This window comes from Streptomyces sp. NPDC059895 (assembly GCF_042731035.1).
In the GTDB taxonomy this organism is placed as follows: domain Bacteria; phylum Actinomycetota; class Actinomycetes; order Streptomycetales; family Streptomycetaceae; genus Streptomyces.
Map to the genome: position 1 here is coordinate 89,439 of NZ_JBHWKO010000006.1, position 57,671 is coordinate 147,109.

Here is a 57,671-nt window from a genome sequence, read left to right on the forward strand (position 1 = left end):
CCCCGCCCGGCGCGGCCCCGGGGGGCGGCGGGCCCGCCGCGGCGCCGCGGGCGCCCCCCCGGGGGCCCGGCCCCCACGGCTCATGCCGCCGGGTCGGCGGCGGACGGCCGGCGCGCGCTGCGGCGCGCCGCTCCGCCGGTCGGCCTGCCCTTGCCGGTACGGCTGCGGCGGCTGCGGTTCGAGGAGTTCGCGGCGGACGGGGCGCGGCGGGCGCGTTCCGCGGCCGGTTCGGTGATGACGACCGGGACACCGGAGGGGGTCTGCGCGCCGGTGATGCGGATCAGCTCCGCCTCACCCGGACGGACCCGGGTGATCTGCGGGACGATGCCGGCCGAGGCCATCAGCCGGCTGATGCCGCGGCGCTGGTCGGGGGTCACCAGGGTGACGACGCTGCCGGACTCGCCGGCGCGGGCGGTGCGGCCGCCGCGGTGCAGGTAGTCCTTGTGGTCGGTGGGCGGATCCACGTTGACGACCAGGTCGAGGTCGTCGACGTGGATGCCGCGCGCCGCGACGTTGGTCGCCACCAGCACGGTCACGTGCCCGTTCTTGAACCGGTCGAGGGTCTTGGTGCGCTGCGGCTGGGACTTGCCGCCGTGCAGGGCGGCCGCGCGGACGCCGCTGTTCAGCAGGTGCTTGGTCAGCCGGTCCACGGCGTGCTTGGTGTCCAGGAACATGATCACCCGGCCGTCGCGGGCCGCGATCTCGGTGGTCGTCCGGTGCTTGTCGGTGTCGTGCACGTGGAGCACGTGGTGCTCCATCGTGGTGACGGCGCCCGCGGAGGGGTCGACGGAGTGGACCACCGGGTCCGAGAGGTAGCGGCGGACCAGCAGATCGACGTTGCGGTCCAGGGTGGCGGAGAAGAGCAGCCGCTGCCCGTCGGGGCGCACCTGGTCGAGCAGCGCGGTGACCTGGGGCATGAAGCCCATGTCGGCCATCTGGTCGGCCTCGTCCAGGACGGTGACGGCGACGTCGTCCAGCCGGCAGTCGCCGCGGTCGATCAGGTCCTTGAGCCGTCCCGGCGTCGCGACGACGATCTCCGCTCCGGCCCGCAGCGCCCCGGCCTGCCTGCCGATCGACATCCCGCCGACGACGGTGGCCGGCCGCAGGCCCACGGAGCGGGCGTAGGGCGTGAGCGCGTCGGTGACCTGCTGGGCGAGTTCCCGGGTGGGGACGAGGATCAGGGCGAGCGGCCGCCGGGGCTCGGCGCGGCGGCCCTGCGTACGGGCCATCACCGCGAGGCCGAAGGCGAGGGTCTTGCCCGACCCGGTGCGGCCGCGGCCGAGGACGTCCCGGCCGGCCAGGGAGTTCGGCAGAGTCGCCGCCTGGATGGGGAACGGTACGGTCACGCCTTCACGGCCGAGCGTGGCCAGCAGCGGCGCGGGCATGTCGAGATCGGCGAACGACTCGGCCGCGGGCAGCGCGGGCGTGACGGTCTTCGGGAGCGCGAACTCGCCCTGGGGCGCGGCCTGTCGGCCGCCGCCGCCCTGGGACCGGCGCCGGGTTCCGGAGCGGTGGGACGAGGAGCCGCCGGAGCGGTCGTACGGACGGGTGGTCCGTGCGCGGTTCATTCGGAGCCTTCCTTGACGCGGCGCGTACAAGGAATTCCCGCAGCAATGGAGCGGCGCAGAGAATCGCGAGAACGAGCCGGAATTGATGGGCAGGAGAAGTGGGAAGGCGCATGGGAAAAGCGCCTTCCGGCCCTTGGGGGAGGGGGGAATTGCCCTCGGGATGCCCTGAAACACAGCGAGCTGGGGCCCGCACCCCAAGGTGCGGGCCCCAGCTGCGAAGTAGACGTCAGGGACGACGTCGTCAGGCCGGAGTGATGTTCTCGGCCGTCGGGCCCTTCTGGCCCTGCGCGATGTCGAACGTGACCTTCTGGCCTTCCAGAAGCTCACGGAAGCCCTGGCTGTTGATGTTCGAGTAGTGGGCGAAGACGTCGGGGCCGCCGCCGTCCTGCTCGATGAAGCCGAAGCCCTTTTCAGCGTTGAACCACTTGACGGTGCCGGAAGCCATGAGAATCTCCTCTGGGACGGTGCTCGGATCACGCCCTGTGCGTGCTCCGGTCGCCGCGATGATCACCCCGTCGGAAAAACCTCCAGGCAACCAAAACTGCAACTGGCTTCGACACTAGCATGTCGGCTTCGGCCCTGCCCGCCAGATATTTTCCACCCCGCCCGCCGCCCCGGGAATATTCCCGGGGCGCCGCGTCAATTTCTTACTTCACGGACACAGATATTGCCCCGCCCGGACCGCAGTGTCGGCCCCGGACGCCCGGGGCCGCACCGCCCTGACCACGTCCGACGGGCCGAGGCGGCCTCCCGGTGCCCACCACGGGTGGGGGACCGGCGGACACACCGGATCGACGACGGCGAGACGAAGGCCACACCGGCCCCTCGGTCCGCTCCCCTCACGCGGGGGAGCGGTCGGCGGCGGTGGACATGAGCGTCTGCGCGGCCTGCTCCGCCGTGTCCGGCGGTACGACCAGCAGGTCCCGGCGGCCCTGGCCGGGCGCCATCAGGACGATGGTGTCCGGGGTGCGTGCCGCGGTGGACCGGCGCAGCCGTACGACCTGGTTGCAGACGAGCATCCGCCCCGGCGCCCCGGTCCACGCGGCGCCGTTCACCATGACGCTGACGATCTGGCCCCACGCGCGCGGCAGGCCGGCGAGCAGGTGCGGGAGTTCGGCCATGAGGTCGTGGGTGCGCGGCCACCAGGCCCCGTCGATGCGCCGTGGCAGGGCGCTCTCGGGCGCGAGGCGCAGACGCAGGAGCGGGTGGGAGGGCGGCGGCAGCAGTGCGGTGGTCATGGAGGTGTCCTGTCGGGTGGCTCGCCGGAGCGAGGCGGGCGGTCCGGGGCGTGATGCGGCCACGGACCGGCGGACTGGGCGACGGTGGGAGCCGAGGCGGCGCGCGCGGGTCAGGGTGAGGATCAGGGTGACGAGGGCGATGCCGGGCCGGGTGCCGGCCGCTGCTCTTCCGTGGCCAGGAGCGCGTCGGCGGTGAGGCCGAGGGCGGGGTCGGTGGCGGCGGCCAGCAGCCGGGCGGCCGCCCCGGCGGGCTCCTCCGGCGGGACGACCAGCAGCGTCCACCGCCCTACGGTGCTGAAGTCCAGGGTGATGACGTGCGTCCCGCCCCCGGTGCCGGCCGGCTCGACGTCGATCACATGGCCGGGCGCCATGACCGTGTCCGGGGTGTCGGGCCAGGCGCCGGCGTCGACCGTGACGTGGACCTCGGCGCCGTCGCCCGGGTCCAGGGCGCCGACGAGCGGGGGCAGCTCCAGTTCCAGCGCGTCGCAGCGCGGCCACCAGGCCCCGTCCAGCGGGCCGTGACTGGCGTCGGAGGTGAGGGACAGGCGGGGCAAGGGCATCCGGTACGTGTGCGCGCCGGGCGTCGGCGCGCCTTCGTCCCGCGCCTTCCTGGGGTCCATCCTGCGGTCCCGTCCCGGGAGCCGTGACCGGCCGCCCGTTTCGTCACTCGCCGGGAACGGCACCGCCGTCAGCGCTGCGCGAAAAGCTCTCGGTACGGTCAGGCTACTCCCGACGGGTGGCCGGCGGACGGCGCGATCCTCAGGCGGGCACACCCTCCCGCCGCCGCGCCCCGGCGAGGCGGGCCGAGCGGGTGCGGGTGCCGAAGACGGCCAGGGCGATCGCGCCGACCATCCAGGTGCCGGCGATGAAGCAGAAGACGCTCCGGTAGCCGTGGCCGTTGTAGAGCGCGGCGACGATCAGCGGGCCGGCGGCGTTCGACAGGCGGCCGAAGCCGTAGGAGACGCTCGTGCCCAGGGAGCGGCCTCGGGTGTCGAAGAGCTCGGGGGAGTAGGCGTAGGCGAGGGCGGTGTAGCCGCGCTCGAAGAGGTTCACCAGGAAACCGAAGACGATGATGAGGACCGGGTCGAAGGTGAGCCCGTACAGCAGGCCGCAGCCGGCGATCACCGTGCCGAAGGCGACCAGGCACCACTTGCGCTCGAACCGGTCGGTGACCAGGGAGGCCAGGTAGCAGCCGAGCGGCGCGCCGACCGTGGTGAGCGCCACGTAGAAGACGGACTTCTCGACGCTGAAGCCCTCCTTGGCCAGCAGGGTGGGCGCCCAGCTGGAGTAGCCGAAGAAGCCGATGGTCTGCGTCGTCCACAGCACGGTGAGCAGCAGCGTCGGGAGCAGGTACTTCTTCCGCAGGAGCAGCCGCAGCGGCGCCTTGGCCGACGGTGTCTCGGCGACCGGGGCCGCGGGCTCGGGAAGGGGGCCCTTCTCCGCCGCGACGCCCGCCTCGATCTCCCGCAGGACCGCGTCGGCCTCGGCGTGCTCGCCCCTGCTCTCCAGCCAGCGGGGCGACTCCTTGAGGTGCCGGGCGAACAGCACGAGCAGGATGCCCAGGGAGCCCCAGAGGTAGACCAGCCGCCACGACCAGTCGTTGAGCGGGACGACCGCGCTGGCGATGAGGTTGGTGACGGGTGTGCCGCAGATGCCGATGACGATGGCGTACGCCTGGTACTTGCCGCGGATCGCGGACGGGTACATCTCGTTGACGTAGACGACGCCGACGACGGTCATCGCCGACAGGCCCGCCGAGGTCAGGACGCGGAACACGCCGAGCGACACCAGGTCCCAGGCGAACACCGCCGCGAACGAGGAGATGCCGAACGACAGCGTCGTCCACAGCAGCGCCCGCTTGCGGCCCCACCGGTCGGCGACGGACCCGGCGACGATCGCCCCGACGAACATGCCGACGAACGAGAGGGAGGTGACGTAGGCGATCTGGTCGACCGTGACGCCCCAGAGCGTGATCAGTTTCGGCGCGGTGGTGGCGAAGCTGTTGATGTCCGCGAACTCGAAGAAGTAGGCGAAGGCGACGGCGAGCAGGGTGACCTTGTGGAACCGGGCGACCGGAAGCCGGTCCAGCCGGTTCAGCGCGTTGGAATGGTGCATGAGCGGCCCTTGTCGACGTGGGTGGGATGGGGTGGGATGGGGTGGGGTGGGATGGGGTGGGGTGGGGGAGAAAGGGGGGCGGCGGGGGGCGTCAGACGTCCTCGTCGGGCCAGTAGAGGGCCATCGGGTTGGCGACGAGCAGCTTGTGCCGCTGCTCCGCGGTGACCGCCACCCGCGGGACGTGGTCGACGAGGAGTCCGTCGTCGGGCATGTGGTCGGTGAGGTTGGGGTGCGGCCAGTCGGTGCCCCACAGGACCCGGTCGGGGAACTCCTCCACGACGCGGCGGCCGAAGGGGACGACGTCGGCGTAGGGGTGCCGTTCGCCGTTCAGGGCCGCGGGTCCGGTCACGCTGAGGCGTTCGGGGCAGGTGACCTTCACCCAGACGTCGTTGTCCGCGACGAAGCGCAGGAACCGGGTGAACCGCGGCCCGTCCGCCGGCCGCGTCACGTCCGGCCGCCCCATGTGGTCCACCACCAGCGGAACCGGCAACGACCGGAAGAAGCCCTCCAGGTCGGGCAGGTCGGCGCTCTCGAAGTAGAGGACGACGTGCCAGCCCAGCGGGGCGACCTTCCGCGCGATCGTGCGCAGGTCGTCCTCGGGCGAGGTGTCGACCAGGCGCCGTACGAAGGTGAACCGCACCCCGCGCACGCCCGCCGCGTCGAGCGCGAGCAGCTCGTCCTCGCCGATGTCCGGGCGGACGGTCGCGATGCCGCGGGCCCTGCCGCCGGCCGCCCGGACGGCGTCGACCATGGCGCTGTTGTCCGCGCCGTGGCAGGTGGCCTGCACGATGACGTTGCGGGCGACGCCCAGGTGGTCGCGGAGGGCGAACAGGTCCTCCTTGCCGCCGTCGCAGGGCGTGTACTTCCGTTCCGGCGCGAAGGGGAACCGCGCCTGCGGGCCGAAGACGTGGCAGTGGGCGTCGACGGTCCCCGGCGGCAGGGGGAAGGCCGGTTCGGACGGGTCGCGGTACCAGTCCAGCCAGCCGGGGGTCGTGGCGGCGAGGGGAGTCCCGTGGCGGTCGATGGTCATGTGCGGCGTCCTTCCGGGCTGCTGGGTGCCGTGCAGCCTGGTCCGGCGCCGTACCGCGGGCGAGGGGCCCGGACGCGGAACTAACCTCCCCTTAACACTCCGGCGGACGCGCGGCCGGTGTGGTCTACATTCGGCTGAGGGGTGGCCGAAAGGAGGTGGCCGGGGTGCAGATACTGCTGGCCGAGGACGACGACGGCGTGGCCGCGGCGCTCGTCGAGGTCCTGTACGACCATGGCCACGTCACCCGGCGGGTCCGGTACGGCAGAGAGGTGCTGACCTACCACCGCAGCTCCGACCTGCTCCTGCTCGACCTGGGCCTGCCCGACACCGACGGTCTGGACGTGCTGCGCGCCCTGCGGGCGGTCAGCGACATGTCGGTGGTGGTGCTCACCGCGCGCGGCGACGAACGCTCGGTCGTGCGCGGACTGCGGCTCGGGGCCGACGACTACCTGGTCAAGCCGGTGCGCCTCGCCGAGCTCCTCGCCCGCATCGACGCCGTCACCCGGCGCAACACGGCACGGGGCGCCACCGCCGTACGGACGGTCCGGGCCGGTGACGTCGAGGTGGACCTCGACGCGCGCCGGGTCCGGGTCGGCGGGGCGGAGGCGGACCTGACCACCAAGGAGTTCGACATCCTCGCCGTACTGGCCGGGCGCGCGGGTACGGCGGTCAGCCGTGAGCAGCTGCTGGACGAGGTGTGGGGCGCCTCCCGCCACACCGCGTCCAGGTCCCGCTCCCTGGACGTCCACCTCACCCAGGTGCGCGCCAAGCTGCGCCACCCCGAGCTGATCACCACGATCCGGGGCTTCGGCTACCGCTTCGGGGACTCCGGGCACCCCGGCGACTGAGGAGCCGACGCGTGCGCACCCGGGTCCAGGCCGCGCTCCTGGTGTTCGTCGTGATCGCGGTGGCCGCGTTCGCCGTGCCGCTGCTGCTGGTCACCGCGTCCGACCGCACCCAGCAGCTGGTCCTCGCCCGCAGCGCCGACCTCGACCGTTTCGCGTCCCTCATGGACCAGGCCGCGGCGACCGGGGACACCTCGGCCGTCGCCGCCGAGGCGCGGCGCTACACCCGGCTGTACGGGGAACCGCTCGTCGTCACCGACACGCGCCGCCGCCCCGTCGTCCAGACCGGCGGCATGCGGGCCGCCGATCCCGCCGTCGCCCGGCTGCTCGACGCGGCCCTGCGCAACCAGACCGCGCACCCCACGGGCACGCTGCGCCCCTGGTCGCGGGGGTACCGCATGTTCGCCGAGCCGGCGGGCACCGGGACCCGGGTCTCCGGGGCCGTCGTGCTGCGGGCGTCGGTCGGCAACGCGGCGCAGGACATCGCGCGGCGCTGGGCCGCCGTCCTCGCCGGGACCGCCCTGGTCGCCGTGGCCTGCACGGTCCTCGCCCGGGCCGCCACGGGATGGGTGGTCAGTCCGCTGCGCCGCCTCGACCGGGCCGTCGGCCGGCTCGCCGCGGGGCTGCCGCCCGAACAGACCCGGGCCGGCGGCCCGCCCGAACTGCGCCAGCTCGCGACCGGCTTCAACCGCATGGCCCGTACGGTCACGGCGGCCCTGGAGCAGCAGCGCAGGCTCGTCGCCGACACCTCCCACCAGATGCGCAACCCCATGGCGGCGCTCAGGCTCCGCGTCGACGCCCTGCACACCCACCTGCCCGCGTCCGCCGACCGCACGTACACCGGGGTCACCACCGAGCTCGACCGCCTGGAGACCCTCCTGGACGACCTGCTGGCCCTCGCCGCCGCGGAGCACCGGGCCGGGGAGCTGACGGTGACCGACGGGTCGGACGCCCGCTGCGACGCCACGGCGGTGGCGGCCGACCGGCACCGCCTGTGGGAGCCGGTCGCCCACCGCGCCGGAGCCCGCCTGGTCCTGCGGCCCGCCGCGGCCCCGGTCCCGGCCGCCTGCACGGACCGCGAACTCGCCCAGATCACGGACATCCTCCTGGACAACGCCATCAAGTACGCGGGCCCGGGCGCCGGGATCTCGCTCCGCTGCGCCGCCGAGGGCCCGCTCGCGGTCCTCACGGTGACCGACGACGGCCCCGGCCTGGAAGCGGAGGAGCTCGCGCTGGCCACCACCCGCTTCTGGCGCTCGGGCCGCCAGCGCCGGGCCGGGACGACGGGCACGGGCCTGGGGCTGGCCATCGCCGAACAACTGCTGGCGGGGCGGGGAGGCCGGCTGGAACTGGAGCCGGCCCGGCCGCGGGGGCTGCGGGCCAGGGCGGTGGTGCCGCGCGCGGCGGCCGCCGCGGGCGCCGCGGCCGGCACCGCCCCGCAGGGCGGCGCGGCCATGACCCGCCCCCGCCCCCGTCCCCACCTCCGTCCCCACCTCCGTCCCCACCTCCGTCCCCACCCTGTGGACCGCCGCACCGTCCTGCACGCCGCCCTCGGCACGGCGGCCGCCGCGGTCCTCGGCGGGGCGCTCACGGCCGACACCTCCCGGCAGCGTCCCGGTCCGAGCGGTGTCCTGCGCTTCGCGACCGGTGAGCCCACGGCGTTCTACGAGGCGTTCGGCCGCCTCCTCGCCACGGAGCTCAAGGCGGCGCATCCCCGGCTGAGCTGCCGCGTCCACACCACCGCGGGCAGCGTCACCAACATCGGACTGCTCCGCGACCGCCGCGCCGACCTCGCACTCGTCCTCACCGACACCGCGCGGGCGGCCCAGGGCACCACGCTCTTCGCGCACCCGGTGCCCCTGCGCGCGATCGGCAGGGTGTACGAGACCTACCTCCAGTTCGTCGTCCGCGCCGACTCGCCCGTGCGCGCGGTGTCCGAGCTGGCCGGACACACCGTCTCGCTCGGCGCGGCCGGATCGGGCGCGGCCGTGCTCGGCGAGCGGATCCTGTACGCCGCGGGCCTCACGCCGGGCACCGACGTGCCGGTGCTCCACCTCCCGCCGGCCGACGCGGCGGACGCGATGCGGGCGGGCTCGGTCGACGCCCTGCTCGTCGCGGGCGGCGTACCGCTGCCCGTCCTGTCCGACCTCGACGACCGTCCCGGTCTGCGCTTCCTGCCGCTGGCCGGCCTGCTGCCCCGGCTCGGCGGCGCCGACGGCCGGGCCGGCTCCGGCCTGGAGGAGGTGACCCTGCCGCAGAGCGCGTACCGGACGGCGGGCGGCGTCGCCACCATCGGTGTGTCCAACCTGCTGGTGTGCCGCCCCGACCTGCCCCGCGCCGTCGCCGAGGCGCTCACCCGCCTCCTCGTCCTGCGGGCGTCCGCCCTCGTCCCCGGCAACGCCGTCGGCACCCAGTTCCTCGACGTCGGCAGTCTGATCGGCACGGGCGGTGTCCCCCTGCACCCGGGGGCGGCCGCGGCGTACCGCGCCCTGCACGGCTGAGCCCGGGGCGGGGTGCGGAGGGCGGCCGTCGGGTGCCCCTACGATGGGCCGCTCGTGAACTCGGGGCCGGCGGAGAGGAGACGGACGTGACGGATCACCGGCAGCGTGCCCGGCGGCGCGGACAGGGCGAACTGGAGGCGCTCGTCCTGTCCGCGCTGCGGGAGGCGGACGGCCCGGCGACCGCGGGCTGGGTGCAGGAGCGGCTGGGCGGGGACCTCGCCTACACGACGGTGATCACCATCCTGACCCGGCTGCTGGCCAAGGGCGCCGTCACGCGGGAGCGGGCCGGCCGGTCCTTCGCCTGGACGCCCGCCTCGGACCAGGCGGGCCTGGCCGCGCACAGGATGCGCAAGGTGCTGGACGCCGAGAGCGACCGGGAGGCGGTGCTGGCCAGCTTCGTCACCGGCCTCGGCCCGCAGGACGAGCGGCTGCTGCGCGAACTGCTGGGCCGGCCCGGGAACGACGGAAACGAAGACGGCGAAGGAAGCCAAGACGGCGAAGGAAGCCAAGACGGCGAAGGAAGCCAAGGAAGCCAAGTAAGCCAAGAGGTCGAAGGAAGCGAAGAGGGCGAAGGAAGCGAAGAGGGCGAAGGAAGCGAAGAGGGCGAAGGAGAAGACTGAAGCCTCATGGGGGTGTTCGTCCTTCTGCCGCTGGTCCTGCCGCTGAGCGCCTGGCCGATCGCGCGCCTGGCCGAGCAGCGGCTGCATCCGCGGACCGCGACGAGGCTGCTGACCTGGGTGGCCGCGGTCATGGCGGTGTGCAGTTCGGTGTGCCTGGGGCTGGTGATGGTCGTCGGCACCGCACAGCTGCCCGGCAACCCGCTGCCCGACGGCTGGTCGGACCCCGAGGTGCGGGCGGCGGTCCCGTACGACGAGGTCGTCGGCAAGGCGGCCATCCCCGCGCTGTGCGCGGTGCTGGTGGCCTGCGGCCGGACACTGCGGCGGCACGGACGGGTGCGCCGCCGGGCCCACCGCGCGCTGGCCGGGCTGCCGGGCACGCGGGTGGCGGTGCTGCCGGACGAGGTTCCGTACGCGTACGCGCTGCCGGGCCGTCGCCGCGACCGGATCGTGGTGACCACCGGCCTGCTGGACCGTCTCGAACCGGCCGAGCGGCGCGCCCTGTTCGCCCATGAGCGGGCCCATCTCGCCGCCCGGCACCACCGGTTCCTGCTCGCCGTCCGACTGGCCGCGCGGGCCAACCCGTTCCTGCGGCCGCTGTGCGCGGCGGTGGCCTACACGGCGGAGCGGTGGGCGGACGAGGAGGCGGCCGAGGCCGTCGGCAGCCGCCGTACGGTGGCGTGCGCGATCGGCAAGGCGGCTCTCGTCTCCCGGGGGACCCCCGTGGCCGCGCTCCCGGGCCTCGCGGCGTCCGGGCCGGCGCCGGGACCGGTGCCGCGCAGGGTGGCGGCCCTGCTCGGTCCGGCGCCCGCGGTGCGCGGCCGGCTGTCGGTGTTCACCTCGGTGGGCCTGGCGGCCTGGGGCGCGGCGGCGGGAACGGCCGCCTCCGCGATGTCGTCCGCGAACTCCGCCGTGACGATGGTCCTCATCCTGCGCGCGGCGACGCCTCTCTGAACCGCCCGTACGGCTCAGTCCTCTCCTCCCCCGTCCCCTCCGTCGTCCTCGTCGCCCTCGAAGAAGTCCCCCACCTCGTCGACGACTTCGGCCGCCACCATGCCGCCGACGACACCGACCGCGAGCCCGGCCGCGCCCGCGGCGACGGCGGTGCCCAGGCCGGGGCCCGAGCGGTGGCCGTCGTGGTCGTGATCGCCGTACCCGGGTCCGGGGTGACCCTCGTGCCCGTACGAGGCGTGGGAGTCGTACGCCGCCCGGTGCTCGACCAAGTGGCGGATCCAGCCGTCGACTTCGCTGTTCCAGTCGCGGGAGTCGTGGTGCCCCACGGTGAAGCGGGTGAGCGTGTCGTGGCCGGAGGAGAGCAGGCCGCCGCGCTTGTCCGCCTCCAGGACGACCTCCACGCCGGCCGGGCCGGCCAGGAAGGTCAGCTCGATCTCGTTGACCTGGTGCGCGTACCGCGGCGCCGGAGTCAGCTCGATCTCCTGGTAGAAGGGCAGCTGCTGGCCGGTGCCGCCGATGCGCCCGTACTCCAGGTCGGCGGACCGGAAGCCGAAGCCGAGCTGCCCGAGCGCTTCGAGGATCGCCTCCTGCACGGGCAGCGGGGCGACGTTCAGCTGGTCCAGGTCACCCTTGTCCCGGGCGCCGGCCACGGCCAGCTCGGTCCGTACGCCGAGGACGACGCCCAGGCCCTGCCCGTACAGCTCGGTGACGGGCGTCTCCCACGGCAGTGCCATGGTGAAGGGGACGGCGCGCTCCTCGCCGGCCGCGAGGCGGAACCCGCCGCCGACGGTGAACCGCTCGAAGGCGACCACGCCCTCGCTCTCCCCGTCCTCCTGCTCGGCCTCGACCCGTGCGACCAGCTCCAGGGTGATGTGCTCGATCTCGAAATCGGCGTCGCCGCCCTTGAGCCGGACCTGGCCGGTCAGTGCGCCGCCGGGGCGGGCGGCTCCCGGGTCCAGGACCGTGTCGACCGTGGGGCCGCCCAGGCCGAGCGATCCGAGCAGTCGTTTGAACACCATCGTGGCGTCCACTCCTTCACGTGCGTGTGGCCTACCGTTTCTACAGGCACGTAGAAGCATAGGGGGTGCGCCGTCGGTCGGAGCGGGCCGAGGCGGTCAGGGCCCGTTCACGCCGGCGCCCGCCCCGGAGCCGTCGCGCGCCGGCCGGCCGGGACCGGCGAGAAGGCCGTGCATCGCGGCCGCCGTGCGCTCCGGAGTGTCCCGCTCGTCGACACGGACCTCGACGTACCGGGTGCCGCTCGCCGCGTGCCGGTCGCGGACGGCGGTGACGCTCCGCGGGGTGCACGGGACGATCGCCACGACCCCGTTGCGCGCCAGCACCTCGGCCAGCAGACCCGTGCGCCGGGTGTCGGCGTCCAGGTCGCCGTACCGGTCGAGCACCTCGACCCGGCGCCACTCGGCCGTGAGGCGTTCGGCCAGCGCGTAGGCGGCCGCGAGCCGGTCGGCCGTCGAGGGGCCGGTCACCCACACCGTCGCGCCGGGACAGGTACATCGGCACCTCCCGTCGTGCGCGCCGTTCAGCACGGGTGCCCCCCGGCGCGGGACGTCTGACGCACCGTCGGACTGCCCAAGACCATCGCTGGCGCCTCCCTGCGAACCGTGCGGAACCCGACGCTCCCGTTGAGAGCTGGACCATACTGCCGTGCGTTCCTGGTCGTGCCATGGGGAGAGGATGAGAATCCCGTGAGGTGTGCCGCGGGAGCGCTGGGCCCTGTCGTCATCGAACTCCCCGACCGCCGACCGCCGGGCGCCGGGCGCCGCGCGCGCCGCCCGCCGACGCCGCCCGCCGACGCCGTCCGCCGACGCCGCCCGCGCCCGGTGAGCCGGACGCGTCGGGCCGGCGGACCCGGCCCGGTGCGGTCAGGCCGGCGGGGGCCGGTCCCGGCGCGCGGAGGCGGGCGGCCCCGGTTCCTCCGGGGCGGCGGGGGACCGGTCCCGGCGCACGGCGTCGACGTAGGCGGAGACGGCGTCCCTGCTGCGGATCAGGCACTCGATCCGCCGCGTCATACGGTCCAGCTCCTGTTCGAGCGTGGCGATCGTCTCCGGCGTCGCGTCGGCGACGCGGATGGACCGGGGCTGCTTCAGGCACGGCAGCACCTGCTTGATGATGCGGGTCGGCAGCCCGGAGTCGAGAAGCCCCCTGATCTGCAGGACCCGGTCCACGCTGCGCTCGCAGTAGTCCCGGTATCCGTTCGGCGAGCGGTCCGGGACCAGCAGGCCCTGTTCCTCGTAGTAGCGCAGCATCCGGCGCGGGGTTCCCGTGCGCTCGGCCAGCTCCCCGATCCGCATGTGTCCCACCTCACACAGAGAGACGACTTGACCTTCACATACATGTGAGGGTTGGACGATACCGCGCATGACAACGCCCAAGACGGAGCCGTCGGCTGACGAAGCGTCAGCGCCGGGGCGGCGAGAACTGCCGCTCTCCCCACTGCTCGCCCTGGCCACCGCCGCGTTCATGAGCATACTGACCGAGGCCCTGCCGGCGGGCGTCCTGCCGGAGATGGCCCGTGACCTCTCCGTCAGCGAGTCCGCGGCGGGACAGACGCTGACGGTCTACGCGATCGCCACGGGCCTCTCGGCCATCCCCGTCTCCGTGGCCACGGCGACCTGGCGGCGCAAGCGGCTGCTGCTGCTCGCCGTGACCGTCTTCGCCGTCGCCAACACCGTCACGGCCCTCTCGTCCGGCTACGCCCTGACGATGGCGTTCCGCCTCGCCGCCGGTGCGGCCGCGGCCGTCGTGTGGGCCGAACTCGTCGGTTACGCCCGCCGTCTGGCCCCGCCGCACCTCCAGGGCCGGGCAATCGCCCTCACCATGGCCGGTGTCCCGCTGGCGCTCTCCCTCGGCATTCCCGTGGGCACCTTCCTGGGCGAGCTGTTCGGCTGGCGGCTGACCTTCGGCCTGGTGACCGTGGTCTCCGTGCTCCTGCTCGGGTGGATCTCGGTCTCGGTCCCGGACCACCCCGGGCAGCGGCCGGGGAGGCGCGAGCCGGTGCTCGGGGCGCTGGGGCTGCCCGGCGTGCCGGCGGTGCTCTTCGTGGTCGCCGCCTACGTCCTGGCGCACAACGTCCTTTACACCTACATCGCCACCTTCCTCGACGGACGCGGCATGGGCGGCTCCCGCGACCTCGTGCTGCTGGTCTTCGGCATCACCTCCGTGGTGAGCATCTTCGTCACCGGAGCCCTGGTCGACCGCCGGCTGCGCACGCTGACCGTCGTCAGCAGCGCCCTGTTCCTGGTGGCGTCCGGCATGCTGACGGTGCCGGCCGGCAGCGCCGCACCGGTCTACCTCGCGATGGCGCTCTGGGGCCTGGGCTGGGGTGGCGTGACCACCCTCCTGCAGACCGCGGTCACCGACGCCGGCGGCGACCGCGGACAGGCGCTGCTGGTCACCACCTGGAACCTCGCGATGGCCGGCGGCGGCGCCGCCGGAGGCGTCCTCCTCGACGCCTTCGGCCCCGGTTCCTTCCCCTGGAGCGTCCTGGTCCTGATGACGCCCGTCCTGCTCGTCGTCCTCGGCGCCCGCACCCACGCCTTCCCCGCCGCACGCCCGGGCACGGACATGACGACCCGCTGACCCGACGCCCACGCCCCCGAACCCAGGCCCGGCACCCGTCCCCCGCGTGCCGGGCCGGCCGCCGGTGGGGCGGCGCGCACCCGCCGGGTGGGTGCCACCGCTTCACCCGCGGTGCCGCAGGAGCCCCCGACGGGCCCGCTAGGCGGCCGGGAGTGACGCCGTCAGGTGCTCCCACGCCGCGTGCACGTGTTCCCCGACGATCCCGAACTGGGTGATGACCGCGACGCAGCGCCCGTCCTCGTCGTCGAGCTCGATCGCCGAGGTCGGGCCGTGGGCCGCCGTGGAGCGGACGAGGTGGCACGCCCGGACGCCCGCGAGGTCGATCTCCACCGAGCTCTCCGCGATCGCCGCGAACACCCGCCCGTCGACGGTCCGGTCGGTGACGTGCACCCGGCCGCTGCACGCCTGGAGCGCCGCCGGGGCGAACACCGCGACGCCGACCGGCAGTCCGGCGGAGCAGGCGTGGTCGAGCACCGCGGGCACGACGCCGGGGTCGATCGCCCGGTGCTCGCCGCGGTACCGGTCGAACGCCCCGCGCCGGGCGATGCCGCCGTCCACGAGGACCGCGTCGAGCTGGGCGAGCTGGTCGCCGTTCTCCCACGCCGGCACCTCGGGGGCCGCGGACGGTCCGGCGGCCGGCGCCCCGGCGTCGACCGTGCGGGCCAGTCCGGCCAGCAGCCGGTCCCCCTCGGAGAGCAGCCGCCCCTGGTGCACGGTCCGGCCGTCCGCGTCGAGCAGGTGCAGGGCGACCGTGCCGGTGCCCTCGTCCCGCACGACCACGGCCGAGGCGACACCGTCACCGTCGACGCGCAGCGCGATCGAGCCCGGGCCGACGGCGAACGCGTCACCGCGCAGGCTCGGGACGGCGTAACCGCCGGCCTGGTCGATCCGCGCGACCGGCCCTCCGGTGACCGCCTGGACGTACTGGAAGAGCGTCAGGCAGCGCGCCAGCTCCGGCATCCGCGCGTCGATCAGCCGCACGCTGCTGTCGCGCCGGCCGCAGCACCCCTCGAACGGACAGCCGCCGTCGGCGCCCCGCGGCCCGGGATCGTGGTCCGTCATGCTCAGTACACGTCCCGCACGTAGCGCTTGGCCCGGCGCAGGCCCGCGAGGTACTCGGCCGCGTCGTCGTCACCGCGTCCGCGCTGCTCGGCGATCACGCCCAGCAGGGCCGCCTCGACGTCCTTCGCCATGCGGGAGGCGTCGCCGCAGACGTAGACGTGCGCGCCGTCCTCCAGCCACGCGTACAGCTCGCGCGACCGCTCCCGCATCCGCGTCTGCACGTAGACCTTCTCGGCCTGGTCGCGCGAGAACGCGAGGTCGAGTTCGGTGAGCACGCCGCGCTGGCGCAGCTCGGTCAGCTCGTCCTCGTACACGAAGTCGGTGGCGCGGTGCTGGTCGCCGAAGAACAGCCAGTTGCGCCCGGAGGCGCCCCGCGCGGCCCGCTCGTGCAGGAAGCCGCGGAACGGCGCGATGCCCGTGCCGGGGCCGATCATGACCATCGGGGCGTCGTCGTCCGCCGGGACGCCGAAGGAGGCGTTCGGCTGGAGGTAGACGCCCACGGGCGCGTCCTCGCCGACGCGGTCCGCGAGGTAGGTCGAGGCGACGCCCTCGTACCGGCGGTGCGGGGTGCCGTACCGGACGGACGCGACGGTGAGGTGGATGCGGTCCGGGTGGGCGAGCGGACTCGACGAGATCGAGTACTGCCGTGCCTGGAGCGGGCGCAGGAACGGCAGCAGCTCGTCGAGGCCCGGTGCGGCGGCCCCGGCGTCGCGGAGCAGGTCGAACACGTCCCGGCCCCAGAGCCAGGAGTCCAGGTCGGACCGGTCGCCGTGCGCGACGACCGAGGCGAGGTCGCTCGACGGCGCCCGCTCGACGAGGTCGGCGACCAGCTCCTTCGACGGGGTGCGGATCTCGCGTTCGCCGCGCAGCACCTCGGCGAGCGGCCGCCCGTCGACCTCCTCGTCACCGCTCGCCCCGAGCTGTTCCAGGAGCGCCCCGACGAGCGTGTCGTCGTTCACCGGTACGACGGCGAGCGCGTCGCCGGCCTCGTAGGTGATGCCGCTGTCGCCGAGGTCGAACTCGTAGTGGCGGATCTCCTTCGCGCTGCGCGGCGCGGACAGCAGCCTGTTCACCGCGAGCCGGGAGCGGTAGGGGTTGCGCTTGTTCCAGGTGGAGCGGGGCCGGGGGGACGCCTCAGCAGTCGGACCCGTGCCCGTACCTGTGCCCGTCGTGCCCGTCGCGCCGGTCTCGGCGGCGACCCGGTCCAGGACCGCCGCCGTCCACGCCGCCGCGGGCTCCTCGAAGTCCACGTCGCAGTCGACGCGGTCGTGCACCCGGGTGGCGCCGAGCTGCTCCAGGCGGGTGTCGATGAGCTTCGCGGCCTGGCAGAAGTCGTCGTAGCCGCGGTCGCCGAGCCCGAGGACCGCGTAGCGCAGACCCTCCAGCCGGGGTGCCGTGCCGGCCTGGAGCGCCTCCCAGAACAGCCCGGCGTTGTCGGGCATCTCGCCCTCGCCGTACGTCGAGGTGACGACGAGCACGTGGGACATCGACGCGAGCTTCTCGGGTGTGACGGCGTCGAGCGCGGTGGCGGTGCCGCCGAGGCCGCGTGCGCGGGCCCCGGCGACGAGCTCGCCGGCGAGGAACTCGGCGTTGCCGGTCTGCGTGCCGAACAGCACGTCGACCGTCGCCGCGGGCGGGTCGCCCGCCGCGCCGTCCTGGCGTCCGGCGGCCGCGATGCCGGCGAGGAACCCGGCGAGCCAGGCCTCCTGCTCGGCGGAGAACGGCGCGTCGGCCGGGATGAGGGACCCGGTCGGGGGCATGAGGGTCACGCGGTCACCGTCTCGGTCGGGGCCTGCGGGGCACGGCGTCCGGCGATGTCGGCGAGTGCCGCGGTGGCTAGCAGCTCGTCGAACCGGGCGGCCCGCACGCGGCCGGCGTTCTTCGTGTTCTGATGGACGATCCAGCCGTAGGTGCCGGGGGCGTCCACGCTGAGGTTGTTGCGCTGCCGCAGCGCGTGCTTGTAGTCGTCGAGGCGCTTGACCGCGATGAGCGTGGCGAGCTCGCCGTCGTCGAACCGCTCCAGCGTGCCGCGCAGGTACTTCACGACGCGCTGCTTGACGAAGAAGTCCTCGGTGAGCACGAGGTTGCGGACGGCCTCGGCGACCCTCGGGTCGTCCGGGCCGCTCGCCCCGGGCACCCGCTGGAGCGCGAGGTCCTGCGCGACACCGAGCACGGCGTACGACGACAGCAGCGAGAACATGTCGTCGCCGCCCTGGTCGCCGAAGGCCGGGGCGCGGCCGCCGAGCACGGTGCGGCGGTCGCGGTAGTCGACCTTGAACGCGCGGAGCTTGTCCGTCGCGATCGAGGTCGCCAGCTCGTCGAGGAGCTGGCTCCGGGTCGCGGCGGCGAGGATCTCCCCGGCGTCCTGGTACAGCAGCAGCGCCCGGGGCATCCCGCAGTACACGTGCTCCCGCTCGCTTGCCCAGTCCTCCAGCAGCCGGGCCGCGAGCGGTGAGCCGGTCGCCTCCAGGTGCCAGGTCAGCAGCAGCCGTACGGCTTCCTCGTGGAAGGCGCCGTGCGCGGTGTCGGTCACCGGGAACACCAGCAGCGAGTCGGCGCTCACCCGGCCGGCGAGTTCGCCCGACGGGTCGTACTGGTAGAGGAACCCGCCGCTCATGCCGTTGCCGAGGCCCTTGCCGAAGCCGCCGAGGTTGAGCACGGTGCCGCCGGTCATGTACTCGCAGCCGAAGTCGCCGACGCCCTCGACGACCGCGGTCGCGCCGGAGTTGCGCACGGCGAACCGGTCGCCGGCCTCTCCCTGCACGAACGTCCGGCCGCCGGTCGCGCCGAACAGCGCGAAGTTCCCGACGAGCACGTTGCCGCCGCGCTCCGCGCCGCCGCCGCCCGGGGCGCGGACGACGATCCGGCCGCCGCTCTGGCTCTTGCCGACGCCGTCGTTGGCGGTGCCGGTGTGTTCGAGGGTGATGCCGTCGTTGCAGAACACGCCGTACGACTGGCCGGCGGACCCGGTGGTGCGGATCCGGACGGCGCCGTCGACGAGGCGGCGGCGGCCGCGGTCGTCGGTGGTGACGGCCGGGACGGCGCCGTCGAACTCGTGATCCTCGTGGTTGAGGAGCCGCTCGATGTCGATGCCGAGCTGCCCGCCGACCGACTTGTCGCTGTTGCGGAGGTGGACGCCCTCGACGAGCAGGGACGGCTCGCGCCGGTCGAGGAGCGCGGCACGGACGCGCTCGATGAGGGCGTCGTCGGTGGTGAAGTCCTTCTCCAGGTACTCCGGGTCCTCGACGACCTTCTCGGGCACGCGGGCGAGCAGCCGGCGGACGTCGAGGCGCCCGACGCTCGCGGGGTGGTCGAGGAGCTGGAGCAGGTCCGTGCGTCCCCGGGCCTCGCGCAGCGACCGCAGACCGAGGCGGGCGAGGATCTGCCGGACGTCGTGCGCGATGTTCAGCAGGTACTGCGCCAGCGCGCGCGGGTCTCCCTCGAAGGCCTCGGCGTTCGTGGTGAGCCCGGCGGGGCACTTCACGTTGCAGTTCTTCGCCATGACGCAGCCGAGCATCATCAGCGCGGTCGTGCCGAACTCGAAGCTGTCGGCGCCGAGCAGCGCCGAGGTGACGACGTCGCCGCCGGTCTGGTGCGCGCCGGAACAGCGCAGGACGACCTTCCGCCGCAGCCCGTTGGCGACGAGCGCCTGGTGCACCTCGGCGACGCCGATCTCCGCCGACCGCCCCGCGTACTTCAGGCTCGTGACGGCCGCGGCGCCCGTGCCGCCGGTGTTCCCGGCGACGTTGATGACGTCCGCGCCGGCCTTGGCGACGCCGACCGCGATGGTGCCGATGCCCTCCGAGGACACCAGCTTCACGACCACTCGGACCCGCGCGGCCTTGCAGTCGTGGATGAGCTGCGCGAGGTCCTCGATCGAGTACGTGTCGTGGTGCGGCGGCGGCGAGATCAGCTCGATGCCCGGGGTGCCGCCGCGCGCCGCCGCGATGTCGACGGTGACCTTCGGCGCGGGCAGCTGACCGCCCTCGCCCGGCTTCGCGCCCTGCCCGATCTTGATCTCCAGCTCCTCCAGCATCGGGTCGGCGAGGTAACCCGCCCAGATGCCGAACCGGCCGGACGCGAACTGCTTGATCCGGGAGCCGCGGACGGTGCCGTACCGGGAGTGGTGCTCGCCGCCCTCACCGCTGTTGGACATCGCGCCGACCATGTTCGCGCCGTGCGCGACGGCCTCGTGCGCGGTCGCCACGAGCGCGCCGTGGCTCATCGCGCCGGAGGCGAGGGCGCGGGTGATCTCGTGGGCGGGCTGCACCTCGTCGAGCGGCACGCTGTCGGGCGCGTCGTCGAGGAGGGTGAGCAGCTGTGCGGCGGTGCCGGTGGCGGTGACGACGACGCCGTCGGCCCCCGTGTCGAGCGTGGTGACCTCGCCGGGGTGGGCGAGGGCGAGCCCTTCGGCGAGGGCGGTGTGGCGCCGGGCGGCGTCGTCGTCGGGTCCGGTGGAGGTGAGGCGCAGACGGGCGGTCACCGCGTCGCCGCCGGCCCGGTCCGTGACGGTCGCGACGACCCCGCGGACCGTGACGCTGTCGTTGCCGGTCGTGGAGAACCGGCCCAGCTCGCGGGCGAAGTCCTCCGGCGTGCGCAGCCCGGTGACGTCGGCGGGCAGCGCGAGCACGTCACGCAGCGCGGACGGGCGGCGGGACCGCTCCTCGTGCGTCGTCCGCAGGAAGGCGCGGTACCCGGGCGTGATCCGGAACGCGTCGATCTCGGCGTCGCTGAGCGCGTCGTAGCCGGTGTTGCGGTACGCGGCGTCGGTGATGCCGAACGCGTCGTCCAGCCCGCCGAGCGTGAGCAGCCGCAGCGCGTCCGGGTCGCCGGGCCGCTCGAACTGCGGACGTTCCTCGACCATGTCGCCGAAGCCGCGCACGGCCGAGACGCCGAACGAGTGCCCGGCCCCGTCCGACCGCTCCTTGAACAGGCCGAGCAGCGGGATCTGCTGCTCGCCCTCCACGGTACGGGCCCGCTCGTGCCACTCCGTCGCGGCCTGCGCGATGCGGGCGAACCCGACACCGCCGACCGGGGCCTCCATGTGCGGGAAGATCCGCGCGAACACGTCGTCGCGGGTGTCGAGGTAGTTCGGTTCGAAGAACTCGCCGCCGATGTAGCTCTCGGCGGTGCACAGCCCGACGCGGCCCATGGTCTTGGCGAGGGACTTCTCGGCCGCCTTGCGGAACCTGGCCAGCGCCCGGTCGGTCTCGGTGATCTCACCCGCCGGTGCCGGTGCGCTCGGGTGCTTCTCCTCGGCGCGCAGCCGCGCGCTGAGGCTGTAGACCGCCGAGGCGCCGAAGCCGAGCGCGGTCGCGACGTGGTGCGAGGAGGACAGCTGCCCGCTCTCCGCCACGATCGACACGCGCAGGCGCAGCCCGGTCTCGATGAGGCGCTGGTTCACCGCCGCGACGGCGAGGATCACCGGCAGCGGCGCGCGCGTCGACGAGATCGCCCGGTCGGTGAGGAGCGCGATGCCGCCCCGCTCCGTGGCGAACCGCTCGACGTCGTCGCAGAGCCGCAGCAGCGCGGACCGGAGCGCGTCGGCGTTCGCCCCCTCGTCGCCGGGCACCGGGTCGTAGAGCATGGCGAACCGCTCCAGCGGCACGATCCGCTGGTCGCGCAGCCGGACCATGTCGAGGTGCCCGAGCACGGGCGACGACACGACGAGCTGCCGGCCGCTGGTGTGGTGGGTGCCGTCGGGCTTCGGGCCGAGCGCGACCCGCATGCTCATGCCGTCGGCCTCGCGGATGCTGTCCAGCGGCGGGTTGGTCACCTGGGCGAAGCGCTGCGAGAAGTACTTCGCCATGCCGCCCTCGGTGTCGCTGAGCGCGTTGATGGCGTTGCCGTAGCCCATCGCCGAGATCCGCTCCGACCCGTGGGCGAGCATCGGGTCGAGCATGAACCGGAAGCTCTCCTGGTTCAGCGAGTACGCCACGTACCGGCCGGCGAGGGTGAGGTCGCCGTCGTAGCCGAGCGTCGTCGTGCCGCGGTAGTAGTCGGGGGCGGGCAGGTCGTCGAGGTTCACCCGGGCCGCGCCGAGCAGCTCGCTGTACGGCCGGCGCGCGGCGAGGGCGTCGAGCACCTCGCGGGTGCGCATCCGGCGGCCGGTGCGGTGGTCGACGACGAGCATGCCGCCGGCCTCGATCCGGCCCCGGTGCACGACCTCGTCGTCGGGGAACGCGACCTGCCCGGCCTCCGACGCCACCATGAGGTACTCGGCGGTCTCGACGGTGCGCAGCGGGCGCAGGCCGAGCCGGTCGAGCCGGGCGCCGACGACGTCCCCGTCGCTGAAGATCACGGCCGCCGGACCGTCGTTCTTCTCCTCGTACAGCGAGAAGTACTCCAGCATGTCCCGGACGGCGGCGGGCAGCGTGCGGTCGTTCTCCCAGGCGGGCGGCATGAGCGACACGACCGCCTCGACGATGTCCAGACCGTCGTCGAACACCCGGCTCTGGAGGGTCTGGTCGAGCCGGGAGGAGTCGGACTGCCCCGGCGGCCGCACGATGCTGCGCGTCCGGGCCCGCGCGAGGGCCTCGTCGGAGAGCCGGTTCTTGCGGTCGGTGTTCAGCTCGCCGTTGTGCGCCATGAGGCGGAACGGCTGCGCCATGGTCGGGTGCGGCTCGGTGTTCGTGGAGAACCGGGTGTGGAAGTACAGCGACCGCACCGAGTGCCGTGGATCGCCGAGGTCGCGGAAGTACCCGATGACCTCGCCGGAGTTCAGCCGTCCCTTGAGCACCTGCGTCCGCGCGCTCAGCGAGAGCGGGTACAGCCCGGCGTACGTGTCGTCGGCGTAGGCGACGGCCTCGACCGCGAGCAGGGCGCGGTTCGCCGCCGCGTCGACGTCAGCGCGCTCCCACCCCCGCGGGGCCCGGAACACCCACTGCACGATGGGCAGCTGGTACTGCTCGGCGACGGGCCGGGCGACGGTGTGGTCCACGGGGACGTCGCGGACCACCAGCACGTCGAAGCCCTGCTCGGCGATGCTCCGCCCGACGAGCTCCACCGCGCCGGCGCGGCGGCCGGCGTCGGTCGGCACGAAGCAGTTCGCGACGCCGAAGTGCCCGGCGCGCAGGTCCTCGCCGGTGATCGCGCCGAAGAACTCCACCGACAGGTCGACGCTCACGCCCGCGCCGTCGCCGACGCCCTCGGCGGATGTGCCGCCCCGGTGCGGGATGGCGCGGAGCGCTTCGTCACCCTTGCGGATGACGTCGTGACTCGGTGTCCCGTCGAGGCGGGTGATGAAGCCGACGCCGCAGTCGCTGTGGTCGCGGGCAGGGTCGTACAGACCGAAGGGGGAGGGATTCAAGTGCGGGTCCTGTGAGCGGGTTCCGGCTGGGGGTACCTCCCAGACCCTTGAGGCACTGGGGGAGGACGGCCAGGCTGCGTCGGTGAAGCGCTCGCCGCGGGCGGACCGGTGTGACGGCCGAGGCCCTGAGTGGTGCGATTGTTGACGGTAAGCCTTGCCTAACTTCCGCCGCAAGTGTGTGTCCTGCACTTATGTGCCCGCTGTGGGCCGTGGCACATCGCCCGGGCCGTGGTCGGGGCCTACAGATCTGACGTGAGCACGCTCAATCGGCGCCGCTTCTCACGGAGTTCGGCTTGTCGGGATTCGAGGCGTTCGGCATCCTCGAAGCCGCCCGCCATCGCGCCGTGAGGGCTCTCGAGGCATGACATCCCCGCCGGCCGGCCGCACGGATCCCTGATCGACCGGCCGGCCGTACGGATCCCTGATCGACCGGCCGGCCGCACGGATCCCCGATCCATCAGTCCTCCCTTGCTCAGCCCCCCTTAATCAGTCCCCATTGTCACTGACATGCCATACGCTGCGTCTTCGGCAGCGTCCACACACCCGTCGTAGGTGTGAGGGGGGACGCGCGGCCCATTCGTCTCCGCCCGGTGAGGACCGGGCTTCTTCTGTGGGGGTTGCATCACTGTGCGCAGGCGCAGCATCTCGGCCGCGACGGCACTCGCGGTCGTTCTCAGTTCCGCGGTCCTGGTAGCGGGTGTGGCGGGTCCGGCTTCGGCCGACTCCGCGAAGGTCCTTCCGGTGCGGTCGGTCGGCGACATCGTCGTGGACGGCGCCCACCAGCGGGTCTACGTCTCCGATCCGACCGGCGGCAAGATCGTCGTCACCGACTACTCCGGCACCGTGAAGGCGACGCTGACCGGGCTCCCCGGGGTCACCGGACTCGCGCTGTCCGCCGACTCCGGGCAGGTGTACGCGGCCGTGACGGACGGCAACCGGATCGTCTCGGTGGAGACGGGGACGTACACCCAGACCGCGAGTTACCCGGTGGGCGCGCCTCCCGGCGACCTGGAGGTGGTGGACGGCCGGATCTGGTTCGCCCACGACACCGACTTCGGTTCGCTCGACGTCTCCGGCGCCGAACCCGTCGTCCACCTCGCCCAGCGGGGCGACGTCGACTTCCGCGGCGCCTTCGGCATGTTCCTGGCCTCCGACCCGGCCGTCCCGGGCGTCCTGGTGGCCGGCAACGGCGGCGATCTCGCCCTGTACGACGTCTCGGCCGACGGAGCAGCGCTCCGGCTCAAGGGCGACATGGACACCGCCGTGAAGCAGCTGGACCTGACGCCCGACGGCAGCCAGGTCCTCACCTCGTGGGGCGACCCGGAATACGGCTACGGCATCGGCGCCTACTCCACCACCGACCTCACCGAGCAGGCGGGCTACCCCATCGACGCCTACCCCAACGCCGTACGGGTCGCCCCCGACGGCAGCGTCGCGGGCGGCAGCTTCTCCTGGTACGGCCCCGACGTCCACATCCACCGGCCCGGTGACGCGGCGCCGGTACGGGAGTACGACTTCCCCAACACCGGCAACAGCAGCGGCGCCGACACCCTCGTCGACGGAGCGCTCGCCTGGGCGCCGGACGCGAGCCGGGTCTTCGCCGTCTCCGTGAACACCTACGGCACCTACACGCTGCGCGCTCTGTCCGACCCCACCAAGGAACTGCCCACCCTCACGGTGACGGCCCCCGCCACGTCCGAGCGGGCCAAGAAGCTCACCGTCACCGGCAGACTCACCTCGAAGACACCCCTCCCCGCGGGGACGAGCCTGAAGGTGACCCGCACGGACATCGAGTCGCCGAACGGCAAGGCACTGGCCGCCGTCACGACGAAGGCGGACGGCGGCTTCTCCTTCACGGACACCCCGCCCGCCGGCGGCAAGGTCACCTACAAGGTCTCCTACGCGGGCGACACCACGCACGCCCCCGCCTCCGGCTCGGACGCCGTGGAGGTCTCGCGCAAGGCGACCGCGCTGAGCCTGAACAACAACGGCAAGCTGTACGCGTACGGCAAGGACGTCACCTTCACCGCCCACCTCGGTACGACGTACAAGAACCGCACCGTCGCGATCTACGCGGACCCCTTCGGCTCCGACAAGCCGAAGAAGCTGCTGAAGACGGCCAAGGTCAACTCCAAGGGCAATGTGTCGGCGATCGTCGACATGACCCGCGACACCACGGTCACCGCGGTCTTCACCGGTGACGCCCGCTACGCGTCCAAGACCGTGAAGTCGACGGCGTACGCACGGGCGAAGGTGTCCACCACCGTCTCCAAGCACTACAAGACGGGCAAGATCGGCTCCACGACGTACTACTACTTCCGCAAGAACACCGACCCGGTGTTCACCACCACCATGAACTACTACGCCGGCCGCAAGCAGCGCTTCCAGCTGCAGGTGTACTACCAGGGCTCCTGGTACGACTCCGGCTCCCAGTACTTCGCCCTGGCCACCAACGGCAAGTCGGCCGTGAGGCTGGAGGCGCCGGGCGAGTCCGGCATCCGCGCCCGCATGCGCTCGTCGTACGTCAACGGCTCCTCCGGCGACACCGTCAACTCCACCACCCACGGCGCCTGGAAGTACTTCGCCTTCACCAACTGAACCCGCCCCCGCACCGGACCGGTACGGCCCCCGCTCCACGGGGGCCGTACCGGCGAGGCACACGGACGACGACCGCACCACCGCCGTGTTCCGCGGCCCGACCAGGCTCAGCGGCACGTCTTCGTGTACGGCAGGGACGGTATGAGCGTTGCCCAGCTCTCCTCGCCGAGCCCGGTGCCGGCCAGTCGGCAGGCGTGCACGTCCGGCGTGTGACGCAGCTCGGCGAGACTGCCGGTGTCCCACAGCCGCAGTTCCCGGTCGAGTTCCCCGTCGAGTACTCCGTCGAGTTCCCCGTCCTGCTGCCTGTCGCTTCCTCCGTCGCCCCCGATGGTCAGCAGTGTGCGGCCGTCCGGGCTGAAGGCCAGGGTGGTCACCTCGCCGTGGTGCGAGGTGAGGAGGTCGCCGAGGCGCAGCGGGCCGCTGTCGCTCGCGGCCCACACCAGGACGGTCCCGTCGGTGGCGCCCGTCGCGATCGTGGAGCCGTCGGGTGAGAAGGCGATCGCGGTGATCGGCGTCCGGTGCCCGCCGACCGGCAGGCTCAGGCTGTGGAAGCGCGCCGTCACATCACTGCTGACGTACCAGAGCGTCAGTGTGCCGTCCTCGCCGCCGACCGCCAGCACATGGCCGCGGGGGGAGAAGGCGATGGTGGCCCCCATGCTTCCGGGGCCGGTGAGCTCCCGTGCGCCGCTGCCCGGTTGCGGCCCCACCTCGCCGCTGAACGGCCACAGTTCGACCTGATCGCTCACCATGCTTCCCGCCGAGGGGTACACCCCGTTGTGGGGCGTCACGCGTGCCAGGGTCCCCGTCGACGGGTCGATGGCCACCCGCGGGGTGCGCGGCCTCGTCCAGGACCCGACCGGCCGAGGGACCGGTTCCCCGGTGGTCCACCGGACCGCGTCGAGGGCGTCCGCCGCGTCCAGCACCCTGCCGTCGGCGCTGAACCGGAGTACGGTGACCGGCCGGCGGAAGGGGGCGACGGTCTGTGTCCGTACCGGCCGGGCCCCGCCGTCCTCCGTCCTCCACAGTTCGATGGTTCCCCGCTCGCCCCCGACCGCCAGGACGCGCCCGTCCGGCCGGTACGCCAGTGCGGTGACCCGCCCGCGCGAGCCGGGGCGCAGGGTGCCGGTGCGAGAGGGACGGCCGGGAACGCCGATGTCCTGGAAGACCAGGAGCCCATCGGGGCGAGCGGTCACCACCGTGTGCCCGTCGGGGCTGACGGCGAGGGCGTAGGGGGACGCGGTGGTCGAGACGGGCTCGCCGAGCGGCGCGGGCCGGTCGGGGGGACGCATGGCCCATACGACGGTGTAGTCGTCGTCGAACAGCCCCTGGCGGCAGTCGTGTTCCATCTCGGCGACACCGCACTGGGCGATCGAGCCCGCCGGATCGTAGCCGACCACGAGGTGGGTGCCGTCGGGGGTGTAACGGACCGACCGCGCACCGCCGTTCTGGGGAGCCGCGAAGCGGTCGGTGCGGCGGGGCCGGACACGGTCGCGGACGTCCCACACGGTCACGGAACCGTGTTCGTCGGCCGTGGCGAGGCCGGTGCCGTCGGGACCGAAAGCGACTCCGCTCCCCCCGCTGAGGGGCTTGCCGAGCAGCGTCGGCCGGTCCACGCGGGTGACGTCCCACAGCAAGACGTTCCCCCGGGTCGCGGCGGCCAGCGTGTGGCCGTCCGGGCTGAAGGCCACGTCGTGGACGTCGTACGCAGACATCGCATCGGTCCGCCGGGGAAGTGCCGGCAGGCGCGTCGTCGCGACCCGGCGCCGGTCGGCGCCGGTACTCCACAGGGTGAGGGTGCGCTCGGACGCGGTGACGACGAGCCGGCCGTCCGGCGAGAACGCGTGGACGGCCCGCGTGCCGGAGTCCTTCGACACCCGGACGGCCGGCCCGCTGCGGCGGGGGTCGGCGGCGTCGGTGACGTCCCAGACCGTCATGGTGCCGTCCAGGTGGTCGATCGCCAGACGCCGGCCGTCCGGGCTGAGCACAGCGCCGCCGACCCTGCTGCCGAACTCCCCGCTCGCGGGCACGACACGGTCCCCGTCGGTGAGCGTCCACAGCCGGACACGCCCGGAATCCTCGAACGTGACGAAGACTCGTCCGTCCGCACCGGCGTCGCCCGTCCGGGGAACAGAACCCGATCGGATCCGCGTCCGCCCGGAGCCCGCGCCGGGCGCCGGGTCCCACGTCGCGATCCGGGACCGGGACCGCACACCGCGGTCGAGGACCAGGCGGCCGGCCCGGGTGAAGCCGAGGAGCCTGCCGGGAAGGCTCGCGGTGAGCCGTGTGGTGGTCATGGTCTTCACGAGTGCCGCTTTCACCCTCGGGTCCGGGGTGGTGCGGTGGGCGGCGATCCCGAGTTGCAGGGCGAGCCAGGGGTCGCTCCGGCGCAACTGCTCGGCGCGCTGGGTGAGTTGCAGGGCGACCGCGAGGCGCTGCTCCCGCTGCGTCTCGTACAGTGCCTGCCGCGTCCGCTCCAGTTGCAGTTCCAGCCGCACGGCCAGCGTGGACACGGTGACCAGCGCGATCGACAGCATCACGGCGGCGAGGGACCTGAGCAGCAGCTGCCACTGTCGGCTCCTGCGTACGAACGTCTCCCGGTCGACGTCGGAGGCCAGAAGCCCCTGCCTCAGCCACTTGAGGCCCTCTTCGAGGTCGCTGCCGTGCAGGAGGTCGCTGCGCTTGCCGCGCCGGTTGCGCAGGGCCAGTTGCCGGGCCGCGCGGTGACGCCAGGAGTTGAACGCCTCGTACTGCCGCACCCACCTCGACAGATCGTCCCAGCCGGTCAGCAGCCAGTCGTGGATGAGTTCCGCGTAGGGCCTGTCCGGTTGGTCGACCGGGTGGGGATCGGGTCCCCTGGTCACGACGAGCCGCTCGGCGCTCAGTACGGCGAGGACCGCGTCGGCGTCGGAGTGGCCGGCCAGCTTGCGCAGTTCGTCCAGGGGCACCTTGTCGCGGACGTCCGGGATGCGCCGGGACTCGTCGCGGCGCACGAGTGCGGCCAGGATCCGCTCGGCCGCCTCCCGCTGCCCGGCGGACAAGGCGCCCATCGCCTTGTGCGCCCACTCGTTGAGGCTCGTGGCGATGCCCCCGTACGCGGTCCCGACCAGACGGCCGTCCTCGCGCATGTCCCACAGGCGGCTGAGGGTGATCTCCAGCAGGGGAAGCAGGTGTGCGGGCGCCCGGCCGCCCGCCGCGGCCAGGACGTCGACGGCGATCCGGTCCGGGAGCCCGGGATCCCAGCTCACCCCGACGGCCTCGGCCGGCTTGGTGATGATGTCCTTCAGATCCTCACGGCTCAGGTCGGAGGGCAGGTGCCGTACCCCGTCCACCCTGTCCAGCAACTCGTGGGCCACTTCCTCCAGGCGGGGCTGGAAATCGCTGCGCATGATCATGACCACGGTGACCGGGGCGTACGACGTGAGAAGCCCGGTCAGCCGGTCCACGGTTTCGCGGGCCTCCGCGGACAGGCCGCTCTTCGGGCCCGCCCGGGTGAGGAGTTCCTCGAACTGGTCGATGAACAGGACGACACGGACGCAGCCCGGCTCCTTCGACAGCCGCTCCGCCACCGCTTCCCCGATGCCGACGGCACGTGCGCCGGGAAGAAGGTCCTGTCTGTCCAGGGCCGCCGCCAGGTCCTGCCCCGGGTGTTCCAGGTACAGGGGCAGCCACCGCCCGCCGCCCATCCGCGGGTCCGATGCGAACCGCTCCAGCACCCCGGCACGGATGAGCGAGGACTTCCCGGAACCGGAGGGGCCGACCAGCAGCAGGCCGTGCGGCCCTGGTCTCAGCTTCTCCAGCACCCAGGTCACCGCGGTGTCCCGGCCGTGGAACCACGGCGCGTCGAGCCGCGTGAACGAGCCCAGGCCCAGATACGGGCACCGGCCCGGACCGGATCCCAACGCGGGCCACACTTTGCGCAGCGTCTCGGTGGGTACCGCCTGTGCGGTGGCCAGCCCCCGGCCGTAGACGTCGGACGGGGTGATGGACCGGACCATCCCGATCACCAGGCCGGTCCGGTCGTCCACCAGCGGCGCCCCGCTGAAGCCGACCGTGATGCTGTTGGCCTCGTTCAGATGCAGCACCGGATAGCCCGCCGCTCCCGGCAGCACCCTTCCGGCCTGCGCGCGCCCGGGGCTGCCGACATCCTCACCGTTCTCGGGGAAGCCGATGCTGCTGACCCAGTGACCGGCACAGTTGTCGGCCGCGCCGACCGCCAGCAAAGTCGCCGACGGGGGCAGTTCGTCCAGCCGGATGACGGCGATGTCCTGTCCCTGCGGATCCGTCCACGCCTCGGGCAGGACCGTTCCCTCGGCCCGGGGACGCCCGGCGATCTGCGGGAACTCCACCCGCAGCCGCGACCCGGGACCGTACCCCGCCTGCGCCACCACGTGCGCGCAGGTCAGCAGCACCTCATCGGAGCGGGGACCGGTGAGGAACCCGGTGCCGAAGACCGACCCGTCGGCGGAGAGGATCTGCGCCACGGCCCCTTGCGGACCTGACGCCCGCGACTCGGGAGCCACCTCTCACACCGCGGTGTCGCCCGAGGCCGAGCCCGAGCCCGAGCCCGAGGCCCAGGTCATGGTCACCTTGAGGTGGCAGCTCGTCTGGGTCCGGGCGATCACCGCCCCGGCCTCGGCGGCGAGGTCGACCCCGAACTCCACCTCCACCCCGTCGGGCCGCGCCCGCCGCAACTGCTCCAGCACCGTACGCGCCATGTCCGCCACCGGGTCCAGCGCGCTGTGCAGCGTCTGCGGCAGGTCCCGGATCACGTCCCCGACCCGGCCGGCCATCACCGGCCCGTCGGCCGTCTCATTCGCCTCGACGAGGATCGAAGCCCCGCCTCCCAGTGGCACACGCGCAACGCTCCGCACCTGTCCGGCCTCCCCCTGTGTGCCGATATGACCACGCATTCCGGATACGGCGGACCACACGCTAGCCGACGCCACCGGCGCTCCGCCGGTCAATCACGAAGGCCGACCGGTGGGGACGGGACGGGGAAGGCCGTCGTGGGCTCACCTGAACGCCACGCAAGCGGCCCACCCCGCGACAAGGCCCAGGTCGCTGACCCGAGCGATGGAAGCGCTGCTCGCTCGAGGCGGGCGGCATCGTCTGCGTCCGCACACCTGCGCCAAGCGGCCGCCGGCCCTGGTGCGGAGAGACCGGACAGGATGGCTCATGAGCTCGAACGTGATCAGGCTGCGCTGCCGAGAGGACGCGACGGTCCTCCCTCACTATCTGCTGGCTGTTCTGAGTCGTCCGGAGGCTGTCCGTTCGGTGCGACCGCAGGACTCTGCTTCGCCGCTGTGGGAGCGGTCACGGCTCTGAGGAACCAGGCAGAGACGAACGTCGGGCGGTCCGCGCCTGCAGCCGCCGACGTGGTGCGTGCCGAACGTGCGAAGCACCACAACGGCGACTGCGCGCACCCGGGGAAAGCCACCGGGCGCTCGTCGTGCTGTTGTGACGCGTCACCCACCGACCGGCCCACAGGACGAAGAACCCCCTGGCCTCTGCCCTGAGGGTTTCTCACGGAGCGGGTGACGGGAACCGAACTCGCGTTCTCGGCTCGGGCGGCGACGGCACGTGAAAGGACGGGTCCGCATACCGCCAGTTCCTGTCGGGACCGGTTCTGACCTCGCCGAGGTCGATCTCCACGGCGAAGGGGGCGGCGACCTTCACGACCCCGGAGTACACGTCCCCCTCCCGGTAGGTCTTCGTCGCGGGATCGAGGACGTACGTGTAAACCAGCGGCACGCCCGTCGCGGCCTGCTCGATCCGCCAGTAGAAACCGATGCCCGCCTTGGCGTACTGGTCGACCTTCACGATCCGGTCGGTGGTCTCCGAGCCCGGTGACACCACCTCGGCCACCAGCAGTACGTGTTCGGGCCGGGTGGGCGTGATGTCGGTCGTGTCCGCGCGGTAGACGATGACGTCAGGGCGGCGGTTCGTGAGGGGGACGTCCTGGAGACGGACGTCGAAATCCGTGTCGGCGTGCCACCCGGGGCTCGCAGCGGCGTCCAGGGCGTTCGCGAGGATCCGGGCCAGCCGGTTGTGCCGCTTGGACGTGCTAGGGCTCACGACGACCATTCCGTCCACGATCTCGATGCCGGCGCACTGCTCCTCGGACCACGACTCGTACTGCTCCGCAGTGATCTGCTCGTGCATCCATGCCGGGGCCACCATCTCGGCAGTCATGACATGCCTCCCGGACATTGTGCGGCGGGCCTGATTCCGCTGGAGCCAGCGTACTGTCTCCAGCTCGCCCGACGCTTCAACAGGAATTCCGCCCGTTGCTGACTCCGCCGTGCGCCACGTACGGGCCGGCCGGCCTGTGGCGATCTGATCAAGGGGAAGCCATCTGGGACGCGCGGTTGTACTCGTGCACCGTCGAGGACGGGGTCGTAAGCCGTCGAAGCCTCGACTCCGCCACGCTCCCCGCCGGTCACCTCCTCGTCCGCTGCAACAACCGCCGCGCCACCCGCTGCCCGGCCTGCGCCGAGACCTGTCGCCGCGACACCTACCACCTGATCACCGCCGGCCTCCGCGGCGGCAAGGGCACCTCCGACCAGGTCGCCACCCACCCCCGCGTTTTCGCCACCTTCACCGCCCCCGGCTTCGGCCCGGTCCACAACCGCCGCACCGATGGCCGCCCCTGCCGCTGCGGCACACATGTAGAAGTGGCCTGTAGAAGCGGCGCAGGGGAGAGCCACAAGCCGAACAGGGAGCCGTCCACTTCCACGCTGTCATCCGCCTCGACGGCCCGGAAGGCGGCGACACCCCGCCACCGCCCTGGGCGACAGCCGACCTCCTCACGGACGCCATCCGCGCGCCCACCCTCGCCACCCGGGTCGACGGCCCGGAGATCGACAGCCGGTCCCACACCTTCATCTTCGGCCGCCGACTCGACGTCCGCACGATCCGCTCGGCAGACTTCGACGGCGGCCAGGAACTGACCGAGCGAGCCGTTGCCGCGTACATCGCCAAGTACGCCACCAAGTCCCGCCGCTACTCCACCACCCTCGGCGCCCTCCGCGACGCCTCCGCCGCATGGCGCCGCGCACACGCCACGACGACGGCCGTGCCTCAAGACGGTGAAACGACCCTCGTCCTCGCCCACTGGGTGTTCGCCGGTACCGGACTCAGCACCGTCGAAGCCTGGCTCGCCGCATCCCTCGAACCCGCACGCGGCACGGAAGGAGAGCCGACCACTTGAACGACCGCTACCTGTCCGTCGACCAGGTCGCCGAACCGCTCGGCACCTCCGCCCGCTTCCCCCGGCGGCTCATCGAGGAACGGCACATCCGGTACGTGAAGGTCGGCCGGCACGTCCGCATCCCCTAGAGCGCGGTAGCGGAGTTCATCGACTCGCACACGGTGAAGCCGCTGAGGCGTCCCCGTACCCGGTACGGGAGGGCTGCTTGATGGCGAACGACAAGGGTCGGCGGCGCCGCTTCGGTGCGATCCGGCGGCTTCCCTCCGGCCGGTACCAGGCCCGTTATCCGGGCCCGGACTGGGGCACGCGCCCGGCTCCCTTCACCTTCGAGACGACGGCGGACGCCGACGGCTGGCTTGCCGAGAAACAGACCGAGATCCGCCGGGGCGAGTGGAGGGACCCCGAAGCGGGTGCGGTGGGCTTCCGGGCCTACGTGGACAAGTGGGTGGAGGAACGCGAACTGGCGCCCCTCACGCAGGATCTCTACCGGTAACTCCTCGATAAGCACCTGACCGCCTTCGCGGACTTGGACCTGGACGAGATCACCGCGCCACGTGTTCGCGAGTGGCGAGCCGAACGGTTACGGGCCACGGGCGCCAAGACGATCACGGCGAAGGCATACCGGCTCCACAAGGCAGTCATGGAGACGGCCGTTGACGACGAGCTGATCCAGCGCAATCCGTGCCGGATCAAGGGCGCAGGCAAGGAGAAGGCGGCCGAGCGGCGTATCGCCACGGTCGTCCAGGTCGACGCGCTCGCCGAAGCGGTGCGGATGCGGTGGCGGCTCATGGTCTACCTCGGCGCCTGCGGTCCGATGCGGCCGGAGGAGCTGGTGGGCCTCCGCCGCCGGGACGTCGACCTGGACAACCTGCGCATCCGCGTACGCCTCGCCGAGCCTGAGTGAATGGACGGGCGACGCGTCCACGGCGACAGCAAGTCGGAGGCCGGAACCCGTGCTGTGATCCTTCCCGCATTCCTCCGCCGAGAGCTGCGCTGGCATCTGGAGTCGTACGCTGAGCCGGGACCTGATGGGCTCCTCTTCGTCGGCGAGAAGGAAGTCCCTTTCCGGCGCAGCACCTTCGGGCGGAAGTGGCGCAAGGCGCGAGAGATCGTGGGCATGCCCGAGGCTTCCGCTTCTACGACCTCCGGCACACAGGGCACACCCTGTCGACCCGCTCGGGCGCCCCCCTCAAGGACACGATGATGCCGGCCGGGCAGTCCTCCGAGAAGGCCGCGCTCATCCATCAGCACTCCGAAGACGAGCGGCAGGAAGAGGTCGCCGCCGGCCTCGACGCGACGTACGAAAGGCGCGGGCGGCTGCTGCGGCCAAGAAGGGGCCCGGCAAGTCTTCTGGCACGAATCTGGCACGCGGCGAGTGATCACAACGCACAGCAAAAAGGCCCGGGTCTGTGACCTGGGCCTTCTTCATGGAGCGGGTGACGAGAATCGAACTCGCGCTCTCAGCTTGGGAAGCTGATGTTCTACCATTAAACTACACCCGCGTAAGACACCAGCCACTCGGCCAGTCGGTTGTGCCGAGCCGGTGTCTGATCGCCCCGTCACTGTACCTCATGCCAGGCCCCCGGTGCTGAAGCCGTGGGGTCTGAGTCTGTTTCAGGGGAGGGATCCGGGTGCGGGTGGCCGGAGTTGGGGCGTACGGTGGGGGCGCGGGAGAGGGTCCGGGCGAGGTCGGAGTGCCGCCTGGAGGGTCATCCCGAACGTCCCGTAATGTGGCGTTTGTCGTCACGGCATCCCTGCCAGATGTGACGCCGGCTCTTGGGGAAGGGACTCTAGGACTTGATGGAGCGCACCGTCGTCCGCTGTGCCGATGGGCACGTGTTCAGCACCGCTTCGTTCCCGATGCAGAAGGCCGAGCGACTCGGCCCCGGGCGGCTCGTCCGGTGTCCTCGCTGTGCGCGATTGCGCAGCGCGGTTCCGGTGATGCTCGAGAAGCGGTAGGGCCCAGCGAGGCACCCGGCCTGGCGCGCGGAGTCGTCCTGATTGTGGCGGGTCCGCGCGCCTTGCGTATCCTCGGGGCGTGCTTCTCTCAGACAAGGACATCCGGGCCGAGATCGACGCCGGGCGGGTACGGATCGATCCCTACGACGAATCCATGGTGCAGCCGTCGAGCGTCGACGTGCGTCTCGACCGTTTCTTCCGGGTGTTCGAGAACCACCGGTACCCCCACATCGACCCCTCCGTGGAGCAGGCCGATCTGACGCGGCTCGTGGAGCCGGAGGGCGACGAACCGTTCATCCTCCACCCCGGTGAGTTCGTCCTCGCCTCGACGTACGAGGTGATCTCGCTTCCGGACGATCTCGCCTCGCGGCTGGAGGGCAAGAGTTCGCTCGGGCGGCTCGGGCTCGTCACCCACTCCACCGCCGGGTTCATCGACCCCGGCTTCTCCGGGCACGTGACGCTGGAGCTGTCCAACCTCGCCACCCTGCCGATCAAGCTGTGGCCCGGTATGAAGATCGGGCAGCTGTGCATGTTCCGGCTCAGCTCGCCGGCCGAGTACCCGTACGGCAGCGAGCGCTACGGTTCCCGGTACCAGGGCCAGCGCGGGCCGACCGCCTCCCGGTCCTTCCTCAACTTCCACCGGACCGAGGTATGAGCGACGCGCGCGAGAACCTCACCTACGAGCAGTTCGGCACCGCCGTCCGTGAGCTCGCCCAGACCATCGCGGACGACGGGTACGAGCCCGACATCGTGCTCTCCATCGCCCGCGGCGGCGTCTTCGTCGCCGGAGGGCTCGCCTACGCCCTCGACTGCAAGAACATCCACCTGGTGAACGTGGAGTTCTACACGGGCGTCGGGACCACGCTCGAGATGCCCGTCATGCTCGCGCCCGTCCCCAACGTCATCGACTTCTCCGACAAGAAGGTCCTGATCACCGACGACGTCGCCGACACCGGCAAGACGCTCAAGCTCGTGCGCGACTTCTGCCTCGACGCCGTCGCCGAGGTGCGCACCGCCGTGATCTACGAGAAGTCGCAGTCGCTGGTGAAGTGCGAGTACGTGTGGAAGCGGACCGACGACTGGATCAACTTCCCGTGGAGTGTCCTGCCCGTGGTGCGTAAGTCGGGCGAGCCGGTCACCCCGTCGAGGGAAGCGCTCTGATCTGCCGAGGGCGAGTCAGGGCCCGGCCCAGCGTGCCGGTAGTGAGATCGGCCCGTTCCCGGCCTCGAGCCTGGTCGAGCCGGCCGACTTCCTGGTCGCCGAGGGGCGGCTCGCGGCCCGGCCCCTGAGGACCCGGGAGCTTGAGGTCGAGTGAGCCGGGACCTCCTCGGGAGCATGCTCTCGGCCCGGCCCCCGTCAGGTGGCCCCGCCCCCGTCGGGTGCCCCGGCCTCCGTCGTGTGCGGACGCACCCCGAAGCGGGTTGACTTGTCGTATGACCGGCCGCAGCAGCCCGCACGGCAGACGTGGTGACCTCCTCCACCGGGGCGTCCACTGGGGCGAGTGGCGGCAGGACACCGTCCGGCGTGTCCAGGGCAGCCAGGCGGGCACGCTGTGGAGCCGGCTCTCCGCGGTGGACTTCTTCGGGAACTCCTTCCAGCTCGCCGCGCTCGCCCTGCTCTGCTTCTTCCCGTTCCTCATCGTCGTGACGGCCGCGACCGGCCGGGACGCCGCCACCGCCCTCGTCGGCTGGCTCGGGCTGCACGGGCAGGCGGCGCAGGCCGTGGCCTCCCTCTTCCCGCAGGACCAGGCCCCGGCCGGCGTCACCGCGGCGAGTGCCTGCCTGCTGGTCGTCGGGGCCGTCGCCGTCGCCGGTACCTTGCAGAGCTGGTACCGCAGGCTCTTCGACGTCGCCCCCGGTGGGTGGCGGGACGTCGCGGCGCGGATCGGCTGGCTCGCCGCGCTCCTCCTCTACAGCGCCGCGCAGGCCCTGGTCGGCCGTACGCTCGGCGAGAGCGGGCCGGTCCTCCAGGCACTGGCCGGCTTCGTGGCGGCGACCTGCTTCTGGTGGGGCAGCATGTACGTCCTCCTCGCGGGCGTGGTGCGGTGGCGCACGCTCCTGCCGTCGGCCGTCGCCACCGCCCTGTGCTGGACGGGCCTGGGAGTGTTCTCCGCGCTGTACTTCTCCGCGATGATCGTGGAGAACAGCCAGAGGTACGGCCCCATCGGTGTCGTCATGGTGATCTTGTCGTGGGTGATCGCGGTGGGGGTGGTCATCCACCTCGGCGCCGTGATCGGCTGCCTGTATCTCGAGCACCGCACCGGGCGGCATCGGCCGCAGGGGGCGCACCGCTGACCTCCGGGTCCGTGCGCGTCCCGACCTTCCGGTGAGAAGAGGCTTCCTGAACGGCCGAGGCCTCCCGATCCTCGTGGATCGGGAGGCCTCGGCCGTACGACAGGCGGGTTCGCGTGCGGCGCCTCAGAACGTGCCCAGCTTCACGATCGACAGTATGGCGACCAGCTGGATCGCGGACGCGCCCAACGCCTTCGGCCACGGCAGGTCGTGGGAGCGGCTGACCATGATGGTCAGCAGGGCGCCGGCCGCCACCCAGGTCGCCCAGCCGAGGATCTGCACGAACGACGCGTCGCCGCCGAGGAACATGGCGACGACCAGACGCGGGGCGTCGGTGAGCGACATGATCAGCATGGAGAGGCCGACCGTGGGCTGCCAGGCGCCGTCGCCGCCGAGCTGGCGGGCCAGGGTGTGGGTGACGACGCCCAGGACGAAGGAGCTCAGCACCATCGCGACGGCCGTCGTCAGGACGATCGGGATCGCGTTGGAGAGCGTCGCGTTGATCGCGTCCTCGCGCGCGGTGTCGAAACCGAAGACGGCGAGCAGGCCGTAGAGGAACGTCACGATGAGGGCGGGGCCCCACAGCGTGTAGTCCCGCATCCGCAGGAACGTCTGGCTGGGCGACAGGACGACGCCCTTCAGCAGTTCCTTCCAGGGCAGGCGCGGGCCCACCGGGCCGGACGGGGCCGCCGCGGAGCCCGCGTGGTACGTCTCGCCCTGGCTGTACTGCTGGTGGTCGTCGATCGAGAACGCCTGGGTGTGCCCGGGGTTGTTCGCGGCGTACGGGTCCGGTGTGCCCGGCCCGGCGCCGTACGACGACGGGTCGTCACCGCCGAAGTACTCCGGCTCACCGCCCTGGTTGCCGTAGCCGCCGCCGTTCGCCGGGGGCCACTGGCCGCCCGCTCCGCCGCCGGTGGCGCCGTAGGGGGGCTGCTGGCCGCCTCGGTACTGCGGCCGCTGCTGCGGGTACGGCTGCTGCGCCGGAGGGTAGCCGTACGACGGCCCCTGGGGCGCCTGCTGCCCGTACGGAGGGTCTTGGGGTCGCGCTTGCGGGGCGCGGCCGTCCCGGCCGCCGCGTCCGATCCTGAATCCAGCCACGTCATCGAACGTACCTGGTCCCGGAGAGTGACGTGCCGGGCGCTGCCCCCCCGAGGCGGCTTTGCGGCCGACCTGTGACATCCCCTGAGGGGGACCCGGAGCCGTGACCCGCATACGCCGGCGCCCGCATACGCCGGCGCCCGCATACGCCGGCGCCCGCACACGCCGACGCCCCCTGTCCGCGTCCGGGCGGAACAAGGGGCGTCGGTGGGCCGGTCGGGGTTCGGCGGGTTCGGCGGGTTCGGCGGGGTGTGGAGGTGCCGGGTGCCCGTGGCGGTCACTTGACCGGCTGGGGCTCCGGCTCGCTCTCCGTCTCGGACGTGCCCGCGGGGGGCTCGTCGTCGACGGGCGTCTTGACCGACTCCAGCAGGAGCTGGGCGACGTCCACGACCTGGATGGACTCCTTGGCCTTGCCGTCGTTCTTCTTGCCGTTGACCGAGTCGGTCAGCATGACGAGGCAGAACGGGCAGGCGGTGGAGACGATGTCGGGGTTCAGCGACAGAGCCTCGTCGACGCGCTCGTTGTTGATGCGCTTGCCGATCCGCTCCTCCATCCACATCCGCGCGCCGCCGGCGCCGCAGCAGAAGCCGCGCTCCTTGTGGCGGTGCATCTCCTGCTGACGCAGGCCGGGGACGGCCGTCATGATCTCGCGCGGCGGCGTGTAGATCTTGTTGTGGCGGCCCAGGTAGCACGGGTCGTGGTACGTGATGATGCCCTCGACCGGGGTCACCGGGATCAGCTTGCCCTCGTCGACGAGGTGCTGGAGCAGCTGGGTGTGGTGGATGACCTCGTAGTCGCCGCCGAGCTGCGGGTACTCGTTGCCGAGGGTGTTGAGGCAGTGCGGGCAGGTGGCGACGATCTTCTTGGCCGACTTCGGCTTCTTCGTCGACTCGTCCTCGTCGTCCTCACCGAAGGCCATGTTCAGGGAGGCGACGTTCTCCATGCCGAGCTCCTGGAAGAGGGGCTCGTTGCCGAGGCGGCGGGCGGAGTCACCGGTGCACTTCTCGTCGCCGCCCATGATCGCGAACTTCACGCCCGCGATGTGGAGGAGTTCGGCGAACGCCTTCGTGGTCTTCTTGGCGCGGTCCTCGAGGGCGCCGGCGCAGCCGACCCAGTACAGGTACTCGACCTCGGAGAGGTCCTCGACGTCCTTGCCGACGACCGGGACCTCGAAGTCGACCTCCTTGGTCCACTCCAGGCGCTGCTTCTTCGCCAGGCCCCAGGGGTTGCCCTTCTTCTCCAGGTTCTTGAGCATCGTGCCCGCCTCGGACGGGAACGACGACTCGATCATGACCTGGTAGCGGCGCATGTCGACGATGTGGTCGACGTGCTCGATGTCCACCGGGCACTGCTCGACGCAGGCGCCGCAGGTGGTGCAGGACCACAGGACGTCGGGGTCGATGACGCCGCCCGCGGCGAAGCCGCCGTCGGTTGCGGGCTCGGCGGTGCCGATCAGCGGGCGCTCGGCCTCGGCGAGAGCGGCGGCCGGGACGTCCTTCAGGGCCTCCTCGGAGGCCTTCTCCTCGCCCTCCATGGTCTTGCCGCCGCCGGCCAGCAGGTAGGGGGCCTTGGCGTGCGCGTGGTCGCGCAGGGACATGATCAGGAGCTTGGGGGAGAGCGGCTTGCCCGTGTTCCAGGCGGGGCACTGCGACTGGCAGCGGCCGCACTCGGTGCAGGTGGAGAAGTCGAGCAGGCCCTTCCAGGAGAACTGCTCGACCTGGGAGACGCCGAAGACGTCGTCGTCGCCGGGGTCGGTGAAGTCGATCGGCTTGCCGCCGGACGTCATCGGCAGCAGCGCACCCAGCGAGGTCCCACCGGTGGCGTCGCGCTTGAACCAGATGTTCGGGAACGCCAGGAAGCGGTGCCAGGCCACGCCCATGTTGGTGTTGAGCGAGACCACGATCATCCAGATGAACGAGGTGCTGATCTTCACCATCGCGGTGAAGTAGATCAGGTTCTGGAGGGTGGTGACGCCCAGTGACTTGAAGGCCAGGACCAGCGGGTACGAGGCGAAGTACGCGGCCTCGTAGTGCTCCACGTGGTGGATCGCGCCCTCCAGGCCGCGCAGCACGTAGATGGCGAGGCCGATGGTGAGGATGACGTACTCGACGAAGTACGCCTGGCCGGCCTTGGAGCCCGCGAAGCGGGACTTGCGGCCCGGGCGGGACGGCAGGTTCAGCAGGCGGATGGCGATCAGCACGGCGATGCCGAGGATCGTCATCACGCCGATGAACTCGATGTAGAGCTCGAACGGCAGGAAGCCGCCGATGACCGGCAGTGTCCAGTCGGCCTGGAAGAGCTGGCCGAAGGCCTGCGCCAGGGTCGGCGGCAGCGTCAGGAAGCCGACGGCCACGAACCAGTGGGCGACGCCGACGATGCCCCACCGGTTCATGCGCGTGTGGCCGAGGAACTCGCGGACCAGTGTCACGCTGCGCTGGTAGGGGTTGTCGGTCCGGGTGCCCGCCGGGACCGGCTGGCCCAGCTTGAAGTACCGGACGAACTGGCCGATGGCTCGGGCGAGCAGGGCGACGCCGACCACGGTCAGGGCCAGCGACACGATGATCGCGGCGAGTTGCATGGGGGCTCCTCGGGCCTGCGAGGGGGATACGGCGGGGACGTGTCGTGCGGCGTGCGCGCGGGTGCGCGACGCGCCTCGGAACAGGTACCCGAAATTACTAAGCGGTAACTTATGTAGTCCGTCTGAGACTACCCCCATCTCCCGTCGCACTGTAGTCGGGCGGCGGGTGATCTGGGTCGCTGAGGGTCACCTCAGAATCAGACCGTGTTATTCATGCCAAATTGGTACTTTCATGACTAATTTATATCCGTGCTCTACGGGATCGCCGCCGCCACCGCCGCCCTGCTCCTCACCGCCCTCCTCGCCGCGCTGCTGCGCGGGCCCGCCCTGCGCGTCGGACTGGTCGACCGGCGGCAGCGGCAGCGGCGGCCGGCGCTGTCGGGCGGCGTGGCCGTCGTGCTGACGACGTGCCTCGTCGCGGCCGCCGGGGACTGGACGGGGGCCGCCCCGCTCGGCGAGGACATGGGGGTGCTGCTCCTCGCGGGCGGCGGGGTCGCGGCGCTCGGGCTGGTCGTGGACCTGTGGCGGCTGAAGGCCCGGTTCGTGGTGGCCGGTACGGCGGTGGCGGCGGCCTTCGTGGTGCCGTACGGCGACACCGGCGTCGTCGCCGGAGTGGCGGCCGTCGGCTGGATCGCCTGCGTCGCGTTTGCTTTCCGGGCCCTGGACCACGCCGACGGGGTCGCCGGGACCGTGGGGGTCGTCACCGCCTTCGGGGTGGGGGCGTGCGCGGCGGCCGACATGATGGACGGCCTCGCGGTGCTGCTGAGCGTGCTCGCCGCCGCACTGACCGGGTTCCTGATGCACAACTGGCCCCCCGCGCGCGTGGCGCTCGGCGGCTGCGGCGCGCTCTTCACCGGCTTCCTGCTCGCCGCGGCGGCGGTCTCCGCGCGCGCGGGCCGGGACGCGGTGGCCGGCGCGGCCGTGCTGTTCGCGCTCACGGCGGTCGCCGCCGCCGACGTCGTCCTCGTCCTGCTGGCCCGGCGCACGGCCGGGCGCCCGCTGCTGCGGCGCGGTCCCGACCACCTCGCCCACCGGCTGCGGCGGCTCGGCCTCACCCCGCAGGGGGTGACGGTCCTGCTCGGCACCGCGGCCTTCGCGGGCGTGCTCGTCGGGGCCCTGGTGCATGCCGGCTGGGCGGACGCGCGGGCCGTGCTGTGGGTGGCGGGCGGCGTCCTGGTCGTCGTCCTCGGGCTGTGGCGGGTGCCGGTGTACGCCCGGCGGCCGGGGGAGGACGGCGCCGCCGCGCGGCGGCCGGGCGAGGGTGGCGGTGCCACGCGGCGGCCGGGCGAGGGTGGCGGTGCCGCGCGGCGGCCGGGCGAGGGTGTGTCGCGGCGGGGGTCGGGTGAGGGGGGCGTGGTGCGGCGGGGGCCGGGCGAGGGCATGGTGCGGCGGGGGCCGGGTGAGGGGGCGCTGCGGCGGGGGCCGGGGGAAGGGGGTGCGCGGCTCCGCGCCCGTGCCCGGCAGCCCTCCGTGCCCGCGGTGCAGCCCCCTCGGCGGTCGACCGAATCACCCGCGCGAGCACTCCGCCGTGCGGCGTCTTAGCAGGTCAGCGAGGTGTTGCGCGTAAGGAACGGATAAGAGTTGAGTCTGTTCGACTCAGGTCTGTTGACCGGGCGCCGGGCATCGTGCACACTTGAGTCCGTTCCACTCAAGTCAGCTGGAGGAAGATCACCATGGCACGTGCGGTCGGCATCGACCTGGGCACGACTAACTCCGTCGTCAGCGTTCTGGAGGGCGGCGAGCCCACCGTCATCACCAACGCCGAGGGTGCCAGGACCACGCCGTCCGTCGTCGCCTTCGCCAAGAACGGCGAGGTGCTGGTCGGCGAGGTCGCCAAGCGCCAGGCGGTCACCAACGTGGACCGGACCATCCGCTCCGTGAAGCGTCACATGGGCACGGACTGGAAGATCGAGCTCGACGGCAAGAGCTTCAACCCGCAGCAGATGAGCGCCTTCATCCTGCAGAAGCTGAAGCGCGACGCCGAGGCGTACCTGGGCGAGAAGGTGGCCGACGCGGTCATCACCGTCCCGGCGTACTTCAACGACTCCGAGCGCCAGGCGACGAAGGAAGCCGGTGAGATCGCCGGTCTCAACGTCCTGCGCATCGTCAACGAGCCCACCGCGGCCGCGCTCGCCTACGGCCTCGACAAGGACGACCAGACGATCCTCGTCTTCGACCTCGGTGGCGGCACCTTCGACGTGTCCCTCCTGGAGATCGGCGACGGCGTCGTCGAGGTGAAGGCCACCAACGGTGACAACCACCTCGGTGGTGACGACTGGGACCAGCGCGTCGTCGACTACCTGGTCAAGCAGTTCCAGTCCGGCCACGGCGTGGACCTGTCCAAGGACAAGATGGCGCTCCAGCGTCTGCGCGAGGCCGCCGAGAAGGCGAAGATCGAGTTGTCCTCGTCCACCGAGACCTCGATCAACCTGCCCTACATCACGGCGTCCGCCGAGGGCCCGCTGCACCTGGACGAGAAGCTCACCCGCGCCCAGTTCCAGCAGCTGACCGCGGACCTGCTGGAGCGCTGCAAGACCCCGTTCTTCAACGTCATGAAGGACGCCGGCGTCTCCATCAACGAGATCGACCACGTCGTCCTCGTCGGCGGCTCCACCCGTATGCCCGCCGTCGCCGAGCTCGTCAAGGAGCTGACCGGCGGCAAGGAGGCCAACAAGGGTGTGAACCCGGACGAGGTCGTCGCCATCGGCGCCTCGCTCCAGGCCGGTGTCCTCAAGGGTGAGGTCAAGGACGTCCTGCTCCTCGACGTGACCCCGCTGTCCCTCGGTATCGAGACCAAGGGCGGCATCATGACCAAGCTCATCGAGCGCAACACCACGATCCCGACCAAGCGGTCCGAGATCTTCACCACGGCCGAGGACAACCAGCCGTCGGTGCAGATCCAGGTCTACCAGGGCGAGCGCGAGATCGCGGCGTACAACAAGAAGCTCGGCATGTTCGAGCTGACCGGTCTGCCGCCGGCGCCGCGCGGCGTCCCGCAGATCGAGGTCTCCTTCGACATCGACGCCAACGGCATCATGCACGTGACCGCGAAGGACCTGGGCACGGGCAAGGAGCAGAAGATGACCGTCACCGGCGGCTCCTCGCTGCCGAAGGACGAGGTCGACCGCATGCGCCAGGAGGCCGAGCAGTACGCGGAGGAGGACCACCGCCGCCGCGAGGCCGCCGAGGCCCGCAACCAGGGCGAGCAGCTCGTCTACCAGACCGAGAAGTTCCTCAAGGACAACGAGGACAAGGTCCCCGGCGAGGTCAAGACCGAGGTCGAGGAAGCGGTCGCCGAGCTGAAGGAGAAGCTCAAGGGCGAGGACACCGCCGAGATCCGCACCGCCACCGAGAAGGTCGCGGCCGTGTCGCAGAAGCTCGGCCAGGCCCTGTACGCCGACGCCCAGGCCGGCCAGGCCGCGGGCGGCCCGGAGGGCGCCACCGCCGGCGGTGCCAAGGCCGCCGACGACGACGTCGTGGACGCCGAGATCGTGGACGACGAGCGCAAGGACGGTGCCGCGTGACGGAGGAGACCCCGGGCTTCGAGGAGAAGCCCGACGTCCCCTCCGGCGCCACCTCCGACGACGCCGAGCCGAAGGCCGCTCCCTCCGAGGAGGGGGCGGCCCCGGCCGGGGACGCGAACCAGACGGCCGGGCTGGTGGCCCAGCTGGACCAGGTGCGCACCGCGCTCGGCGAGCGCACCGCGGACCTCCAGCGGCTCCAGGCCGAGTACCAGAACTACCGCCGCCGGGTCGAGCGCGACCGGATCGCGGTCAAGGAGATCGCCATCGCGAACCTCCTGACCGAGCTCCTGCCCGTGCTCGACGACATCGGCCGCGCGCGGGAACACGGCGAACTCGTCGGCGGCTTCAAGTCCGTCGGCGAGTCCCTGGAGACCGTCGCGGCGAAGATGGGCCTGCAGCAGTTCGGCAAGGAGGGCGAGCCCTTCGACCCGACGATCCACGAGGCCCTGATGCACAGCTACGCGCCGGACGTCACCGAGACGACGTGCGTGGCGATCCTTCAGCCCGGGTACCGGATCGGCGAACGCACCATCCGTCCCGCCCGGGTGGCCGTGGCCGAACCCCAGCCGGGGGCCCAGACGGTCAAGCCGGCCGAGGAGAGCGAGACGGCGGCCGACGACAAGGAGAGCGGTGGCCCGGACGAGGGCTGAGCTTGAACCGACGCGAGAGGAGGGACGTCGAGGATGAGCACCAAGGACTTCATCGAGAAGGACTACTACAAGGTCCTCGGCGTCCCCAAGGACGCCACCGAGGCCGAGATCAAGAAGGCGTACCGGAAACTCGCCCGCGAGTACCACCCGGACGCCAACAAGGGAAACGTCAAGGCCGAGGAGCGCTTCAAGGAGATCTCCGAGGCGAACGACGTCCTCGGCGACCCCAAGAAGCGCAAGGAGTACGACGAGGCACGCGCCCTCTTCGGCAGCGGCGGCTTCCGCCCCGGCCCGGGCGCGGGCGGCGGCTCCTTCAACTTCGACCTGGGCGACCTCTTCGGAGGTGCGCAGGGCGGCGGGAGCGCCGGCGGCTTCGGCGGCGGGATCGGTGACGTCTTCGGGGGCCTGTTCAACCGCGGCGGCGCCACGGGTGCCCGCACCCAGCCCCGGCGCGGCCAGGACATCGACACCGAGGTCACCCTCAGCTTCACCGAGGCGATCGAGGGCGCGACGGTTCCGCTGCGCATGACCTCCCAGTCACCGTGCAAGGCCTGCTCCGGCACCGGCGACAAGAACGGCACCCCCCGCGTGTGCCCGACCTGCGTCGGCACCGGGCAGGTGGCGCGCGGCTCGGGCGGGGGTTTCTCCCTCACCGACCCCTGCCCCGACTGCAAGGGGCGCGGCCTGATCGCCGAGCACCCCTGCGCGGAGTGCAGCGGCAGCGGGCGGGCCAAGTCCTCCCGCACCATGCAGGTCCGCATCCCCGCGGGCGTCACCGACGGGCAGCGGATCCGGCTGCGCGGCAAGGGCGCCCCCGGCGAGCGCGGCGGCCCGGCCGGCGACCTGTACGTCGTCGTCCACGTCGACCCGCACCCGGTCTTCGGCCGCAAGGACGACCACCTCACCGTCACCGTGCCCGTCACCTTCGCGGAGGCGGCCCTGGGCGGCGAGGTCAGGGTGCCCACGCTCGGCGGCCCGGCCCTGACGCTGAAGCTGCCGCCCGGCACGCCCAACGGGCGCACCATGCGCGCGCGGGGCAAGGGCGCGGTCCGCAAGGACGGAACCCGCGGCGACCTGCTGGTCACCGTCGAGGTGAGTGTTCCGCAGGACCTGTCGGGGAAGGCTCGTGACGCACTGGAGGCGTATCGCGAGGCCACCGCGGGTGAGGACCCGCGGGCGGAGCTGTTCGAGGCCGCGAAGGGAGCTTGAGAGTGATGGACGGCCGTCGGCGTAACCCGTATGAACTGACCGAGGAGACCCCGGTCTACGTCATCTCGGTGGCGGCCCAGCTCTCCGGCCTTCACCCGCAGACACTGCGCCAGTACGACCGCCTCGGCCTGGTCTCCCCGGACCGCACGGCCGGGCGGGGCCGCCGCTACTCGGCCCGCGACATCGAACTGCTGCGTACCGTGCAGCAGTTGTCGCAGGACGAGGGCATCAACCTGGCCGGCATCAAGCGGATCATCGAACTGGAGAACCAGGTCGCCGCCCTCCAGTCCCGGGTGGCCGAGCTCCAGTCCGCGCTGGACGGCGCCGCGGCGGCCATGCAGCAGCGGGAGGCGGCGGTCCACGCCTCCTACCGGCGCGACCTGGTGCCGTACCAGGAGGTGCAGCAGACCAGCGCGCTGGTGGTGTGGCGGCCGAAGAAGGCCAAGGACTGACGCGACGCGTCGACCCGTGTGAAGGGGCCCGGAGGACGAACCTCCGGGCCCCTTCGCGCTCATCGCGCGAGGACGAAACCGTTCCCCTCTCGCTCGAACGGGTGAACAGGTGGCAGGTGGGCCGGTCGGAGGCACGGCCGTCCCTACGGTGATCGCGTTGCTTGTGCCGCGTGCACCCCCGGCCCACACTTGAGGAGGTGATGCCGCCATGACCGCTCTTGCGCACGAGAGGCCCGACACCATGCCCGAGACCAGGACCACGTCCGTGCCTCTGCCGGAGAACGGCTCCGATCTGGACGAGGTCCTGTGGCAGGCATGGAAGGCCATGGAACTCCCCGAGGGCTACCGCGCTGAGATCATCGAGGGAGCCATCGAGGTGTCGCCCACCGGCCGCTACTCGCACAGTCGGATCATCTTCCTGCTGAAGGAAGCCCTGGGAGATCACTCGCGGGGCGGGGATTTCGCCGTCCGCAACGACACGAACGTCATCCACGAAGGCTCGGCGTGGGTGCCGGATCTGTTCGTCGTCGCGCGGGACCCGGAGCGTTACGTGACCGATGACGGTCTCGGCCTCACCGCCGCCGGAGTGCGGGCTGTCTTCGAAGTCACCTCGCCCGGCAAGCGCAGCCTCGAACGGGACCGGGTGAGGAAGCGCCGTGAGTACGCCCGTGCCGGCATCCCCGTGTACGTCCTCGTCGACGACTGCGACGGCCAGGGCGCCGTCACCCTGTTCACCGGGCCCCGCCCCGACGAGGCGGACTGGGAGGACGTCCACCGCGTTCCCTACGGCACCGAGGTCACCGTGCCCGAAGGCCCCGCCAAGGGCTTCGTGATCGGTGAGGCGATCACGGGCCCGAAGCGGGGCTGAGGCGGATGACGGGCGGTGCGCGCTACGGCGCGGTGACCGCCGCGCCTCCGGCCGGCAGGGACTCGGTGCCGTCGGCGGCGACCGCGGTCACCCAGTAGTAGTGGGTGGTTCCGGTCCGCGCGGTCAGGTCCTCATAGGCGAGTTCGCCGTTGGCGACGTCGGCGAGCTTGTCGTACGTGGAGGTCTCCGGGTTCCAGCGGTAGACGCGGTAGCCGCCCGCCGCCTCGGGGGAGGAGGCGTCGAGGCCGGTCCAGTCCAGCCAGACCTCGCCGTCCCAGCCCGGCCACACCACGGACAGCTCCAGGGGCGAGCCGTCGGGAGTCGGGACGCTCGGTGTCATGTCCAGCTCGGTCGCGGTCACGATCTGCGCCTCGCCGGTCCACCGGAACGCGGAGTTCCCGGCGTCGTCGACGGCGTCCACGATGAAGCAGGACTCCTCACCGTCGGGAAGGACGGTGTACGCGTACGAGGTGGTGCCGGCCGCTACGGAGTAGCCCGCGGAGAGGGAGCACACCCGCTCGTCACCCTCGTCGCCCAGGAGCTCGCCACGGCGGACCGTGTAACTCGCCAGGTCCGCGGTCGGGTTGGCGTCCCAGGTCACCTGGAAGCCGTACTCGGTCGGGGTGACGGTCACCCCGGTGACGGCGGACGGGGGCGTGAGGTCCCGGCGCTTGCCGCTCACGGCGGTGGACCGCGCGGACTCGTTGCCCGCCGTGTCCAGCGCGGTGACGCGGTAGTAGTACGTGGCGTCCTCGGCGGCGGTGGTGTCCAGGTACGAGGCCTGGTCCGTGCCGGTGCCGATCCGGGTGTACGTGCCGTCGGCGCTCGCCGCCCGGTACACGCCGTACGACGCCGCTCCCGTGACCTGACTCCAGTTGATCCGCAGGCCCCCGGACTCGCTGTTGACGTACAGCCCGGCGGGCACGCCCGGGGCGGTCCGGTCCGCGGTCGTGACGGTCCTGTCCGCCGTGCCCGCAGACTCGTTGCCCGCCTTGTCGTAGGCGCGCAGCTCATAGGCGTAGGCCGCGCCGGTCACCGGGAGGGTGGTGTCGGTGTACGTGGTGGAGGTGGTGGCTGCCAGCCTGGTCCAGGCCGTGCTCTCGGCGGGCCGCCGGTAGATCCGGTACCCCGCGAGGTCCATCTCCTTGTTCGCCGCCCAGGTCAGCTTCGCCCGGCCGGTCGTGGTGTCGTAGGCGGTGGCGAGGCCCGTCGGGGTCAGCGGCTTGACCTTGTCGACGGTGGCGGTGGTGCGGGGCGCGTACGTGAAGGCGACGTTGGCGTTGCCCGTCCAGTTCACGTAGTCGACGCGGAGGGTGTGCTTTCCGGCGGAGAGGGTGAGGTTGACGGTCTTCTTCACCGTCGTCGACCCGTTCTTCCAGATGTCGACCTTGCGGACACCGTCGACGTAGACGCGGAGACCGTCCTGGACGGAGGCGGTGAAGGCGAAGGGCCCGCCGGAGCCGAAGTCGCGGGTGACCGTCCAGCGGACGCCGAAGTTGTTCGACGGCAGGCCGGAGGCCGGTGCCTTGGCGCCCCAGTTCTCGCTGATCGCGGCGTCGCAGCCGGTCTGCTTCGGCGTACCGGAGAACGTGGTGTTGGCGAAGATCTGCCGCTGGTAGACGGGCGCGGTGCAGGTCGTGGCGGCGGAGGCGGGCGCGGTGGTGACGGCGAGCAGGCCGCCCGCGGTGACGAGCACGACCGTGGCAGCGGCGGCGGTCGTGCGTCTTGCTCGGTTCATGCAGTCCTTCGGTCCGTTTCGGCGACGGCGGTCATCGGCCGTCGCCGGGACGGACTGTTCAGGAGGGTGCAAGGTTGTACGGCGGCTGCCTGAGGTGCTGGAGGGGGGCGGGGAGGGGGGCGGGTGGGCTCAGGACTCCCAGTAGTCGCTCAGCACGCAGCCGTCGACGAGGGCCGACTCCGTCCGGTAGTCGCTCGGCGGGGCGAAGTCCTCGTCGCAGGTGAAGAAGGCGAGTTCGGAGTGCGACAGGGCCTCGACCTGGTCGTCGCCGACCGGGACGACCACGATGTTCTCCCCGACGGCGAACTCGTCGCCGCTGGCCTTGGCCTGGGTCTCGAACTTCTTCATGTCCGACACGGTCAGCAGGGCTATGGGGTAGGTGAAGTCCTTGCACACGGCGCGATCCGTGATCCCCCAGGCGGGGTCCGCCGCCTCCTCCGTGCCCCAGGCGGTGGCCGATCCGTCGTGCCCGGCATCGTAGGCGTCGCCCGTCTCGACCTCCTTGCACGAGGTGTACAGGTCGACGTACCGCGCGAGGGCGGTGGTGTCCGTCGCCTCGGGGAGCGCGCCGTCGAAACCCTGCTCGGTGGTGCCGGCGCCCGACACGCTGCCGGTGGCCGGCTCCGTCGTACGGGCCCAGCTCGGCGCGGTGGTCGCCCCTGTGGTGTCGGCGGCGGCGCTGTCGTCGTCCTCGCATCCCGTCACCGCCGTCAACGCGACCAGTGTGATGCCGACCGTGAGTACCCGCCTGATGCCCATGGTGTCCCCGTTCAACGCGTGATGATCGCCTTGACCGTACACGGGCATCCCGGCGCGTCCCCCGGATCGTTGTTCAGGAGGGTGCAAGGTTGTACGGGGGCTGGCGGAGGTGCTGGAGGAGGGCGGCGAGGGGGGTGGGGGTGGTGGCCAGGACGGTGTCCGGGGCGTCGCTCTCGCGGAGGCGGATGCCGCCGTCGGCGGTGGGGGCCACATAGACACAGTTGCTCTCGGGCCCCCCGCTGAACGTCGACTTCTGCCAGTGCAGTTCGGGCATGCGGGCCTCCTAGAGCGTGTAAAGCAGGTGCTGGATCAGGGCCAGCGAGTCCTTCACCGAGTGTGCTTCGGGGGCCAACGATACGTCGACGGGGTGAAGGGCGTTCTCCGTGAGGCGGTCGAAGAGCGTGCCGTACTGGTGCAGTTGAGCGGGCTCGCGCAGGTAGTCGGAGCCGGTCGCCCGGTCGAGGACCACGGTGCCGAGCCGTGCGGTGGCGGGGACGGCATGGACGAAGTTCCCGCTGAGAGCCGCGTAGGCCTGCGCGCTGAACGGATAGATCTGGATGGTCACATGGGGCAGGCGGGCCAGCTCGATCAGCCGCACCAACTGCTCGCGCACGACGTCGGCGCTGCCGAAGCGCATGTGCAGTGCCGCCTCGTGGATCACGGCGTGGACCGTCGGAGGGTTCTTGCGGGTGAGGATCTGCTGACGTTCCATGCGGAACCTCAGGCCGTCCTCGATGTTCTCGAAGCCCAGTTTGGGGCTGTTGAAGATGGCGCGGGCGTAGTCGGCGGTCTGGAAGAGGCCCGGAACGAAGAAGGACTCGTGTACCCGTAGTGTCCGGGCCTCCGATTCCAGCTCGGCCAGGTTGAGTGCGGCGGGGCCGAGGAGCTTCTTGTAAGCGCTCCACCAGCCCTTGCCGGTCGCTTCGGACATGGACACCAACGCGTGGATGTAGGGCTCGTCCGTGCAACCGTAAGTGCGGCACAGCTCCAGTAGCCGCTCGGTCAGGATCGAGGTACGGCCCAGTTCGATGTGGCTCAGCTGCGCTCTGCTCATGCCGATGCGCTGGGAGGCTTCCGCAGCGTTCAGCCCTGCCTGCTCGCGCAGTTGTTTGAGTTCGAAGCCGAGGCGGCGCTGACGTTCGCTGATGCTGGTGCGTAGTCCCACGGTCACTCCTCGCTGATGTGCCCAAAGTCTGCACCGCGTGGGGTGGTTGGTCCACTGGATCAGGTGAACAGGTTGAGATGTAGAACCCGTTGGTTCTACTGTGAGTGTGGAACCGGTCACTCATCGGAATCGCTCCCCTGTGCCGTGAAGGAGCCACCCTCATGAACCCAGCCCGCAGCGCCGCCCACCGACCCGCCCAACTCCTCTGGGAGTACAGCCTGTTCGCCCCCGCGGACGTGACCTCGCCCCGCGTCTGCCGGGACTTCGTCCGTGCCGTCCTCTTCACCCACGACCGCGAGCCCCTCGTCACCCCGGCCGCCCTGTGCACCTCGGAACTCGTCACCAACGTGCACCTGCACACCAAGGGCACGGCCATGCTCCGGCTCCGCCTCACTCCGGCGCGGCTGCGCGTCAGCGTCTTCGACGAGAGCCCGGACCCGCCGGTGGTCGGGTACCCGGCGGCCGGGGCCGTCGCCTGCTGGGGGAGGGGGCTGGCGCTCGTCGAGGAGATGGCGGACGTGTGGGGGGTCGCCGAGGAGCGGGCGGGGCGGTACGCGAAGGGGGTGTGGTTCGAACTGGGGCCCGCGACACCGGCGTGACCGCCGGGCGCGGGCCCCGTGACTTCCGTGGGCTACGGCGCGCTCGGCACGGCCCCGGCCGCCGGGAGGGACTCGGTGCCGTCGGCGGCGACGGCGGTCACCCAGTAGTAGTGGGTGGTGCCGCGTTCTGCGGTGAAGTCGTCGTAGTAGTTGTCGGCGGCCGCTGTGTCGGCCAGCTTCTCGTACGCGGAGGTCTCCGGGTTCCAGCGGTAGACGCGGTAGCCGCCGGCCGCCTCGGGGGAGGACTCGTCGAGCCCGGTCCAGTCCAGCCAGACCAGGCCGTCCGGCTCCGACCACAGGCTCAGCTCCAGCGGTGAGCCCGCGGGCGTCGGCACGCTCGGCGTGAGGTCGAGTTCGGTCACGACCTGGCTGACGGCCTCGCCGTTCGCGCGGAAGACGGAGTTGTAGTAGTCGTCGACGACGTCCACGACCAGGCAGGCCGTCTCGCCGTCCGGGACGGTGGTGTAGGCGAAGGAGGTGGCGTCGGGCTGGTCGTCCAACCAGGCGACCGCCTCGTAGGAGGTGCAGGACTCGCCCTCACCGTCGGCCTGGAGTTTCCCCCGGTAGACCGTGTAGTGGTCCACGTCGGTCGCCGGGCTGGGGTCCCAGGTCAGCTGGAACCCGTACTCGGTGGGTGTGGCGGTCAGTCCGGTCAGGGCGGGGGGTGGAGTGCCGTCTCCGCGCCCGGTCTTGACGACGTCGGACCGCCCGGACTCATTGCCCGCCGCGTCCACCGCTGACACGCGGTAGTAGAAGGACGAGCGCTCGGCGATCGAGGTGTCGGAGAAATCGCTGTACTTCGGGCTGCCCACCAGGGTGTACACGCCGTTCTCCTCGGCGGCCCGGTACACGCGGTACGACGCCGCGTCCTCGACCGCGCCCCAGTCGAGCCGGGCTCCCGACCCCGCGGCGTAGCCCGCCGGCCTGGCGGGCACGGCCGGTGCCGTCCGGTCGACGGTCACGACCTCCTGGTCGAGGCTGCCGCCCGACTCGTTGCCCGCCTTGTCGTAGGCGCGGATCTCGTAGTAATAGAGCCGGCCGTCCACCGGCGGGGTGTCGGTGTACGAGGTCGCCGTCGTCGACGTCAGCCGCGTCCAGCCGCCGTACTCCATGTTGCGGTAGACCCGGTACCCGGCGAGGTCCATCTCCTTGTTCTTCGCCCAGGTGAGCCTCATCCTGCCGGTCGCCTTGTCGTAGGCCGACGAGAAGCCGGTCACGACCAGGGGCTTCACCTTGTCCACCGACGCCGAAGTGCGCGGCGCGTAGGCGAACTTGACGTTCGCCTTGCCCGTCCAGTTGACGTAGTCGATCCGCAGGGTGTGCTTGCCGTGCGGGATGGCGATGTTCAGCGTCTTGGAGACCGTCGACGAGACGTTCTTCCACAGGCTGATCTTGCGGACGCCGTCGACGTACACCCGGATGCCGTCCCGGGCGGCGGCGGTGAAGGTGAACGGGCCGCCGGAGCCGAAGTCCCGCGTCACCGTCCAGCGGACGCCGAAGTTGTTGGACGGCACGCCGGAGGCGGGGGCCTTGGTGCCCCAGTTCTCGTTGATCGCGGCGTCGCAGGCGGTCTTCTTCGGGGTGCCGGAGAAGGTGGTGTTCGCGAAGATCTGGCGCTTGTAGACGGGGGAGGCGCAGGTCGTCGCGGCGGCGGCGGGGGTGGCGGCGACGGTGGTGACGAGGCCGCCGGTCAGGGCGAGCACGACGGCGGTCGCGCGCCTGGTTAAGGCCGCGCGGGCGGTGCGGTTCATGCGGTTCATGCGATGCGTCGGGTCCTCTGTTCGGCGGGGGACGGCAGCTCGGCCGTCCTGTGATCGACTCGCGAGGGGCCGCCGTGGTTGTGCGGTTCCTCGGTGTTTCCTGAGGCGCCGTCGAGTGAAGGGCCCGTAAAGGGTGTTTGGAGAGGGAAGCGCCTCGTCTCCATGCGTCTTCACGCGCCAAGCGGAGTGTGATGTTGCTACTTCGTTAAGTAGTACCGCTTGACGTCGGTGGTTGCCGACGCGTTGGCTTTTGAAGCACCTGGGTCAACATGCCGTACCCATGTCCGGAACGCACCTGAAGTGAGCCTCCTAATGCGCCGTCGTATCGCCATGGCCGTGGCCGCCTCCACGCTGTCCCTCTCGCTCGCCGGATGCGGGATGCTGAGCGCCACCGAGGACGCCGCCGACGCGACGGCGACCAAGGGCAACGACATGACCGTGGGCCTGCTGATGCCGGAGAAGACGAACACCCGGTACGAGGAGTTCGACTACCCCATCATCAAGGAGAAGATCGCCTCCCTCACCAGCAACAAGGGCAAGGTCGAGTACGCCAACGCGGCCTCCGACGCGGACACCCAGGTGACCCAGATGGAGCGGATGATCGACGAGAAGGTCGACATCATCCTGCTGGACGCCGTCGACTCGGAGGCCATCGCGGACACCGTGCAGAAGGCCAAGGACGCGGGCATCCCGGTCATCGCCTACGACCGTCTGGCCGAGGGCCCGATCGACGCGTACGTCTCCTTCGACAACGAGCTGGTCGGGGAGGTGCAGGGCCGCAGCCTCCTGGAGGCGATCGGCTCGGCCGACACCTCCGACAAGATCGTCATGATGAACGGCTCGCCGACCGACCCGAACGCCGCGCAGTTCAAGGCCGGCGCCCTGACGGAGCTCGAGGAGCAGGTGACGATCGCCGAGTCCTACGACACCAAGGGCTGGAGCCCGGAGCTCGCCCAGTCCCACATGACCGAGGCGATAGAGAAGATCGGCAAGGACAACATCGCGGCCGTCTACTCCGCGAACGACGCCATGGCCGGCGGCATCATCAAGGCCCTCCAGGCCGCGGGCTTCAGCGACACCGACCTGCCGCCGATCACCGGCCAGGACGCGGAGCTGTCGGCGGTGCAGCGGATCATCAGCGGCCAGCAGTACATGAGCGTGTACAAGCCCTACCCGCAGATGGCGGAGGCCGCCGCGGAGATGGCCGTCGCCAAGGTGCGGGGCCGGGAGATCCAGTTCGACGCCCTCACCCGTGACACCGTCGACAGTCCCACGAACAAGGACATCCCGGCCCAGCTGGTCACCGTGGTCGCGCTGACGAAGTCCAACATCGAGAGCACCGTCGTCGCGGACGGCATCTACGAGGTGTCCGACATCTGCACCGCCAAGTACGAGGCCGCCTGCGAGGCCATCAAGCTCGACTGACGCCGGCGACACGGAGGAAGGGGGGCACGCGCGTCGCGTGCCCCCCTTCCTCGTGCTCCTCTCCGCCGCCGGCGCCGCCGCCCGCGTCCCGCCGCTCCCCGCCCCGAAACCCGGGCGGAACGGGCGGGCACGAAACTTCTGACACCCCCAACTTGTTGCAGTGCGAGCGGTGGAGGCAGGGAGATACCCGTACGTACCGGGGGATTCCGGCCGCTCCGGCGGGCCGAGCCGTGTTGCGGAGCCGGTCCGGGCCGCGCATAGTTGCGCTGCGGAAGTGGCGGACAGCGGGGGTGGGATGGGCGATGGCCGGGCACGGGGCGGAGGAGCATCCGCACGGTGCTGACCGACTGTGCGAGGCCGGGGATCGCGTGTACTCCCGGGCCGTACGGCGGGGCCGTGTGCCGCGCCGGGACGCCGAGCCGGTGCCCTGCCTGCTGGAGCTCGCCCTGCTCCACCCGGACCCCGACGACATGGACTGGCTGGTGCCGACCTCCCCGCAGGAGGTCATGACCCGGCTGCTGCGCGGACTGTACGACGAGGTCAGCGCGAGCCAGCGGCGGATGGGCTCGGCGGTGGCCGCCTTCGAGTGGTACGCGGGCCTGGGCGGACCGGCGCCGGCCCCGGCGGCCGGGGAGGGCGCGGCGATCCGCGTCCTGGACGGCGCCTCCCGCATCCAGGCGGCCCTGGACCAGGCGACCGACGCGTGTACGACCGAGGTGCTGACGGTCCAGCCCGGCGGCATCCGGCGCGAGCACGAGCTGTCCGAGGGCCTGCACCGGGCGCTGGCGCTGCGCGGGCGGGGCGTGCGGATGCGGGACCTGTACAACCATGTGGCCCGGCACGGCCAGGGCCTGCTCAACTACCTGGAGCTGATGGGCGACACGGTCGAGGCGCGGACCCTGGACGAGGTCGTCGACCGGCTGATGCTCTTCGACCGGACGGTCGCCTTCATCCCCGCCAACGCCGACCGCACGATGGCGCTGGAGCTGCGCCACCCGGCCCTGATCGCCTACCTGGTCACCGTCTTCGAACGGCTCTGGCGGCTGGCGATCCCGCTGACCGCGCCGCTGCCCGACACCCGGATCGAGGGCATCTCGCACCGGGAGCAGTCCATCGCGGCGCTGCTGGCGGAGGGGCACCAGGACGCGGTGATCGCGGAGCGGCTGGGCATCAGCGTCCGTACCTGCCGGGCGCACATCGCCCGGCTGTCGGAGACGCTGGGCGCGGCGAGCCGTACCCAGCTGGGTGTGCGGATCGCGCAGGTGGGCCTGGACGGGCATGTGCCCGAGGTGTCCGCGCCGGTCATCGTTCCCGGTCGAGGATCCCCGACCGTCCGATGAGGTAGCCGAGCTGGGCGCGGCTCTCACTGCCGAGGGTGGCGGCCAGTTTGGCGATGTGGACGCGGGCGGTGCGGACGTTCATGCCGAGGCGGTCGGCGATGACGGTGTCGGTGTGGCCCTCGACGAGGAGGGCGGCGATCGCGCGCTGGCGGGGGGTGACGCCGTTGAGGCTGGGCTGCCGGACCGCCTCGGGGTACATCGGTGTCGCGAGCCGCCAGAGGCGGTCGAAGACGGTGGCGAAGTAGTCGATCAGGGCGGGGTGGCGGACCTCCAGGGCGAGGGTGCGGTCCCTGCTGGCGGGGAGGAAGGCGACCGTGCGGTCGACGATGAGGAGGCGTTCGGTGATCTCGTCGAGGGTGCGGGCCTCCACGTCGCCCCGCAGCCGTTCGTAGCGCGCCTGGACCGTGGGGATGTGACGGGTGGTGTGCTGGTAGAGCGTGCGGATACGGCCGCCGCGGTCGAGGAAGGCCTGGTCGCGGTCGAGGGCCTCGACGTGCACCTCGGGCGGCGGGCCCACATGGCTCGCGTGCGGCTGGATGGCCAGCACCTCGCCGGAGGCCCGGGTCATGGTGCGCGTGATGACCTGGTTGATCCGGCCGAGCCCGCTGATCAGGACGAGTTCGGCGGAGTCCGCCGGGTCGGCGCCGGGCACGGCGAGTGCGAGGAGCGGTTCGAACGCCTCGGCGAGCCGGGTCTCCTGCCGGCGCCGGCGGGCTATGTCCTCGGCGACGACGCGCAGCAGGCGGGGCAGGGCCACGCCCGGGGCCAGCGGGTGCAGCCGGTGCGGGTCGCGGCGGTCGGGCCGCAGGAGCCCGGCGTCGACCAGGCAGGGGTACTGCTCGGCCTCGCGCGCCGGGACGCCGCCCGACCGCAGGGCGCGCGCGTAGAGCTCCAGGGCCGCCTCGCAGGGCCCGTCCGGACCGTGGTCGTGCGCTGCCGCAGTCACGCGTGACTCTCTCCTCGGGTGTGCGGTGCTCCCGGTTCAGTGTGCGGGGTGGGGGCGGGGGGTGGTGTCGGGGCGGATGAGGCCGGCAAGGCTGACGGGCCCCGTGCGACGGGTAGGGCGATGCTGCCCGGGCGGGGGGTGGCGGATGCCCGGAGGAGCTGGTCGGGATGCCCGGAGGGGACGGGCATCCCGGTCCGGACGGTCCCGGCGGGTGGGTCAGTGGTCCCGGTCCAGGATTCCCGACTGGGCGATGAGGAAGCCGAGCTGGGCGCGGCTGCCGCTGCCCAGGGCGGTGGCGAGCTTGGCGATGTGGGCGCGGCAGGTGCGGACGTTCATCCCCAGCCGGCGGGCGATGGCCTCGTCGACGTGCCCCTCGACGAGGAGCTTGGCGATGGAGTGCTGGATGTCGGTGATGCCGTCGGGGTCGGTCTCGTACGGTGTGCCGGCCCTGAGGGGCACCGCGCGGCCCCACATGAACTCGAAGACCTTGGTGAGGTAGCGGACGAGGCCCGGGTGCCGCAGTTCGAGGGCGACCTGCCGGTCGTCGCGGACGGGGATGAAGGCGACGGCCTCGTCGCAGATGATGAGGCGCTCGACGAGTTCGTCGATGGTGCGGTACTCGACCTTGCCGTCGGTGAACTGGTCGACGTAGGCCAGCCGGTCGGG

Annotated in this window: 40 protein-coding genes, 1 tRNA gene and 5 pseudogenes (1 of these 46 only partly in view); 21 read left to right on the plus strand and 25 right to left on the minus strand. The window is 72.0% G+C overall.

Annotated features, from left to right (window positions below; all coding sequences use genetic code 11):
* Nucleotides 1-80: 80 nt before the first annotated feature.
* The 6 genes from ACFV9M_RS09435 to ACFV9M_RS09460 all read right to left on the minus strand — a co-directional run bounded on the left by ACFV9M_RS09435 (nucleotide 81) and on the right by ACFV9M_RS09460 (nucleotide 5,951).
* Nucleotides 81-1,568 carry a DEAD/DEAH box helicase gene (locus tag ACFV9M_RS09435; protein WP_385078974.1) on the minus strand — a complete coding sequence of 496 codons (1,488 nt, stop codon included), beginning with the start codon at nucleotides 1,566-1,568 and terminating at the stop codon, nucleotides 81-83.
* Between the two features lie 241 nt (nucleotides 1,569-1,809).
* Nucleotides 1,810-2,013, minus strand: a complete 204-nt coding sequence (locus tag ACFV9M_RS09440) for a cold-shock protein (RefSeq protein WP_385078976.1) — start codon at nucleotides 2,011-2,013, stop codon at nucleotides 1,810-1,812.
* 394 nt (nucleotides 2,014-2,407) lie between these two features.
* Complete coding sequence (locus ACFV9M_RS09445; protein WP_385078978.1) at nucleotides 2,408-2,806, minus strand: DUF5994 family protein; 399 nt, start codon at nucleotides 2,804-2,806, stop codon at nucleotides 2,408-2,410.
* A gap of 122 nt (nucleotides 2,807-2,928) precedes the next feature.
* Nucleotides 2,929-3,426, minus strand: a complete 498-nt coding sequence (locus ACFV9M_RS09450; protein WP_385078980.1) for a DUF5994 family protein — start codon at nucleotides 3,424-3,426, stop codon at nucleotides 2,929-2,931.
* 139 nt (nucleotides 3,427-3,565) lie between these two features.
* Nucleotides 3,566-4,921: an MFS transporter gene (locus ACFV9M_RS09455; protein ID WP_385078982.1), complete on the minus strand. Its 1,356-nt coding sequence runs from the start codon at nucleotides 4,919-4,921 to the stop codon at nucleotides 3,566-3,568.
* A 91-nt stretch (nucleotides 4,922-5,012) separates the two neighbouring features.
* On the minus strand, nucleotides 5,013-5,951 hold the full coding sequence (locus ACFV9M_RS09460; protein ID WP_385078983.1) for an amidohydrolase family protein: 939 nt from the start codon (nucleotides 5,949-5,951) through the stop codon (nucleotides 5,013-5,015).
* Between the two features lie 164 nt (nucleotides 5,952-6,115).
* Here ACFV9M_RS09460 and ACFV9M_RS09465 point away from each other — a divergent pair, with 164 nt between their 5' ends.
* From ACFV9M_RS09465 to ACFV9M_RS09480, 4 genes and pseudogenes are all read left to right on the plus strand, one after another.
* Entirely contained in the window at nucleotides 6,116-6,799 is a 684-nt protein-coding gene (locus ACFV9M_RS09465) for a response regulator transcription factor (RefSeq protein ID WP_385078985.1), read from the plus strand.
* 11 nt (nucleotides 6,800-6,810) lie between these two features.
* Entirely contained in the window at nucleotides 6,811-9,297 is a 2,487-nt protein-coding gene (locus ACFV9M_RS09470; protein WP_385078988.1) for a TAXI family TRAP transporter solute-binding subunit, read from the plus strand.
* An 86-nt stretch (nucleotides 9,298-9,383) separates the two neighbouring features.
* A pseudogene (locus ACFV9M_RS09475) lies at nucleotides 9,384-9,770 on the plus strand (BlaI/MecI/CopY family transcriptional regulator); the annotation flags it as partial.
* A gap of 153 nt (nucleotides 9,771-9,923) precedes the next feature.
* The gene (locus ACFV9M_RS09480) at nucleotides 9,924-10,868 is read left to right on the plus strand and encodes a M56 family metallopeptidase (RefSeq protein WP_385078990.1); all 945 of its coding nucleotides are present in this window, start codon (nucleotides 9,924-9,926) and stop codon (nucleotides 10,866-10,868) included.
* 14 nt (nucleotides 10,869-10,882) lie between these two features.
* On the opposite strand, the gene ACFV9M_RS09485 is transcribed toward ACFV9M_RS09480, so the two are convergent.
* From ACFV9M_RS09485 to ACFV9M_RS09495, 3 genes are all read right to left on the minus strand, one after another.
* Nucleotides 10,883-11,887, minus strand: coding sequence for a sporulation protein (locus tag ACFV9M_RS09485; RefSeq protein WP_385078993.1), 1,005 nt, complete (start codon nucleotides 11,885-11,887; stop codon nucleotides 10,883-10,885).
* Between the two features lie 96 nt (nucleotides 11,888-11,983).
* Nucleotides 11,984-12,352: a hypothetical protein gene (locus tag ACFV9M_RS09490; protein ID WP_385078996.1), complete on the minus strand. Its 369-nt coding sequence runs from the start codon at nucleotides 12,350-12,352 to the stop codon at nucleotides 11,984-11,986.
* 396 nt (nucleotides 12,353-12,748) lie between these two features.
* Nucleotides 12,749-13,177, minus strand: coding sequence for a MerR family transcriptional regulator (locus ACFV9M_RS09495; RefSeq protein ID WP_385077431.1), 429 nt, complete (start codon nucleotides 13,175-13,177; stop codon nucleotides 12,749-12,751).
* 67 nt (nucleotides 13,178-13,244) lie between these two features.
* On the opposite strand from ACFV9M_RS09495, the gene ACFV9M_RS09500 reads away from it, so the two are divergent.
* On the plus strand, nucleotides 13,245-14,465 hold the full coding sequence (locus ACFV9M_RS09500) for an MFS transporter (protein WP_385077428.1): 1,221 nt from the start codon (nucleotides 13,245-13,247) through the stop codon (nucleotides 14,463-14,465).
* 138 nt (nucleotides 14,466-14,603) lie between these two features.
* Here the strand turns inward: ACFV9M_RS09500 and ACFV9M_RS09505 are convergent, their stop codons facing one another.
* Genes ACFV9M_RS09505 through ACFV9M_RS09515 form a run of 3 tightly spaced genes read right to left on the minus strand, consistent with a single transcriptional unit; the run spans nucleotide 14,604 to nucleotide 22,836 of the window.
* Nucleotides 14,604-15,527: a hypothetical protein gene (locus ACFV9M_RS09505; RefSeq protein ID WP_385077425.1), complete on the minus strand. Its 924-nt coding sequence runs from the start codon at nucleotides 15,525-15,527 to the stop codon at nucleotides 14,604-14,606.
* A 2-nt stretch (nucleotides 15,528-15,529) separates the two neighbouring features.
* Nucleotides 15,530-17,287 (minus strand): sulfite reductase subunit alpha, encoded by a 1,758-nt coding sequence (locus tag ACFV9M_RS09510; protein ID WP_385077434.1) that lies wholly within the window; start codon nucleotides 17,285-17,287, stop codon nucleotides 15,530-15,532.
* Nucleotides 17,288-17,292: 5 nt separating this feature from the next.
* Nucleotides 17,293-22,836 carry a glutamate synthase-related protein gene (locus ACFV9M_RS09515; protein WP_385077422.1) on the minus strand — a complete coding sequence of 1,848 codons (5,544 nt, stop codon included), beginning with the start codon at nucleotides 22,834-22,836 and terminating at the stop codon, nucleotides 17,293-17,295.
* 741 nt (nucleotides 22,837-23,577) lie between these two features.
* Between ACFV9M_RS09515 and ACFV9M_RS09520 the strand changes: the two genes are divergently transcribed.
* Complete coding sequence (locus tag ACFV9M_RS09520) at nucleotides 23,578-25,434, plus strand: YncE family protein (protein ID WP_385077419.1); 1,857 nt, start codon at nucleotides 23,578-23,580, stop codon at nucleotides 25,432-25,434.
* A 107-nt stretch (nucleotides 25,435-25,541) separates the two neighbouring features.
* Here ACFV9M_RS09520 and ACFV9M_RS09525 read toward each other — a convergent pair whose 3' ends face one another.
* From ACFV9M_RS09525 to ACFV9M_RS09535, 3 genes and pseudogenes are all read right to left on the minus strand, one after another.
* Complete coding sequence (locus tag ACFV9M_RS09525) at nucleotides 25,542-29,915, minus strand: trypsin-like peptidase domain-containing protein (RefSeq protein ID WP_385077416.1); 4,374 nt, start codon at nucleotides 29,913-29,915, stop codon at nucleotides 25,542-25,544.
* A gap of 42 nt (nucleotides 29,916-29,957) precedes the next feature.
* Nucleotides 29,958-30,287 (minus strand): CU044_2847 family protein, encoded by a 330-nt coding sequence (locus ACFV9M_RS09530; RefSeq protein WP_385077413.1) that lies wholly within the window; start codon nucleotides 30,285-30,287, stop codon nucleotides 29,958-29,960.
* A 781-nt stretch (nucleotides 30,288-31,068) separates the two neighbouring features.
* Nucleotides 31,069-31,626, minus strand: a pseudogene (locus ACFV9M_RS09535) (Uma2 family endonuclease); the annotation flags it as partial.
* Between the two features lie 215 nt (nucleotides 31,627-31,841).
* Between ACFV9M_RS09535 and ACFV9M_RS09540 the strand changes: the two are divergent.
* From ACFV9M_RS09540 to ACFV9M_RS09550, 3 pseudogenes are all read left to right on the plus strand, one after another.
* Nucleotides 31,842-32,644, plus strand: a pseudogene (locus tag ACFV9M_RS09540) (replication initiator); the annotation flags it as partial.
* Nucleotides 32,641-32,853 (plus strand): annotated as a pseudogene (locus ACFV9M_RS09545) (excisionase family DNA-binding protein). The pseudogenes ACFV9M_RS09540 and ACFV9M_RS09545, both read left to right, overlap by 4 nt.
* Nucleotides 32,853-34,023, plus strand: a pseudogene (locus tag ACFV9M_RS09550) (tyrosine-type recombinase/integrase). The pseudogenes ACFV9M_RS09545 and ACFV9M_RS09550 overlap by 1 nt, the downstream one beginning before the upstream one ends.
* A 49-nt stretch (nucleotides 34,024-34,072) precedes the next feature.
* Here ACFV9M_RS09550 and ACFV9M_RS09555 read toward each other — a convergent pair.
* Nucleotides 34,073-34,146: transfer RNA gene (locus ACFV9M_RS09555), tRNA-Gly, on the minus strand.
* 536 nt (nucleotides 34,147-34,682) lie between these two features.
* Here ACFV9M_RS09555 and dcd point away from each other — a divergent pair.
* From dcd to ACFV9M_RS09570, 3 genes are all read left to right on the plus strand, one after another.
* Nucleotides 34,683-35,258: a dCTP deaminase gene (gene dcd, locus ACFV9M_RS09560; protein ID WP_385077411.1), complete on the plus strand. Its 576-nt coding sequence runs from the start codon at nucleotides 34,683-34,685 to the stop codon at nucleotides 35,256-35,258.
* A complete protein-coding gene (locus ACFV9M_RS09565; protein ID WP_385077409.1) occupies nucleotides 35,255-35,764 on the plus strand; it encodes a phosphoribosyltransferase in 510 nt (169 codons plus the stop codon). The genes dcd and ACFV9M_RS09565 overlap by 4 nt, the downstream gene beginning before the upstream one ends.
* 272 nt (nucleotides 35,765-36,036) lie before the next feature.
* Entirely contained in the window at nucleotides 36,037-36,897 is an 861-nt protein-coding gene (locus tag ACFV9M_RS09570; RefSeq protein ID WP_385077406.1) for a YhjD/YihY/BrkB family envelope integrity protein, read from the plus strand.
* Nucleotides 36,898-37,020: 123 nt separating this feature from the next.
* On the opposite strand, the gene ACFV9M_RS09575 is transcribed toward ACFV9M_RS09570, so the two are convergent.
* Both ACFV9M_RS09575 and ACFV9M_RS09580 read right to left on the minus strand, forming a co-directional pair.
* Nucleotides 37,021-38,073 (minus strand): Yip1 family protein, encoded by a 1,053-nt coding sequence (locus ACFV9M_RS09575; protein ID WP_385073117.1) that lies wholly within the window; start codon nucleotides 38,071-38,073, stop codon nucleotides 37,021-37,023.
* Nucleotides 38,074-38,269: 196 nt separating this feature from the next.
* Nucleotides 38,270-40,570, minus strand: a complete 2,301-nt coding sequence (locus ACFV9M_RS09580; RefSeq protein ID WP_385073120.1) for a (Fe-S)-binding protein — start codon at nucleotides 40,568-40,570, stop codon at nucleotides 38,270-38,272.
* A gap of 249 nt (nucleotides 40,571-40,819) precedes the next feature.
* On the opposite strand from ACFV9M_RS09580, the gene ACFV9M_RS09585 reads away from it, so the two are divergent.
* The 6 genes from ACFV9M_RS09585 to ACFV9M_RS09610 all read left to right on the plus strand — a co-directional run bounded on the left by ACFV9M_RS09585 (nucleotide 40,820) and on the right by ACFV9M_RS09610 (nucleotide 47,273).
* On the plus strand, nucleotides 40,820-42,112 hold the full coding sequence (locus ACFV9M_RS09585; RefSeq protein ID WP_385073123.1) for an MraY family glycosyltransferase: 1,293 nt from the start codon (nucleotides 40,820-40,822) through the stop codon (nucleotides 42,110-42,112).
* A 131-nt stretch (nucleotides 42,113-42,243) separates the two neighbouring features.
* Entirely contained in the window at nucleotides 42,244-44,094 is a 1,851-nt protein-coding gene (dnaK, locus tag ACFV9M_RS09590; protein WP_385073125.1) for a molecular chaperone DnaK, read from the plus strand.
* Complete coding sequence (gene grpE, locus ACFV9M_RS09595) at nucleotides 44,091-44,744, plus strand: nucleotide exchange factor GrpE (protein ID WP_385073128.1); 654 nt, start codon at nucleotides 44,091-44,093, stop codon at nucleotides 44,742-44,744. The genes dnaK and grpE overlap by 4 nt, the downstream gene beginning before the upstream one ends.
* Before the next feature lie 33 nt (nucleotides 44,745-44,777).
* The gene (gene dnaJ, locus ACFV9M_RS09600; protein WP_385073131.1) at nucleotides 44,778-45,953 is read left to right on the plus strand and encodes a molecular chaperone DnaJ; all 1,176 of its coding nucleotides are present in this window, start codon (nucleotides 44,778-44,780) and stop codon (nucleotides 45,951-45,953) included.
* Nucleotides 45,954-45,958: 5 nt separating this feature from the next.
* Nucleotides 45,959-46,405: a heat shock protein transcriptional repressor HspR gene (locus tag ACFV9M_RS09605; protein ID WP_385073133.1), complete on the plus strand. Its 447-nt coding sequence runs from the start codon at nucleotides 45,959-45,961 to the stop codon at nucleotides 46,403-46,405.
* A 208-nt stretch (nucleotides 46,406-46,613) separates the two neighbouring features.
* Nucleotides 46,614-47,273: a Uma2 family endonuclease gene (locus tag ACFV9M_RS09610; protein WP_385073136.1), complete on the plus strand. Its 660-nt coding sequence runs from the start codon at nucleotides 46,614-46,616 to the stop codon at nucleotides 47,271-47,273.
* A 22-nt stretch (nucleotides 47,274-47,295) separates the two neighbouring features.
* Here ACFV9M_RS09610 and ACFV9M_RS09615 read toward each other — a convergent pair whose 3' ends face one another.
* The 4 genes from ACFV9M_RS09615 to ACFV9M_RS09630 all read right to left on the minus strand — a co-directional run bounded on the left by ACFV9M_RS09615 (nucleotide 47,296) and on the right by ACFV9M_RS09630 (nucleotide 50,935).
* Nucleotides 47,296-49,011, minus strand: a complete 1,716-nt coding sequence (locus tag ACFV9M_RS09615) for a fibronectin type III domain-containing protein (protein WP_385073138.1) — start codon at nucleotides 49,009-49,011, stop codon at nucleotides 47,296-47,298.
* A 129-nt stretch (nucleotides 49,012-49,140) separates the two neighbouring features.
* Entirely contained in the window at nucleotides 49,141-49,785 is a 645-nt protein-coding gene (locus ACFV9M_RS09620) for a hypothetical protein (RefSeq protein WP_385073141.1), read from the minus strand.
* Nucleotides 49,786-49,843: 58 nt separating this feature from the next.
* Nucleotides 49,844-50,044, minus strand: coding sequence for a DUF397 domain-containing protein (locus tag ACFV9M_RS09625; protein ID WP_385073144.1), 201 nt, complete (start codon nucleotides 50,042-50,044; stop codon nucleotides 49,844-49,846).
* Between the two features lie 9 nt (nucleotides 50,045-50,053).
* Complete coding sequence (locus tag ACFV9M_RS09630) at nucleotides 50,054-50,935, minus strand: helix-turn-helix domain-containing protein (RefSeq protein WP_385073147.1); 882 nt, start codon at nucleotides 50,933-50,935, stop codon at nucleotides 50,054-50,056.
* Between the two features lie 161 nt (nucleotides 50,936-51,096).
* Between ACFV9M_RS09630 and ACFV9M_RS09635 the strand changes: the two genes are divergently transcribed.
* A complete protein-coding gene (locus ACFV9M_RS09635; protein ID WP_385073149.1) occupies nucleotides 51,097-51,534 on the plus strand; it encodes an ATP-binding protein in 438 nt (145 codons plus the stop codon).
* Nucleotides 51,535-51,566: 32 nt separating this feature from the next.
* On the opposite strand, the gene ACFV9M_RS09640 is transcribed toward ACFV9M_RS09635, so the two are convergent.
* Nucleotides 51,567-53,294 (minus strand): fibronectin type III domain-containing protein, encoded by a 1,728-nt coding sequence (locus tag ACFV9M_RS09640; RefSeq protein WP_385073152.1) that lies wholly within the window; start codon nucleotides 53,292-53,294, stop codon nucleotides 51,567-51,569.
* 312 nt (nucleotides 53,295-53,606) lie between these two features.
* Between ACFV9M_RS09640 and ACFV9M_RS09645 the strand changes: the two genes are divergently transcribed.
* Together ACFV9M_RS09645 and ACFV9M_RS09650 are read left to right on the plus strand one after the other, a co-directional pair.
* Nucleotides 53,607-54,719, plus strand: a complete 1,113-nt coding sequence (locus ACFV9M_RS09645) for a sugar ABC transporter substrate-binding protein (RefSeq protein WP_385073155.1) — start codon at nucleotides 53,607-53,609, stop codon at nucleotides 54,717-54,719.
* 302 nt (nucleotides 54,720-55,021) lie between these two features.
* Entirely contained in the window at nucleotides 55,022-56,059 is a 1,038-nt protein-coding gene (locus ACFV9M_RS09650) for a LuxR C-terminal-related transcriptional regulator (RefSeq protein ID WP_385073158.1), read from the plus strand.
* Here the strand turns inward: ACFV9M_RS09650 and ACFV9M_RS09655 are convergent.
* Together ACFV9M_RS09655 and ACFV9M_RS09660 are read right to left on the minus strand one after the other, a co-directional pair.
* A complete protein-coding gene (locus tag ACFV9M_RS09655; RefSeq protein ID WP_385073162.1) occupies nucleotides 56,022-57,005 on the minus strand; it encodes a LuxR C-terminal-related transcriptional regulator in 984 nt (327 codons plus the stop codon). The genes ACFV9M_RS09650 and ACFV9M_RS09655 overlap by 38 nt on opposite strands.
* Nucleotides 57,006-57,221: 216 nt before the next feature.
* On the minus strand, nucleotides 57,222-57,671 hold the 3' portion of the coding sequence (locus tag ACFV9M_RS09660) for a helix-turn-helix transcriptional regulator (RefSeq protein ID WP_385073165.1). The gene runs 564 nt beyond the window's last position; 450 of the gene's 1,014 nt are visible here — the last part of the coding sequence; its start codon lies beyond the right edge, outside the window; the stop codon is at nucleotides 57,222-57,224.

Bases quoted from the DNA above. Each gene is read 5' to 3' on its own strand.
- ACFV9M_RS09480 (WP_385078990.1), top strand. From the start codon at position 9,924: ATGGGGGTGTTCGTCCTTCTGCCGCTGGTCCTGCCGCTGAGCGCCTGG.
- ACFV9M_RS09450 (WP_385078980.1), bottom strand. From the start codon at position 3,426: ATGGACCCCAGGAAGGCGCGGGACGAAGGCGCGCCGACGCCCGGCGCG.
- ACFV9M_RS09505 (WP_385077425.1), bottom strand. From the start codon at position 15,527: ATGACGGACCACGATCCCGGGCCGCGGGGCGCCGACGGCGGCTGTCCG.
- ACFV9M_RS09455 (WP_385078982.1), bottom strand. From the start codon at position 4,921: ATGCACCATTCCAACGCGCTGAACCGGCTGGACCGGCTTCCGGTCGCC.
- ACFV9M_RS09625 (WP_385073144.1), bottom strand. From the start codon at position 50,044: ATGCCCGAACTGCACTGGCAGAAGTCGACGTTCAGCGGGGGGCCCGAG.
- ACFV9M_RS09580 (WP_385073120.1), bottom strand. From the start codon at position 40,570: ATGCAACTCGCCGCGATCATCGTGTCGCTGGCCCTGACCGTGGTCGGC.
- ACFV9M_RS09570 (WP_385077406.1), top strand. From the start codon at position 36,037: ATGACCGGCCGCAGCAGCCCGCACGGCAGACGTGGTGACCTCCTCCAC.
- ACFV9M_RS09575 (WP_385073117.1), bottom strand. From the start codon at position 38,073: ATGTCACAGGTCGGCCGCAAAGCCGCCTCGGGGGGGCAGCGCCCGGCA.
- ACFV9M_RS09445 (WP_385078978.1), bottom strand. From the start codon at position 2,806: ATGACCACCGCACTGCTGCCGCCGCCCTCCCACCCGCTCCTGCGTCTG.
- ACFV9M_RS09495 (WP_385077431.1), bottom strand. From the start codon at position 13,177: ATGCGGATCGGGGAGCTGGCCGAGCGCACGGGAACCCCGCGCCGGATG.
- ACFV9M_RS09615 (WP_385073138.1), bottom strand. From the start codon at position 49,011: ATGAACCGAGCAAGACGCACGACCGCCGCCGCTGCCACGGTCGTGCTC.
- ACFV9M_RS09605 (WP_385073133.1), top strand. From the start codon at position 45,959: ATGGACGGCCGTCGGCGTAACCCGTATGAACTGACCGAGGAGACCCCG.
- ACFV9M_RS09485 (WP_385078993.1), bottom strand. From the start codon at position 11,887: ATGGTGTTCAAACGACTGCTCGGATCGCTCGGCCTGGGCGGCCCCACG.
- ACFV9M_RS09510 (WP_385077434.1), bottom strand. From the start codon at position 17,287: ATGCCCCCGACCGGGTCCCTCATCCCGGCCGACGCGCCGTTCTCCGCC.
- ACFV9M_RS09650 (WP_385073158.1), top strand. From the start codon at position 55,022: ATGGCCGGGCACGGGGCGGAGGAGCATCCGCACGGTGCTGACCGACTG.
- ACFV9M_RS09460 (WP_385078983.1), bottom strand. From the start codon at position 5,951: ATGACCATCGACCGCCACGGGACTCCCCTCGCCGCCACGACCCCCGGC.
- ACFV9M_RS09640 (WP_385073152.1), bottom strand. From the start codon at position 53,294: ATGAACCGCATGAACCGCACCGCCCGCGCGGCCTTAACCAGGCGCGCG.
- dnaJ (WP_385073131.1), top strand. From the start codon at position 44,778: ATGAGCACCAAGGACTTCATCGAGAAGGACTACTACAAGGTCCTCGGC.
- ACFV9M_RS09435 (WP_385078974.1), bottom strand. From the start codon at position 1,568: ATGAACCGCGCACGGACCACCCGTCCGTACGACCGCTCCGGCGGCTCC.
- ACFV9M_RS09440 (WP_385078976.1), bottom strand. From the start codon at position 2,013: ATGGCTTCCGGCACCGTCAAGTGGTTCAACGCTGAAAAGGGCTTCGGC.
- ACFV9M_RS09610 (WP_385073136.1), top strand. From the start codon at position 46,614: ATGACCGCTCTTGCGCACGAGAGGCCCGACACCATGCCCGAGACCAGG.
- ACFV9M_RS09565 (WP_385077409.1), top strand. From the start codon at position 35,255: ATGAGCGACGCGCGCGAGAACCTCACCTACGAGCAGTTCGGCACCGCC.
- ACFV9M_RS09500 (WP_385077428.1), top strand. From the start codon at position 13,245: ATGACAACGCCCAAGACGGAGCCGTCGGCTGACGAAGCGTCAGCGCCG.
- ACFV9M_RS09645 (WP_385073155.1), top strand. From the start codon at position 53,607: ATGCGCCGTCGTATCGCCATGGCCGTGGCCGCCTCCACGCTGTCCCTC.
- dnaK (WP_385073125.1), top strand. From the start codon at position 42,244: ATGGCACGTGCGGTCGGCATCGACCTGGGCACGACTAACTCCGTCGTC.
- ACFV9M_RS09635 (WP_385073149.1), top strand. From the start codon at position 51,097: ATGAACCCAGCCCGCAGCGCCGCCCACCGACCCGCCCAACTCCTCTGG.